Annotated in this window: 53 protein-coding genes and 1 other RNA gene (2 of these 54 running past the window's edge); 27 read left to right on the plus strand and 27 right to left on the minus strand. The window is 56.6% G+C overall.

Annotated elements, in window-relative coordinates; translation table 11 throughout:
• The 3 genes in view from creB to sdhE are tightly spaced (each overlapping or abutting the next) and all read right to left on the minus strand, a layout consistent with a single transcriptional unit that may run on beyond the window.
• Positions 1–256, minus strand: the start of a protein-coding gene (gene creB / locus ACTJJ1_RS22460; protein WP_004952420.1) for a two-component system response regulator CreB. The gene continues 440 nt to the left of window position 1, outside the view; only the first 256 of its 696 coding nucleotides appear in the window; it begins with the start codon at positions 254–256; its stop codon lies off the left edge, out of view.
• Positions 256–678, minus strand: coding sequence for a protein YgfX (locus tag ACTJJ1_RS22465; RefSeq protein WP_004952425.1), 423 nt, complete (start codon positions 676–678; stop codon positions 256–258). The genes creB and ACTJJ1_RS22465 overlap by 1 nt, the downstream gene beginning before the upstream one ends.
• Positions 659–925, minus strand: coding sequence for an FAD assembly factor SdhE (sdhE, locus tag ACTJJ1_RS22470; protein WP_004952428.1), 267 nt, complete (start codon positions 923–925; stop codon positions 659–661). Before sdhE ends, ACTJJ1_RS22465 begins: the two co-directional genes overlap by 20 nt.
• Positions 926–1,249: 324 nt before the next feature.
• On the opposite strand from sdhE, the gene ygfZ reads away from it, so the two are divergent.
• A complete protein-coding gene (gene ygfZ / locus ACTJJ1_RS22475) occupies positions 1,250–2,236 on the plus strand; it encodes a tRNA-modifying protein YgfZ (RefSeq protein ID WP_440835388.1) in 987 nt (328 codons plus the stop codon).
• A 53-nt stretch (positions 2,237–2,289) separates the two neighbouring features.
• Here ygfZ and ACTJJ1_RS22480 read toward each other — a convergent pair whose 3' ends face one another.
• On the minus strand, positions 2,290–2,787 hold the full coding sequence (locus ACTJJ1_RS22480) for a DUF2165 family protein (protein ID WP_440835390.1): 498 nt from the start codon (positions 2,785–2,787) through the stop codon (positions 2,290–2,292).
• A 163-nt stretch (positions 2,788–2,950) separates the two neighbouring features.
• The gene (gene trhA / locus ACTJJ1_RS22485; protein ID WP_004952439.1) at positions 2,951–3,628 is read right to left on the minus strand and encodes a PAQR family membrane homeostasis protein TrhA; all 678 of its coding nucleotides are present in this window, start codon (positions 3,626–3,628) and stop codon (positions 2,951–2,953) included.
• Between the two features lie 190 nt (positions 3,629–3,818).
• Here trhA and ACTJJ1_RS22490 point away from each other — a divergent pair, with 190 nt between their 5' ends.
• Together ACTJJ1_RS22490 and ACTJJ1_RS22495 are read left to right on the plus strand one after the other, a co-directional pair.
• Positions 3,819–4,427 (plus strand): HD domain-containing protein, encoded by a 609-nt coding sequence (locus ACTJJ1_RS22490; protein WP_004952444.1) that lies wholly within the window; start codon positions 3,819–3,821, stop codon positions 4,425–4,427.
• A gap of 224 nt (positions 4,428–4,651) precedes the next feature.
• Positions 4,652–7,804, plus strand: coding sequence for a DUF4214 domain-containing protein (locus ACTJJ1_RS22495; RefSeq protein WP_440835393.1), 3,153 nt, complete (start codon positions 4,652–4,654; stop codon positions 7,802–7,804).
• A gap of 52 nt (positions 7,805–7,856) precedes the next feature.
• Here the strand turns inward: ACTJJ1_RS22495 and ACTJJ1_RS22500 are convergent, their stop codons facing one another.
• From ACTJJ1_RS22500 to ACTJJ1_RS22515, 4 genes are read right to left on the minus strand one after another with little or no spacing between them, the layout of a single operon-like run.
• The gene (locus ACTJJ1_RS22500) at positions 7,857–9,182 is read right to left on the minus strand and encodes an MFS transporter (protein ID WP_062792660.1); all 1,326 of its coding nucleotides are present in this window, start codon (positions 9,180–9,182) and stop codon (positions 7,857–7,859) included.
• Positions 9,179–9,832 carry an antibiotic biosynthesis monooxygenase family protein gene (locus ACTJJ1_RS22505; protein WP_122288808.1) on the minus strand — a complete coding sequence of 218 codons (654 nt, stop codon included), beginning with the start codon at positions 9,830–9,832 and terminating at the stop codon, positions 9,179–9,181. Before ACTJJ1_RS22505 ends, ACTJJ1_RS22500 begins: the two co-directional genes overlap by 4 nt.
• Positions 9,833–9,884: 52 nt before the next feature.
• The gene (locus ACTJJ1_RS22510; RefSeq protein WP_421413801.1) at positions 9,885–11,234 is read right to left on the minus strand and encodes an amidase; all 1,350 of its coding nucleotides are present in this window, start codon (positions 11,232–11,234) and stop codon (positions 9,885–9,887) included.
• Positions 11,234–11,947 (minus strand): DUF2848 domain-containing protein, encoded by a 714-nt coding sequence (locus ACTJJ1_RS22515; RefSeq protein ID WP_004952457.1) that lies wholly within the window; start codon positions 11,945–11,947, stop codon positions 11,234–11,236. The genes ACTJJ1_RS22510 and ACTJJ1_RS22515 overlap by 1 nt, the downstream gene beginning before the upstream one ends.
• A 128-nt stretch (positions 11,948–12,075) precedes the next feature.
• Here ACTJJ1_RS22515 and ACTJJ1_RS22520 point away from each other — a divergent pair, with 128 nt between their 5' ends.
• Positions 12,076–12,753 (plus strand): GntR family transcriptional regulator, encoded by a 678-nt coding sequence (locus tag ACTJJ1_RS22520; RefSeq protein WP_004952459.1) that lies wholly within the window; start codon positions 12,076–12,078, stop codon positions 12,751–12,753.
• 41 nt (positions 12,754–12,794) lie between these two features.
• Here the strand turns inward: ACTJJ1_RS22520 and ACTJJ1_RS22525 are convergent, their stop codons facing one another.
• Positions 12,795–13,541: an SDR family oxidoreductase gene (locus tag ACTJJ1_RS22525; protein ID WP_440835396.1), complete on the minus strand. Its 747-nt coding sequence runs from the start codon at positions 13,539–13,541 to the stop codon at positions 12,795–12,797.
• Positions 13,542–13,566: 25 nt separating this feature from the next.
• Positions 13,567–14,379 (minus strand): MipA/OmpV family protein, encoded by an 813-nt coding sequence (locus tag ACTJJ1_RS22530; protein WP_440835397.1) that lies wholly within the window; start codon positions 14,377–14,379, stop codon positions 13,567–13,569.
• Positions 14,380–14,831: 452 nt separating this feature from the next.
• Between ACTJJ1_RS22530 and ACTJJ1_RS22535 the strand changes: the two genes are divergently transcribed.
• Both ACTJJ1_RS22535 and ACTJJ1_RS22540 read left to right on the plus strand, forming a co-directional pair.
• Positions 14,832–15,500 (plus strand): response regulator, encoded by a 669-nt coding sequence (locus ACTJJ1_RS22535; RefSeq protein ID WP_409443804.1) that lies wholly within the window; start codon positions 14,832–14,834, stop codon positions 15,498–15,500.
• On the plus strand, positions 15,497–16,903 hold the full coding sequence (locus ACTJJ1_RS22540) for an ATP-binding protein (RefSeq protein WP_004952472.1): 1,407 nt from the start codon (positions 15,497–15,499) through the stop codon (positions 16,901–16,903). Before ACTJJ1_RS22535 ends, ACTJJ1_RS22540 begins: the two co-directional genes overlap by 4 nt.
• 115 nt (positions 16,904–17,018) lie before the next feature.
• On the opposite strand, the gene ACTJJ1_RS22545 is transcribed toward ACTJJ1_RS22540, so the two are convergent.
• From ACTJJ1_RS22545 to gcvT, 4 genes are all read right to left on the minus strand, one after another.
• The gene (locus ACTJJ1_RS22545) at positions 17,019–17,984 is read right to left on the minus strand and encodes a quinone oxidoreductase family protein (protein WP_440835400.1); all 966 of its coding nucleotides are present in this window, start codon (positions 17,982–17,984) and stop codon (positions 17,019–17,021) included.
• A 122-nt stretch (positions 17,985–18,106) separates the two neighbouring features.
• The gene (gene gcvP / locus ACTJJ1_RS22550; protein WP_440835402.1) at positions 18,107–20,986 is read right to left on the minus strand and encodes an aminomethyl-transferring glycine dehydrogenase; all 2,880 of its coding nucleotides are present in this window, start codon (positions 20,984–20,986) and stop codon (positions 18,107–18,109) included.
• A gap of 221 nt (positions 20,987–21,207) precedes the next feature.
• Positions 21,208–21,594, minus strand: coding sequence for a glycine cleavage system protein GcvH (gene gcvH / locus ACTJJ1_RS22555; protein ID WP_004952479.1), 387 nt, complete (start codon positions 21,592–21,594; stop codon positions 21,208–21,210).
• A 45-nt stretch (positions 21,595–21,639) separates the two neighbouring features.
• Complete coding sequence (gene gcvT / locus ACTJJ1_RS22560; protein WP_440835404.1) at positions 21,640–22,737, minus strand: glycine cleavage system aminomethyltransferase GcvT; 1,098 nt, start codon at positions 22,735–22,737, stop codon at positions 21,640–21,642.
• Positions 22,738–23,598: 861 nt separating this feature from the next.
• On the opposite strand from gcvT, the gene ACTJJ1_RS22565 reads away from it, so the two are divergent.
• Genes ACTJJ1_RS22565 through ACTJJ1_RS22580 form a run of 4 tightly spaced genes read left to right on the plus strand, consistent with a single transcriptional unit; the run spans position 23,599 to position 28,134 of the window.
• A complete protein-coding gene (locus ACTJJ1_RS22565) occupies positions 23,599–24,606 on the plus strand; it encodes a C-terminal binding protein (RefSeq protein ID WP_409443801.1) in 1,008 nt (335 codons plus the stop codon).
• Positions 24,607–24,630: 24 nt separating this feature from the next.
• Positions 24,631–25,632 (plus strand): radical SAM protein, encoded by a 1,002-nt coding sequence (locus ACTJJ1_RS22570; protein ID WP_006327758.1) that lies wholly within the window; start codon positions 24,631–24,633, stop codon positions 25,630–25,632.
• 24 nt (positions 25,633–25,656) lie between these two features.
• Positions 25,657–26,919, plus strand: a complete 1,263-nt coding sequence (locus tag ACTJJ1_RS22575) for an ATP-grasp domain-containing protein (RefSeq protein ID WP_004952488.1) — start codon at positions 25,657–25,659, stop codon at positions 26,917–26,919.
• Positions 26,920–28,134: a hypothetical protein gene (locus ACTJJ1_RS22580; protein WP_006327760.1), complete on the plus strand. Its 1,215-nt coding sequence runs from the start codon at positions 26,920–26,922 to the stop codon at positions 28,132–28,134.
• Between the two features lie 137 nt (positions 28,135–28,271).
• Here the strand turns inward: ACTJJ1_RS22580 and ubiI are convergent, their stop codons facing one another.
• The 4 genes from ubiI to ACTJJ1_RS22600 all read right to left on the minus strand — a co-directional run bounded on the left by ubiI (position 28,272) and on the right by ACTJJ1_RS22600 (position 32,697).
• On the minus strand, positions 28,272–29,474 hold the full coding sequence (gene ubiI, locus ACTJJ1_RS22585) for an FAD-dependent 2-octaprenylphenol hydroxylase (protein WP_004952495.1): 1,203 nt from the start codon (positions 29,472–29,474) through the stop codon (positions 28,272–28,274).
• An 87-nt stretch (positions 29,475–29,561) separates the two neighbouring features.
• Positions 29,562–30,740 carry a 2-octaprenyl-6-methoxyphenyl hydroxylase gene (gene ubiH / locus ACTJJ1_RS22590; protein WP_440835407.1) on the minus strand — a complete coding sequence of 393 codons (1,179 nt, stop codon included), beginning with the start codon at positions 30,738–30,740 and terminating at the stop codon, positions 29,562–29,564.
• A 4-nt stretch (positions 30,741–30,744) separates the two neighbouring features.
• Positions 30,745–32,058 carry a Xaa-Pro aminopeptidase gene (gene pepP, locus ACTJJ1_RS22595; RefSeq protein ID WP_421413820.1) on the minus strand — a complete coding sequence of 438 codons (1,314 nt, stop codon included), beginning with the start codon at positions 32,056–32,058 and terminating at the stop codon, positions 30,745–30,747.
• A 60-nt stretch (positions 32,059–32,118) separates the two neighbouring features.
• A complete protein-coding gene (locus tag ACTJJ1_RS22600; protein ID WP_062792733.1) occupies positions 32,119–32,697 on the minus strand; it encodes a YecA/YgfB family protein in 579 nt (192 codons plus the stop codon).
• Between the two features lie 320 nt (positions 32,698–33,017).
• Between ACTJJ1_RS22600 and zapA the strand changes: the two genes are divergently transcribed.
• From zapA to ACTJJ1_RS22615, 3 genes are all read left to right on the plus strand, one after another.
• Positions 33,018–33,347, plus strand: a complete 330-nt coding sequence (gene zapA, locus ACTJJ1_RS22605; RefSeq protein ID WP_004931621.1) for a cell division protein ZapA — start codon at positions 33,018–33,020, stop codon at positions 33,345–33,347.
• A 41-nt stretch (positions 33,348–33,388) separates the two neighbouring features.
• Positions 33,389–33,571, plus strand: a non-coding RNA gene (gene ssrS / locus ACTJJ1_RS22610) — 6S RNA.
• 28 nt (positions 33,572–33,599) lie between these two features.
• Positions 33,600–34,208, plus strand: coding sequence for a 5-formyltetrahydrofolate cyclo-ligase (locus tag ACTJJ1_RS22615; RefSeq protein ID WP_440835410.1), 609 nt, complete (start codon positions 33,600–33,602; stop codon positions 34,206–34,208).
• Positions 34,209–34,252: 44 nt separating this feature from the next.
• Here ACTJJ1_RS22615 and serA read toward each other — a convergent pair whose 3' ends face one another.
• Both serA and rpiA read right to left on the minus strand, forming a co-directional pair.
• Entirely contained in the window at positions 34,253–35,491 is a 1,239-nt protein-coding gene (gene serA / locus ACTJJ1_RS22620; RefSeq protein WP_004952511.1) for a phosphoglycerate dehydrogenase, read from the minus strand.
• 325 nt (positions 35,492–35,816) lie between these two features.
• Positions 35,817–36,473: a ribose-5-phosphate isomerase RpiA gene (gene rpiA, locus ACTJJ1_RS22625; protein WP_006327765.1), complete on the minus strand. Its 657-nt coding sequence runs from the start codon at positions 36,471–36,473 to the stop codon at positions 35,817–35,819.
• A 204-nt stretch (positions 36,474–36,677) separates the two neighbouring features.
• On the opposite strand from rpiA, the gene ACTJJ1_RS22630 reads away from it, so the two are divergent.
• On the plus strand, positions 36,678–37,571 hold the full coding sequence (locus tag ACTJJ1_RS22630) for a LysR family transcriptional regulator ArgP (RefSeq protein WP_004952519.1): 894 nt from the start codon (positions 36,678–36,680) through the stop codon (positions 37,569–37,571).
• 50 nt (positions 37,572–37,621) lie between these two features.
• Here ACTJJ1_RS22630 and ACTJJ1_RS22635 read toward each other — a convergent pair whose 3' ends face one another.
• From ACTJJ1_RS22635 to ACTJJ1_RS22645, 3 genes are all read right to left on the minus strand, one after another.
• The gene (locus ACTJJ1_RS22635; protein WP_004952521.1) at positions 37,622–38,353 is read right to left on the minus strand and encodes an oxidative stress defense protein; all 732 of its coding nucleotides are present in this window, start codon (positions 38,351–38,353) and stop codon (positions 37,622–37,624) included.
• 110 nt (positions 38,354–38,463) lie between these two features.
• Positions 38,464–39,081 (minus strand): arginine exporter ArgO, encoded by a 618-nt coding sequence (argO, locus tag ACTJJ1_RS22640; protein WP_440835413.1) that lies wholly within the window; start codon positions 39,079–39,081, stop codon positions 38,464–38,466.
• 124 nt (positions 39,082–39,205) lie between these two features.
• Complete coding sequence (locus ACTJJ1_RS22645) at positions 39,206–40,024, minus strand: IclR family transcriptional regulator (RefSeq protein WP_440835415.1); 819 nt, start codon at positions 40,022–40,024, stop codon at positions 39,206–39,208.
• Between the two features lie 375 nt (positions 40,025–40,399).
• Here ACTJJ1_RS22645 and ACTJJ1_RS22650 point away from each other — a divergent pair, with 375 nt between their 5' ends.
• From ACTJJ1_RS22650 to ACTJJ1_RS22705, 12 genes are all read left to right on the plus strand, one after another.
• Complete coding sequence (locus tag ACTJJ1_RS22650; protein ID WP_004952528.1) at positions 40,400–41,953, plus strand: sugar ABC transporter ATP-binding protein; 1,554 nt, start codon at positions 40,400–40,402, stop codon at positions 41,951–41,953.
• Entirely contained in the window at positions 41,946–43,028 is a 1,083-nt protein-coding gene (locus tag ACTJJ1_RS22655; protein WP_006327768.1) for an ABC transporter permease, read from the plus strand. The genes ACTJJ1_RS22650 and ACTJJ1_RS22655 overlap by 8 nt, the downstream gene beginning before the upstream one ends.
• 15 nt (positions 43,029–43,043) lie before the next feature.
• Positions 43,044–44,144 carry an ABC transporter substrate-binding protein gene (locus tag ACTJJ1_RS22660; protein ID WP_004952532.1) on the plus strand — a complete coding sequence of 367 codons (1,101 nt, stop codon included), beginning with the start codon at positions 43,044–43,046 and terminating at the stop codon, positions 44,142–44,144.
• Between the two features lie 12 nt (positions 44,145–44,156).
• Complete coding sequence (locus ACTJJ1_RS22665; RefSeq protein WP_440835419.1) at positions 44,157–45,017, plus strand: SMP-30/gluconolactonase/LRE family protein; 861 nt, start codon at positions 44,157–44,159, stop codon at positions 45,015–45,017.
• A gap of 257 nt (positions 45,018–45,274) precedes the next feature.
• On the plus strand, positions 45,275–46,273 hold the full coding sequence (yiaK, locus tag ACTJJ1_RS22670) for a 3-dehydro-L-gulonate 2-dehydrogenase (RefSeq protein ID WP_006327774.1): 999 nt from the start codon (positions 45,275–45,277) through the stop codon (positions 46,271–46,273).
• Positions 46,274–46,286: 13 nt separating this feature from the next.
• Positions 46,287–46,760, plus strand: a complete 474-nt coding sequence (locus ACTJJ1_RS22675) for a YhcH/YjgK/YiaL family protein (protein WP_409443796.1) — start codon at positions 46,287–46,289, stop codon at positions 46,758–46,760.
• 97 nt (positions 46,761–46,857) lie between these two features.
• On the plus strand, positions 46,858–48,153 hold the full coding sequence (locus ACTJJ1_RS22680; RefSeq protein WP_440835422.1) for an MFS transporter: 1,296 nt from the start codon (positions 46,858–46,860) through the stop codon (positions 48,151–48,153).
• Complete coding sequence (locus ACTJJ1_RS22685; RefSeq protein ID WP_440835424.1) at positions 48,153–49,643, plus strand: FGGY-family carbohydrate kinase; 1,491 nt, start codon at positions 48,153–48,155, stop codon at positions 49,641–49,643. The genes ACTJJ1_RS22680 and ACTJJ1_RS22685 overlap by 1 nt, the downstream gene beginning before the upstream one ends.
• A complete protein-coding gene (ulaD, locus tag ACTJJ1_RS22690; protein WP_006327776.1) occupies positions 49,640–50,296 on the plus strand; it encodes a 3-keto-L-gulonate-6-phosphate decarboxylase UlaD in 657 nt (218 codons plus the stop codon). The genes ACTJJ1_RS22685 and ulaD overlap by 4 nt, the downstream gene beginning before the upstream one ends.
• A 1-nt stretch (position 50,297) precedes the next feature.
• Complete coding sequence (locus tag ACTJJ1_RS22695) at positions 50,298–51,158, plus strand: L-ribulose-5-phosphate 3-epimerase (RefSeq protein ID WP_004952556.1); 861 nt, start codon at positions 50,298–50,300, stop codon at positions 51,156–51,158.
• Complete coding sequence (gene araD, locus ACTJJ1_RS22700) at positions 51,152–51,853, plus strand: L-ribulose-5-phosphate 4-epimerase (RefSeq protein WP_440835426.1); 702 nt, start codon at positions 51,152–51,154, stop codon at positions 51,851–51,853. Before ACTJJ1_RS22695 ends, araD begins: the two co-directional genes overlap by 7 nt.
• A gap of 201 nt (positions 51,854–52,054) precedes the next feature.
• Positions 52,055–52,753, plus strand: a complete 699-nt coding sequence (locus ACTJJ1_RS22705; RefSeq protein WP_440835428.1) for an RluA family pseudouridine synthase — start codon at positions 52,055–52,057, stop codon at positions 52,751–52,753.
• A 253-nt stretch (positions 52,754–53,006) separates the two neighbouring features.
• Here the strand turns inward: ACTJJ1_RS22705 and ACTJJ1_RS22710 are convergent, their stop codons facing one another.
• Both ACTJJ1_RS22710 and mscS read right to left on the minus strand, forming a co-directional pair.
• The gene (locus ACTJJ1_RS22710; protein WP_004952566.1) at positions 53,007–53,546 is read right to left on the minus strand and encodes a DUF2058 domain-containing protein; all 540 of its coding nucleotides are present in this window, start codon (positions 53,544–53,546) and stop codon (positions 53,007–53,009) included.
• Positions 53,547–53,817: 271 nt separating this feature from the next.
• On the minus strand, positions 53,818–54,684 hold the full coding sequence (gene mscS, locus ACTJJ1_RS22715) for a small-conductance mechanosensitive channel MscS (RefSeq protein ID WP_004952569.1): 867 nt from the start codon (positions 54,682–54,684) through the stop codon (positions 53,818–53,820).
• A 216-nt stretch (positions 54,685–54,900) separates the two neighbouring features.
• Here mscS and ACTJJ1_RS22720 point away from each other — a divergent pair, with 216 nt between their 5' ends.
• Positions 54,901–55,569: a DUF1345 domain-containing protein gene (locus ACTJJ1_RS22720; protein ID WP_004952572.1), complete on the plus strand. Its 669-nt coding sequence runs from the start codon at positions 54,901–54,903 to the stop codon at positions 55,567–55,569.
• A 53-nt stretch (positions 55,570–55,622) separates the two neighbouring features.
• On the opposite strand, the gene fbaA is transcribed toward ACTJJ1_RS22720, so the two are convergent.
• On the minus strand, positions 55,623–56,243 hold the 3' portion of the coding sequence (gene fbaA, locus ACTJJ1_RS22725) for a class II fructose-bisphosphate aldolase (RefSeq protein ID WP_004952575.1). It continues 459 nt past the right edge of the window; the window shows 621 of its 1,080 coding nt (coding positions 460–1,080); its start codon lies off the right edge, out of view; its stop codon occupies positions 55,623–55,625.

Genomic DNA, 56,243 nt, shown 5'->3' on the forward strand with positions numbered 1-56,243 from the left:
CGTCACTGCGGGCGGTGAGAAACAGAATGGGCAAATCCGCCGACTGCGACAACAAACGGCGGCACAGTTCAAAACCGTTGATATCCGGCAGGCCGACATCGAGGATGACCAGCGCGGGCGCTCCTTGCGCCAACGCCTGCAATGCCGGCTCGCCACGTTCGAACCAGCGTACCTGAAAGCCTTCGCTCTCCAGGGTGTAAATCAGCGTATCGGCAATGCTGGGTTCATCCTCCACCAGCCAGAGCGTCGGCTTCATCAGGGTTCCTCGTCATCATCGGCCGACGGGTGCAACAACAACTGGCGCAGATGCCGCCATTCGGCTTTGCCCATGCTGTCGGAGGCCAGCCACAGCCGGCGGCGTTTTTTGCCCTGCGTCGGCTGCAGCGTCAGCAAAATGCCGAAACGCGGCATCCAGGGTTGCTTTGCCAGCAACCATTCCTGTCCGTGCCAACTTAAACGCTTATTCGCCAGCAGACGCAGTTCACCCTGCCGCGACGCAATGCGTTTTTGGCTTCGGATGCATTCAAATACCACCAGCGTCAACAACACCAGCCAGATCGGGCCGTAGCCTTCCGGCCAGGGCGAAATCAGGATCAGCAGGATCAGAACGCCGTGGGTCAGCAGCGAGAGTAGCTGGGTGCGCCAGGAAATGCGGACATTACATCGCCACTGGGCCACGGTCTTTATTTCGCGTCTGGATCAGTGTCACCATTCTCTGCAGTTCACTGTCTTGCGGAGCGCCATGATTCATCAACCAGTTGAACAGATCGGGATCGTCGCTCTCAAGCAGGCGGATAAACAACGCTTTGTCTGTGTCATTCAACTGGTCGTACTCATGCTCGAAGAACGGCATGATTGAGATGTCCAGTTCACGCATGCCACGGCGGCAGGCCCAGTGAATACGTGCTTTATTATTAATATCCATGTTGTTATGACTAACCTCTTTTCGGCGTGGCAAAAGCCATCGCAGGGTTCAACCGACACACTGTATGGCAACACCTGCGCGATATAATTCCATCGGCCAAAGATCTGTCTGCAAGGGTTACCTTTGGCCGTAATCCCATAGAGTAACAATTTGACATACTCGCCGGGAAGGACGTTCTCTACGTAAAGTGGAATAAAGCGCTAAATGTCAAAAAAAGCGCTGCCGAGGCGGCAAGCGTGAATAACAGTTTGCAAAGCCCGCCGCCTCTTTTACCATGGGGCCAACACACCTTCAGGTAAGCTAAACGTTAAGCAGGATCTTACTATGGCGTATAAAATTCCATTTCCACCCCGTCAGCCTTCCGCCTCCTCCCATCTGCCCCTGACCCTGATCTCTCTGGAGGATTGGGCGCTGGTGACGCTGAGCGGCCCGGACAGGGTGAAATACCTCCAGGGCCAGGTGACTGCAGACATCGAAGCGCTGGCGGCCGATCGTCACGTGCTGTGCGCCCACTGCGATGCCAAGGGCAAAATGTGGAGCAACCTGCGTCTGTTCCACCGCGGTGAAGACTTCGCCTATCTGGAACGCCGCAGCGTACTGGACAGCCAACTGGCGGAAATCAAGAAATACGCGGTGTTCTCCAAGCTCACCATCGCCGTCGATAGCGAAGCGGTGCTGCTGGGCGTAGCCGGTTTTCAGGCTCGCGCAGCGTTGGCGGGCGTCTTCAACAACCTGCCGGATGCGGAGCATCAGGTGGTGCAGGACGGTGAAACCACCCTGCTGCACTTCTCTGCGCCGGCGGAACGTTTTCTGCTGGTGACCACCGCCGCGGTGGCCGAACAATTAACGGGCAAACTGAACGAGCAGGCAGAACTGAACGACAGCCAACAATGGCTGACGCTGGATATCGAAGCCGGTTACCCGGTGATTGACGCCGCCAACAGCGGGCAGTTGATTCCACAGGCCACCAACCTGCAGGCGCTGGAGGGCATCAGCTTCAGCAAGGGCTGCTATACCGGCCAGGAGATGGTAGCTCGTGCCAAATTCCGCGGCGCCAACAAGCGTGCGCTGTACTGGCTGGAAGGCAACGCCGGGCGGGTGCCGCTGGCCGCTGAGGATCTCGAACTGCAGTTGGGCGATAACTGGCGCCGGACCGGTACGGTGTTGGCCGCCGGCAAGCTGGCCGATGGCCGGCTTTGGGTGCAAGCGGTGTTGAATAACGATTTGGATGCCGACAGCAAACTGCGGGTACGTGACGATGCCGCCAGTCAGTTGACGATCAAACCCTTGCCGTATTCGCTGGAAGCGTAAGGGTTCAGCACGCAGAATCCGTGGGCGCAACCTGTTGCGCCCTACACCCCTCGCTATTCGTCCAACTCTCCGTCACGCTGAACCAGATAGATCAGAACTAAAATAAGGGTTACAAAGAAACGAAAGGCATCAGGCACGCCGTTCCACTGTTGCGACATCCACATACCGAACCACTCTCCCCCGATCGACATAAAGCCAACTTGCCAGGTCAGGAACCCGAGCGTCAGGCCGGCTACCGCCAATTTTTTACGGCCATTAAACGCTTGCGACGGCAGTTTCAGGCCACCCAACAAACGCAGGCCGCCGATCCAACACAGCAGTGCGGTCAGGCTTTCCAGCATAATAATGACGATATAGCCTGCGTGATGCAGCCAGGGCGTTTGTATCGAGCGGTAAGTGATGGTCGCATCGGGGAAAATAGTGTCCATCATAAAAACATGGCGCACAAAGGCGAAGTTGGAGCCGTAATCCGTAATATTGCCAAAGGCAACCAGGGTAGCAAACAGCGCCATAGCGCATACCAGCAGCGCCTTAGATAAGCGAACGATCATAGTGATGATTCCTGAAAAAGTGATAGGTGCACCGAAAGTGCAAGAGTGCGGGCTCAGGAATGGGAAAGGGGGCTTGCTGGATACCCGTAAGAAGCAAGCGCTCCCTTTTTAACCTAAAAGAAACGCTTGTTCAATATGGCATTTACACCTGTGCGGTCGACACTCAGACGTACAGATAAATCGCCATAAAATGGCACAGGCTGCCGCCGAGCACGAAACCATGCCAGATAGCGTGACCGAAGCGGAACCGTTTGGAGGCGTAAAAAATCACCCCCAGGGTATAGACCACGCCACCCACCGCCAACAGCGTTACGCCGCCGATCGCCAGGCGGGTCGCCAACTGATAAATCACGATCAATGACAGCCAGCCCATCGTCAGATAGGTGACCAACGACAACGCCTCAAAGCGATGGGCGAACGCCAGTTTGAACAATACCCCCAGCAGCGCCAACCCCCAGATAACCGCCATCAGCCCTTTGGCCAGCGGCGAGTTGAGCCCCACCAGCAGAAACGGCGTGTAGGTACCGGCAATCAAGAGATAAATGGCGCAATGGTCAAACTTCTTCAGCCAGTGCTTGGCTTTCTGATGCGGAATGGCATGGTACAAGGTTGAGGCAAGATACAGCAGGATCATGCTGCCGCCATAAAGACTGTAACTGGCGATGGCCGTGATACCGGCGCCGGTATCCACCGCCTGTACCAGCAACAACACCAACCCGACAATGCCGAAAACCAGTCCGATACCGTGGCTGATGCTATTGGCTATCTCTTCTGCCCACGGATACGCCGTAGCGGTATTTCTGTCGTTCTCGGCTTTCATCACTACGCCCGTATTTCCCATAAATCACAAACCCTCAAACGCACAATATTGTTCGAAATTACCGCAAACCAGCTTAACTGAGAACAATTCCAGTGTACACGTGTACGCTAAAATAAAACTGTGAATGCGTGTAACGCCACAAACATCGAAATCCCCTGCCCGCTGGTCTACAATCGACGAGCTTCAACCCACCTACCTTGAGGTTTACACCATGTCATCCGCTGTACCCGCGTTAGATTTCGGCTCAATGACCCAGGTCATCCAGTTCCTGATGGAAATCGACAAGTTGAAAAGCGTGCAACGCCGCACCAAAGTTCTCGGCACCCAGCGCCAGGAAAATTCCGCCGAGCACAGTTGGCACTTTGCCATTGCCGCTCTCAGCCTGGCGCCGTACGCCGGTGAAGGCGTTGATATCCAACGGGTGATACAGATGGCGCTGCTGCATGACATCGTGGAAATCGACGCCGGCGACGTGCTGGTTTACGATCTGGCAGCGCGCGCAGCAATCCACGATCAGGAAGTGGCGGCGGCACGGCGGCTGTTTGGCATGCTGCCTGCGCCACAACGCGAGTCTTTCACCGCTTTATGGCAGGAGTATGAAGATGGCGAGAGTGCCGACGCGCGCTTTGCGCTGGTGCTGGACCGCACCATGCCGATGCTGATGAACCTGCATAACGAAGGCCAAAGCTGGGTCGAGAACGGCATCAGCCTGGAGCAAGTGCTGTCACGCAACGCGATGATCGCTGAAGTCCACCCGGAGCTGTGGAAGCACCTGCTGCAACACCTGCAGGATGCGCAGCGCAAAGGCTGGCTGAAGTAATTTTATCTGCTGCAGTGAGCACACACTGCAGCCTGTTGCACAGCGCCACCTCACTCCGCAGGGCTCCATAGCTTGCTTTAACCACCATCGTAGCGGTCAGTTCGAGGCAAAGCCATGATAGGCAGCACTCCCCCCAACTCCGGCACGTAGTAGTCCCTTCCTTGCTTAAGCCCAGATTCTCTTCTTTACTTACCTTTTGCGAATCCATTTTTCTGGGAAATGTCATGAGCTCACTTTTCGTTCAACGTGATGTTGCCGCATTATTTTATGCCATAATAGGAAAAAAAGCTGATATTAAAGATATCAATTATTTTTCAAAAAAATTAACGCAAGAAAAACTCTCCATTGCTGCATTAACAAATAAATTCATTCATTCTGAATTAGGTCAGTCGCGTCTATCAGAACTAAATGATCGTGAAAAAGTACAGTTTATTTACCACAATATTCATGGCGCCGACGCATCGGAGGAAATACTCGCTTATCTTCTCAACCGGTTAGAGAAGAACGGCGATCTCGGTAGCCTTTCCGCTTACATGAGTAACGAACTGTTGCATTACACAGGGACAGAGACTCTCTTGCAAGAACAACAATCTGCGTTGATTGAAACCGTAAATCAAACGATTTTCCCCTCTTTTAACGGCTCCGTACCAGACGGAGCCGCATGGGTGCAGGGTTTTTATTATGCAGTGAAATCCACGATGACTTCCGATGGTATAAACTATTGGGGTAATGTGATCAATAATCACCCTGAACAGTTAAATCTGATTGCACAAAAGTTTGTCGATGGTAAAAAAACATTGTCTAATCTTAGCGACAATGATTTCGTCATCAAAATTTATGACAATATTTTTGGCTCAAACCCCGACAACAACCAATTGCAAAAATATATTACTGGGCTAAATATCGGCACGGAAAATCGTGGTGATGTTATAGTACGTATGATTAATGACCTCCGCAATGATGGCACCAGCGATCATGCTGATGCCAAAGCGATTTTTTTGGCTAATACTCATGTTTATGCTGCTGGAGAGTTACCGGCACCGGAGTATCAAGAGGCCATAACTGCAATATACTTGAGCATTGCCGGTTATTATATTGATGCCAATGCATTGGATACCTACAGTAAGCAATTAGCCGCAGGGCGATCCGAGAGTGATATCCTCGCCATGTTCGCTAAACAACCTGCGTTCGCCAAAGCCACCTCACACCAGATAATATTCAATAACCTATGGGGAAGGCCCATGACGACAGCCGAGTCTGTCGCAATTATGAACGAAAGTGGCAATGATGCACTGAAGGCAACATTGGCTGTATTGGCACACTTTCGTGCTAATGAGAGTATTATTGCAGGCAATGGCGGAGCACCGGGCAGTTATGCAGTCCAACAATTCGAACAAAAAATCGGTGCCAACTTAAACTATGTCAAGCAGGGTATACTGAAAAACGGCGGTGAAAACGGAGCATTAACCGGGATAATAAATAATCATGGCGTCGAACATATTATTTCTAATGCTGAGTTATCCATGCTGAATGACATTACTTTGAACGTCGTAAAACCCGGCACTATCGATATTAGTCACTTGAATGGGTGGCATACGCTTATCCTCGATGGTACTGAAAGTGTTTTGCTGAAGCTGTCACCCCAACCGCTCAATAATATTGATATAATCCTGAAAAACCCGAATGTAACCTTTGCCCACCCTATTACTGGAAACAATCAAAACGTCATCATCACAGCAGATGCGGATATGGCGCATGCCACCGGCGAGCTTAAATTCAATTATTCAAAATATATCAATGTGCAGTGGCAAGGTAATGGCATCAATGACGGTGCCAATAGCGTTAGCGATACTTTCAAGATTAAGGGGTATGACCAAGGCTCGGTATTAACCGCTAACCTTATCACCAAGAATGTTTATCTCACCACGGGTGGTGATGGTACGCTTTCCGGCACTATTGCCACCAATGTAGGCAACTTTACTCTTTTCCCCCAGATCGATTTGGCAGGCTATCGAGGTACGGGTTCTATCTACGTTGACGGACAATTAGTCGGTAACGAGGGCAGGCACGTATTTGATATAGGCCTCTTGGCCGATCCCTCGATCACTAACATACACAACAAGGATTATACGCATGTCACCGATCTGAAAGCCCCCGAGCTTTGGGATCCTGCGTGGGGGATGCCAAACGGCTTTACTGGTTCATACGGTTTGGCGCTGTCTGGCTTTGCCGATAATGTTACGGTGATTAATATGCCGGTAGATTCATTTATGGATGCCCCTTTTAGCCAACGTGCTTTAGAAGTCACCGGTAATGCCGGTGCAAACAGCCATATTACCTTTGAGTACGCTCCCGATTACCGCTATAAAAATTTTTCGCCAGTGATGACAATTACTTTTGATGCGAAAAATATAGCTCAAGCTGATGCCGGCACCTTATCGTTCAAAACCGATACGGTCTATATTGATTCTGGTATTCCGGAGGTCAGAGAGTTTTTGGAAATATCATCTAAAGGGGAGGCGGAAAACACCCTACGCCTTGAGGGCAATGACAACCATATCAGTGAAATTAACATTACTGGTGATAAGGCGCTTAACCTCACCATCAAAAACAACTTCAGTGAAGAATTGAAATCTATCACCAGTCACATGGCTAATAGCACGTTACTGAATTTAACCCTGGAACAAGGGGGGACAGGCGGCGGGCAGTTCTATCAGGTGCTAAAACAATTAGATGGGCTGACGGGATACGATACGATCATGACCCAAATGGCCGGTTACCAACTGTCGATCGCTAACGATGCCCCCACGACCAGTGGCACCCAGGCTAATCATATCTATAACGTAATGGGCAATACGATACTGGCAACCGGCAAAGGCGCGGATACGGTGGCATTCAGCCACAGTACCGTTGATAACATGGTCACCTTTAACGATTACGAAAACAGCAGCACGCAAAATGCATCATGGATTGAAGGCGACAACATTGCCGTCGGTAATGTCGATCGGCAGTGGCTCTTTTCCGCGGGTGGCAGCAAGACTATTGATCTCGTCGGCAGCTTATCCCTGAATGAGCTGACAGCGCTACTCTCCGGAATGAATGTCCAGACGAATACGACCCCGCAACAATTGTTCATTGATCTTATCTCTGAAGTCACTCAAGGCCACAGTCAGGGTGCATTGAGCGAAGTCAGCGCCTTATCGTTGAATGGATTCTATTTTGTAATGGTGGACAAGAACCTGAATCACAGCCTGGACAACGATGACATTATTTTTGGTCTCACAAACGACAATGCCTTCAAAATGGCCCATTACGATTCACCGGCTCTGGAAGTTAATGGCATTGGCAGTTTTACTCACAATGCCGTAGCTGCATAGCGGTTATTTATCACGCATAACTTTCACGCCGGGCTCTGACCCGGCGCGATTTTCACAAGGGTTTATGCGCCGTTTCCCGCGCGGCAATCACCGCCCACAGCGTGATCAGTAACGCCGCCACCACATAGGCCGAAATCGCCAGCGTGCTGTCGTAGGATTTGAACAACGTAGCGATAATCAGCGGCGCAAAGCCGCCACCGAGAATGCCGGCCAACGTGTAGGCCAGCGACGAGCCGGCATAACGTACCCGGGTCGGGAACTGTTCGGTGATAAATGCCGCCTGCGGGCCGTACATTGCCGCATGGATCAGCAAGCCGATCACCACCGCCAGGCAGATCAACACCGGCTGGCTGCTGTCCAGCAACGCAAAGAACACGAACGCCCAAACCATCGCCGCCAGCGCCCCGCCGATATACACCGGCCGACGGCCAAAGCGATCGGACAGCGCGCCGAACATCGGCACGGTAATGGCATTGCCAATCGCCCCCAGCATGGTGGCCGTCAGCGCCAGCGGGCGCGGCAGATTCAGCACCGTAGTGACGTAGGTCAGGGTAAATACCACCACCAGCGCATACAGTACGTCGGAACCGATGCGCGAGCCGCCGGCGATCAACAACGGCCGCCTGTGTTGAGTAAAGACTTCACGGATCGGAGCCTGAGTCACATCCTTCGACGCCTCCAGCTTCAGGAATGCCGGCGTTTCCCCCACGCCGCGGCGCAGCCACAAGCCAAAGACCACCAGCACCAGACTGAGCAGGAAAGGAATGCGCCACCCCCACAGTTGGAAATCATCCGCCGACATCGCCACCGTCACCAGCGTGATCAAACCTGTGCCAATCAAGGTGCCGCAGGAAGGGCCAACCTGAGCAAACGAAGCGTTGCGTCCCCGCTGATGCGATTTACCGTGTTCCATCGACAACAATACCGCCCCCGCCCATTCGCCCCCCAGCGCGATGCCCTGAATAAAACGCAACGTCACCAACAGCAGCGGGCTCCAAACCCCCCAACTGGCGTAACCGGGCAACAGCCCCATCAGTGCGGTGGTGACCCCCATAATCACCAGCGTGGTGACCAGCACAAATCGCCGACCCAATACGTCGCCGAGATGGCCAAAAACGATGCCGCCGATCGGCCGCGAAACATAGCCGACCGCATAGGTGGAAAACGCCAGAATGGTGCCCACCAGCGGATCGAACGACGGGAAGAACACGTGGTTGAAAATCAGCGCCGCCATAATGTTGTAAACGGTGAAGTCATACCATTCCAGTGCGGTGCCAATCGAACTGGCGGCCGCCAGCCTGCCGGTTTTTGGCGGATGGGCAGCAGAGGCGGCGGCAGATGAATCGACGATCGGCGTTTCAGTGGTTGATGTACTCATGATGTCAGCTCCTGCTTGGTCAATTGCCAGCCAAGTGCATAGTGTTGAGTGGCGTCGGCTGTTGTTTTCAACTGGCGACAGGCCAGTTCATTTAGCCGCAGACCGGCTGAGGCGCTGCTGCTTTCAATCAGCAGCATCGGCAGCAGGCGACGGTTTTCCCGCGATTCTTTTGGCAACGGCGAACTGAGTTCGACGTCGGGCGAGAGCAGGCTGCTGCGGACAAAACCGGGTTGTTCCGCCAGCATGTTTCCCAAATGGAGAATGGCGAGCTTAAGCCCCTCAGGTTCTGCCTGCTCAAGGGTGATGATGGCCAAATGACTGCCGCAGCCCTGCCCGGTTACGGCCTCCACCGCGCACACCCGACGCATCGGATCACGCATTTTATCGAGGCTCGACACCGACCAGGGGGTTTGTTGGGTAAAGGCGGCGCGGTAGGCCGCGGAGGTAAAACTGGCCAGGGATTCGGTTTTATACAACCCAAGGTATTTACGCCCGCCCTGCAATGCCTGGTAGCGCGTGCCCGACAAGAAACCGGGAACGCGTACCCGCTCTTCCACGTGCTCACGGTCGTACCACTGATTGAAATCCGCCTCGTCCTGCGCGGCGACATCTGTTGCGACAAACAGCATTCCGTTCGGGGAACCGGTCATGGGTACTCTCCTGTTAGCTCAAAGTATGGCGGGGCCATGCCCCACCGGAAAATCACGCACCGGCGAGACAGCGTTCAATCGCCAGCGCCCAGCCCAACAACGCCTCGTCATGCATGGGTAACCCAGCCAGCATCAGACCAACCGGCGCTCCGCCGGGCCGCTGACAAGGCAGCGACAGCGCGCAGCCGTCGAGGAAATTGATCACCGAAGGATTACGCAGCGCGGCGCCATTGATACGGAAATAGGCCTCTTCATCCATTTCAAGCTCGGCAACCGTCGGCGCGACCAGCGGTACGGTCGGCATCAGCAACGCGTCAAACGCTTGCACGGCGGCGGTAACTCGCCGTTGCCAATCGGCACGCTGCTGCTGTAGCTGCTGCAAATCCCCCTCCCCCAGCGGCTGACCGCGGCGAATGCGCGACAGCACCCGTGGGTCATATTCCTCGGCATGTTCGGCGATCAGCGCCTGGTGCCAGCGCCAGGACTCCAGCGCGCTAAAACCGCCGGCAGCATTGATGGCCGCCAGTTCGGCGAATTCCGTGCAGGGAATGGTTTCAATCTGCGCGCCGGCCTGCGCCAGCCGCTGCAGGCTGAAGCGAAACCCTGCTGCGACCTCTTCATCCAGGCCGTCCAGCACCAGGGTTTGCGGTACCGCAAAACGCGCCTGACTCAGGTTTTTTAACTGCGGCTGCAACGGCCGATCGGTTATCGCCGCATCCAGAGCGATGCAACCGGCAACGTCGTGAGCGATCACGCCGATCGAATCCAGCGAAGGTGACAGCGGCAACAGGCCGCCATCGTTAATTCGCCGGGCGGTAGGCTTAAAACCGGTCAGGCCGCAGAAGGCCGCCGGGATCCGCACCGATCCGCCGGTGTCGCTGCCAATCGAACCAAAACACATCCCGTCGGCCACCGCGACCGCAGCCCCGGAGGATGAACCGCCGGGAATACGACGTGCAGCGCGATCCCAAGGATTGGCAGGCGTGCCGTAGTGAGGGTTGATCCCAAGCCCGGAATAGGCGAACTCGGTCATGTTGGTTTTACCGATAACCACCGCCCCCGCCTGCAACAAGCGTTCCACCACCGCGGCATGTTTTGCGGCGGCCGGTGCGGCGGCCAGCACCCGTGAGCCGGCGGCGGTGGCTTCACCGGCCACGTCGAACAGGTCTTTGACCGACACCGGAACGCCGTCCAGCGCTGACAAAGGTTTCCCCTCCGCACGCCGGCGATCGGCCGCCAGTGCCTGCTGTTGCGCCCATTGCGCATAAACGCGGGTAAAGGTGCGCACTCCCTCGCCCTGCTCATCGGCAATGTGCGCCAGCGCGGCGGCGGTCAGTTGCACTGCGGTCAATTCACCGCTGGCCAGCCCGGCGGCGACTTGCCCTAAAGTCAGTTTTTTCATCACGCCACCACCGGCAGTTCAATGCTGTGATAGCCATGAGTGATAGAGCGCCCCAATACCTCGTCCGCCAGCTCCATGCGGAACTCCGCCGCCGGCCGGATGCCGCCAATCGCCGCTACCGTACCGCAGGTCATAGCTAATCCATCACGCGGCTGTGGTACCGTCAGCCCGCCTTCCGGCAACTGCTGGCCGCCCAGATAGCGCTCCAGCAGATCGCCCGGCGTACGCAGGCTCGCGAGGCTTCCCTGCTGATAAAGCCGGAATTCCCCGTCTTCCTTGATCCACGAACGCAGGATCAGCGAATCCCAGTGCGCGATCACCTCTCGCAGCGGCCAGGCGGTGCGCGCAACCGGCTTAACGCAGATCTGTTTAGAGAGCGCTACGCTGTGCGCTTCCAGTTGACGATCGGTATGATCGGACGCCAGCGAAACGTACAGCTCGCCGCGATGGGCGAAGATCAGCGGTTCCGCTTCCCCGGAGGTAGCGTTGCCGATCACTTCGATGCGTTCGCTCTGGCTTAGCTGGTTAACCGCCACCCGGTAAAACAGTGGGATTGCACTGGGTTGGGGCACGCCCAGCTCGGCCAACTCCCGAATATGGTGCAGGATCGCCTCGCGGTCGCGGCCGGTCCAACCGGCGATCACCAGATGATCAATCTCGGTATCCAGCGCCCCGGCGCCGCAGGATTCGGGTAAAATGAAGGTCAATCTCATGGCATTGTGCCCCTTTGGTTAAAATACTGTGAAATTTCACTATATCTTTAGTAACCAAATAAGCGATTTCCGTGCCATGTTTTTGTGTACTATGTCTAAAAACTTTCTTCTTGCAGGAGCAGAACGTGATGACCGTTGACGCAGAGAGCCAGGCACTCCCGACGGCAGAGGAAGCCGGGCTGTCACTGAACGAACTGGCCTATCGGCGCTTCAAGCAGGCGCTGGTGACGTTAAGCTATAAACCCGGTGAATATCTCAATACCGCACAGGTCATGAGCGAACTGGATATGGGCAGAACGCCGATCAATCAGGCGATCCACCGTTTGGCGAATGAAGGGTTGCTGCAGGTGATCCCGCGCAAAGGGGTGATGGTTTCTCCGCTGTCGATGGATGACGCGCTGGAGCTGATCGAAGTACGGCTGGCCAATGAAATGCTGTGCATGCGGCTGGCGAGCAAAAGGATTACCGAGCCACAGATCGCTGCGCTGACCGCGCTCAACCAACAAATCGAAGCCGCCTGCCAGAGTCGCGACCGGATTCGGATGATGACGCTCGATCATGCGTTCCATCAGGAACTGGCGCTGATCGCCGGCAATAACATGTTGGCGGATATCTTGAGCGTGCTGCACGCCAGGGCGCAACGTTTTTGGGCCAGCACGTTGTCGCGGGAAGGGCATATGCGGGAAGTGATCGAGGAGCATCGGGCGATTATCGCCGCACTGGCCGCCCAGGACAGCGACGCCGCGGCCGACGCGGCAGAAGCGCACATCCTGTCGTTCCGCAGCGCGCTGTTGCACGAGGGCTGAGCAGGCTCTTTCAGCATCGTTGCACGCAGCACCGCGTTCAATCACCGCCCGCCGGCAGCCTCGATAAAACTGCCGGTCACGTAAGACGCGGCATCGGACAGCAGAAAGGCGATGGCTTCTGCCACCTCTTCCGGATAGCCGCCACGCTGCATCGGCAACCCGCTTTTTACCCGGTCGACACGCCCCGGCTCACCGCCGCTGGCGTGCATTTCAGTATAAATAAACCCCGGTCGTACGCCGTTGACCCGGATGCCCTGCGCCGCCACCTCCAGAGAAAGCCCGGTAGTCAGCGTGTCGACCGCGCCCTTTGAGGCGGCATAGTCGACATATTCGCCCGGTGCCCCCAAACGGGCGGCGGCGGACGACACATTAACGATCGCTCCGCCCTTCCCTCCATGGCGCTTCGCCATGCGCTTCACCGCCTCGCGACAGCAGAGAAAATAGCCGGTCACGTTGGTGGTCAATACCTTGTTGATGCGCTCGGCGGTAAGTTGCTCGATACCGGCCTGCTGAAACAGAATGCCTGCGTTGTTGACCAGTGCGCCGATCGGGCCAAGGGTCGCGTCCAGTGCCGCAAACATCGCCGCCACCTGGTGTTCATCGGCGATATCCGCCCGCAGCGCCACCGCCCGGCCCCCCAGGGACGCGATCTCCGCCACCACCAGCTGCGCCGCCGCTTCATCTTTCAGATAGTTAACACCCACCGCGTAACCCTGGCGGGCCAGCAGCAGCGCCGTGGCGCGCCCAATGCCCCGGCTGGCGCCGGTGACCAGTGCAACTTTCGACATGCTATTCCTTGTTATGGTTGGGAAATCAGAAACTGTAACTGGCACTCAGGAAGGCAACCCCAGCCACTTTTTTCTCGACGATCGGGCTTTTGGCCGCGTCGCCCAACAGAGTATAGATACTCGCACCGGCCTGGAAGGCGATTTCCGGCGTCCATTGGTAATTCAGCACGCCATTGAGCGTCACCTGCTTAAAACCGCTCCCCGGTCGATAGGCGGCGAAAGAGGTTTGCTGCGCCTGCCGCTGCGTCACGCCAAAATAGCCGCGCTGATAACCGCTGTTGGCCCAGGTGGTGCTCAGATCACTCGACAGGGTCAGCGCCTCGCTCAGCGAATAAACCGCCGCCACCCCCAGATCGACATAGGCGGTATGCCCCAGATCCTCATCGCCGTAACGACGCGCTTTGGTGGCCTGCATACCTTTTACAAAGGCATGGAAAGGGTCAAATTTATAGCTCAGCTCTATACCCGCCTCAAGAGTGCCGTCGAGGTCACCCATGCCTTTTAACCGCTTATTGCGGCCGCTCAACGTTTTCACCTCCTCATCCCGCCCGTCGTCATAACCGGCCAATAAGGCGATGCCAAACGGCCCTGACAAGGGTAACTGCCAGCGTGCGCCGTCGATCAGGCCCAGACTGAAATCACCCCAGGCCGATTTATCGTAACCGGCCTGAATGTCGTACAGCGGCACGGCGCTATAGCTGGAAGCCCCCTGATAAACCGGTGCTACCGCCATACCGCCACTGAGTTTCAATGAAGCTTCTCCGTCATCCTGTGTAAACCCCTGCAGGGGAAATAACATCAATAACGTCACCGCAGAATAACCCAGGGTATTTTTCACCGTATCTACCTTATTATTTAATGGGAGTGTTATAGCGCTATCAGGCGCCGTAATTGTTTTTTCATACGTGGTTTTAAACTGTCAAAAACATCCGACATCTCCGTATGTGAGCTGAGCTGTACGGCTGGAGGGTGTGGGACTGAATTATTTTCCTCCCGGGCACCTATGTGAAAAATAAGCAGCTCCAGAGCGATAAATAAAATCACGCACGGACGGACAATCCCGCCAGAGAGGGCTAAATTTAAAGCGTTGCCAGCATGCATTTTTTTACCCTAAGGTGACTGTTGTGCTGGAGCAGCCTACCCGAAACCCTGAGTCGTTGCCTTAACGCGAAATTAACGCCAGATTAAGGTTTGCTTAAGAAGGCATAACCGAAGGGCCGTACGGCGTTGTCTTCCGCTGAGGGTTGTAGTTATATAGCCGCCAGCGCAGTGACATAAACCGGGTATCAAGTGAACATATTGCTTGTGGAAGACGATCTGCAATTGGGCAAAGCCCTGTGCCGCGCATTGGAACTGGCAGGGTTCGATCTGTGCTGGGTGCGGCTGGTCCATGATGCACAACTTCAATTATCGCAGGGCAGCTTCGATTTAATGCTGCTGGATCTGACCCTGCCCGATGGCGACGGCTTGACGAAACTGGTCGAATGGCGCGCCACCGGACAAAATATTCCGATCATTATTCTGACCGCACGCGACCGCATCGAGAGCCTGGTCAATAGCCTGGATTCCGGTGCAGACGACTTTCTGGCCAAACCTTTTGCGCTGCCGGAATTGATTTCACGCGTGAAGGCGGTGAACCGACGCATGGCCGGGTTCGCCTCCCAAACCTGGAGTCTCGGTAATCTGTATCTGGACCCGATGAACCATCAGGTCACCCTGGAAGACGAACTGTTGCTGCTATCAAAAAAAGAGTACCGCCTGCTGCATGAGCTGATGCGCTGCGCCGGTACTGTGGTGCGCAAAGCCACATTGGAACAGCGACTGTTCGGCAATGGCGACAGCGTAGAAAGTAATTCTCTGGAGGTGCACATGCATAACCTGCGACGCAAGATCGGCAAGGAAAGAATTATTACCGTGCGCGGCATCGGCTATTTATTAAAAAAAGAGATGCAGGGATGATTAGTTTCAAATCTTTTTTTATACGCACCATTGTTTTTCAGGTTATGGCAATACTTGTACTCTGGGGAATATTGCTTGGCTGGGTAAAATATCTGTATTACCCCGATGCAGAGAAGTATTTGGATAATCAGCAACGCATTGTCGCACAGGGCATCGCCAACATTCTCGATAAAACCGACATTACCGAACATAATTATCTCGAGATTATCAAAGATATCGAAATAATGTATATCGATTCGATCAAAAACGGCATGCAGGACGAAATAGACTATCGTCCGTTGTTTTTGGTTTACGACCATAATAATCGGATGCTCTACGCCTCGCCGCCGCAGGAAAAACCCTTGTCCCTGCCTCCTTCAGTGCTGTCCGGCACCATCAGCTATGCCAATATAAAGTGGCATATCGCCGGCAGTTGGAGCGATAAACAGCGCTTTAGAGTGATCGTCGGCGAATCCTTTGACAACCGCACCACTATTTTCGGCAACCCGGCGGAAAGTACCGCGATCCCGCTGCTGGTCGTCCTGGCTGCCATAATTGTTGCTCTGCTGATCACCGCCTATTTCAGCCTGCGGCCACTGCGGCAAATCGCCAGGATGATCTCCGATCGCAAACCCGGTAATTTATCGCCGATCAACGTCCGCGAGCAATATCAGGAAATCCGGCCGGTAGTGTTGGAAATCAATAAGTTGATGACGCGTATCGACGCCGCCAATCAGCGTGAAAAACGCTTTATGGCCGATGCCGCCCACGAGCTGCGCACCCCGATCGCCGCCGTGCTGGCGCAATTGCACTTGCTGACCCAGGTGGCGGATAAAACCGAGCGGCAGGAAATTATTGAGGACATGCAGCAAGGGCTGGATCGCGCGGCATCGCTGTCACGCCAGCTGATTGATCTGGCCAAACTGGAGTCGGAGAACTTTCCGCTGAAGATGGAAGCGGTGGATATCTACGCTGAAATCAGCAAGTGCATTGCGCAGCACGTGCCCTATGCGCTGGAGAAGAACATCGAACTTTCGTTGGATGGCAGTGAAAATGTGGTGGTTGAGACCGACCGCCACTCGCTGATTGCCATATTCACCAACCTGCTGGATAACGCCATCAAATACGCGCCGGCCGGTGGTCATATCGAAGCCAACATCCGCTCACTGTCGCCGATGGGTTGCTATATTAGCCTGCGCGACAACGGGCCGGGTGTGAATCAAGAACATTGCAAACGCCTGTTTGAACGCTTTTACCGCGTGCCGGGCACCCAGCAGATCGGCAGCGGCCTGGGGCTGGCGATCGCCAAGAACCTGGCCGATAAAATCGGCGCGCAATTGCGGATCACCGAAGGGCTTGACGATCGCGGTATCGGGTTTGTTATCGATCTGCCAGAAAATTACCAGGCGCCACAAGGAAAGTAATAAGGGATCTGGCCCATTTTGGGGCAGCTACGGAACTGTGGCTCGGGCTGGCCATCGGGGTGGCGGCACTGGCCAGTTTTTTCCTGGCGACCAAACTGGCCGCCAGGGCTGACGCCTAACGCGAAATACGGATCACCGAACGCACGTCGCTTTTCTTGTTCAAATCCCAGACGGCGGCAATCTCGGACAAGCCATGCTCCTGCGTCTCGACGGCGATCTTGCCTGCCGCCGCCAGGGCCAGGATCTCGCTGGCATACCTTTGCATCTCGGCTATCGGCGGGAAGTTGCCGGTGCCACTGCCCATAATCTGCAGTTGATTGCTGCGCAGCACCGCCGCCGGCAGTCGGATATCCGGCCCGGCCATCGACCCGACGTTAACCAAACGTATGCCGCGCCCACCGGCGTAGGAAGAGAGGTCATGGTTGTTCAAGGTGGCGAGCAGCGCTTCGGTGGCCGCTCCCCAGATATAATCGACAATCACGTGATAGCCATGCGGCCCCGCTGCGGCGGCGAAAGCCTGTGTCAATGCGGCCCCTTCCAGTCCAAGATCAACCGTGGCATCAACGTCCAGCGCATCCAACACGCTCTGACGGCGACCGGCAGCGACAATTCGCCCCGCTCCCGCCTGACGGGCGGCGGCCACCGCCAGCTTGCCCGACGTGCCCGTGGCACCAATAATCAGCACGGTTTCACCCGGCTGCACCTCGGCGCGCCAATGAAGCGGCAGCCAGGCGGCGAAAGCCGGATTTATCAGCGCCGCGGCAGTGGCGTCATCCACGCCTTCCGGCACCGGCACTGTCCATGACGCGACGGTTCTTTCCGCCAGTGCGCCATGCGGCTGGCGGAACGAGGCAAAATAAACCCGTTGGCCATCCGGCGTGTAGCCCACGCCATCGGTGCCGGGCACAATCGGCAAGGTCCTGGGGCTGGAGTAGTGGGTTCCCGCTACCATCGCGCGGTCAAGCTGCTTGATGCCCGCCAACGTTACCTCAATCAACACCTCACCGGCCTGAGCCTGCGGCTCTTCGACTGACCCGAAAACCGGTGGCTGCCCTAACGCTTTTACGATTGCCGCTTTCATAACGATTCCTTATGCCATTGAGTTTGCCCATTAAGCAGTGAAGCGCAACCACTGCGGCCCGGCAATAAAAAAGGGACACCGCATCATGCGGTGTCCCTTGCTAACAAACTTTACCGAATGTGTTATTCGTAGTCGCTCATTGGCACGCAGGAACAGAACAGATTGCGGTCGCCATACACGTCATCCAGACGCTTCACACTCGGCCAGTATTTGTTCTCACGCACACCGGCGATAGGGAACACCGCCAGCTCGCGGCTGTAGGCATGCTGCCAATCGCTGACCAGTTCCGCCTGAATGTGCGGCGCGTTCACCAGCGGATTGTCTTCCAGCGGCCATTCGCCTTTCGCAACCCGGTCAATCTCGCTGCGGATGGCCAGCATCGCGTCGATAAAGCGATCCAGCTCCACCTTGCTTTCCGATTCGGTGGGTTCGACCATCAACGTGCCCGCAACCGGGAACGACATGGTCGGCGCATGGAAACCGTAGTCAATCAGGCGCTTGGCGATGTCCATTTCGCTGATGCCGGTCTCTTCTTTCAGCGGACGAATGTCGAGAATACATTCATGCGCCACGCGATGGTCGCGGCCGGTATACAGCACCGGGTAGGCATCTTTCAGGCGGGTCGCGATGTAGTTGGCGTTGAGGATCGCCACCTGGCTCGCCAGTTTTAACCCTTCCGCGCCCATCATGCGGATGTACATCCAGCTGATTGGCAAAATAGAAGCGCTGCCGAACGGTGCAGCGGACACCGCGCCTTGCTGAGTGGTTACGCCGTCGATCTGCACCACGCTGTGACCCGGCACGAACGGAGCCAGATGCGCTTTGACGCCGATCGGGCCCATACCCGGGCCGCCGCCGCCGTGCGGAATGCAGAAGGTTTTATGCAGGTTAAGGTGCGAGACGTCTGCGCCGATGTAACCCGGCGTGGTGATGCCGACCTGAGCATTCATGTTGGCACCGTCGAGATACACCTGGCCGCCGAACTGATGAACGATCTGACACACTTCGCGGATGGTTTCTTCGTACACGCCATGGGTCGACGGGTAGGTCACCATGATGCAGGACAGTTCTTCGCCCGCCTGTTCCGCCTTGATGCGCAGATCGTGCAGATCGATGTTGCCGTTCTTGTCACAAGCCACTACCACGACGCTCATGCCCGCCATCTGGGCGGAAGCCGGGTTGGTGCCGTGCGCCGAGCTTGGGATCAGGCAGATATGGCGGCCCGCTTCATTACGGCTTTCGTGGTAACGGCGGATCGCCAACAGGCCGGCGTACTCGCCCTGCGCGCCAGAGTTCGGCTGCATGCAAACCGCGTCGTAACCGGTCAGTTGCACCAGCCACTGCGACAGTTGGCCAATCATCTGCTGATAGCCTGCCGCCTGCTCTGGCGGGCAGAATGGGTGCAGTTCGGAGAACTCAGGCCAGGTGATCGGGATCATTTCCGCCGCAGCATTCAGCTTCATGGTGCAGGAACCGAGCGGGATCATCGCCTGGTTGAGCGCCAGGTCTTTGCGCTCCAGACGGTGCATGTAACGCATCATCTCGGTTTCGCTGTGGTAGCGGTTGAATACCGGATGGGAGAGGATCGGATCCTTGCGCAGCATTGCCGCCGGGATCGACTGGCTGTTTTTGCTCACCACCGCGTCCAGCGCGTCGATGTCCAGCCCGTGCTCGTCACCCGCCAACAGGGCGAACAGCGTCTGCACGTCTTCACGCGAGGTGGCTTCGTCCAGCGTAATGCCGACTGCGCCGTGAATATCGGTACGCAGGTTGATGCCAAAACTCAGCGCGCGTTCCAGCACGGCGGCCTTGTCTTTGACTTCCACCGTCAGAGTATCGAACCAGGTTTTATGACGCAGCGCCAGACCGGCCTGTTGCAGCCCAGCGGCCAGAATGTCGGTCAGGCGATGGATACGCCCGGCAATGCGCTGCAGGCCCTGCGGGCCATGGTACACCGCGTACAGGCTGGCGATGTTGGCCAGCAGCACCTGCGAGGTACAAATATTCGAGTTGGCCTTTTCGCGGCGGATATGTTGCTCACGGGTTTGCATCGCCATACGCAGCGCGGTGTTACCGGCGGCGTCGCGGGAAACGCCGATAATGCGGCCCGGCATAGAACGTTTGAATTCATCGCGGCAGGCGAAGAAGGCGGCGTGCGGGCCGCCGTAGCCCATCGGCACGCCAAAGCGTTGCGCGGAACCGAAGACCACGTCTGCGCCCTGTTTGCCCGGTGCGGTCAACAGCACCAGCGCCATGATGTCGGCCGCCACGCTGGTGACGATTTTGCGGGTTTTCAGCTCAGCCAGCAACGCGCCGTAGTCGTGCAGCTCGCCGGTGGTGCCCACTTGTTGCAACAACACGCCGAATACGCCCTGCAGCTCCAGCACCTTCTCGGCTTTATCGACGATCACTTCAAAGCCGAAGGTTTCGGCGCGGGTGCGTACTACGTCCAGCGTTTGCGGGTGCACATCGTCAGCCACGAAGAAACGATTGGCGTCTTTCAGCTTGCTGGCGCGCTTGGCCAGCGCCATCGCTTCGGCGGCGGCGGTGGCTTCGTCCAACAGCGAAGCGGACGCCAGATCCAGACCGGTCAGATCCAGAGTCAGGGTCTGGAAGTTCAGCAACGCCTCAAGGCGGCCCTGCGACACTTCCGGCTGATATGGCGTATATGCGGTGTACCAGCCCGGATTTTCCAGCATGTTGCGCAGGATCACCGGCGGCGTCAACACCGCGCTGTAGCCCATACCGATATAGGATTTGTAGCGCTGATTCTGCGAGGCAATCGCCTTCAGTTCGGCCAGCGCCTGATGTTCAGTCGCCGCATCGCCCACCGGCGGCGGCCCCGGCAGTTGAATGTCTGCCGGCACAATCTGTTGGATCAGCGCGCTGAGCGACCGTGCGCCCACCGCTTCCAGCAACTGCTGCTGTTGTTGCGCAGAAGAGCCGATGTGGCGTTCGATGAACGCTTCGCTGTGTTCAAGTTGGCTGAGTGTCTGAGTCATTGCTACAAATTCCTGAATGCTGACGGGGTACGGGATATAGCCTGTTCTATAACTGAAACGCCCTACCCTCAAAGCTCGGATAAAGACGTTACATACTCAATGGATTTCAAGTTGCCGCCAGGCGACCGGCTTGCTTACCCCAGACGCTTACTTAAGTCAGTCACTGGGGTAAGCAAATGCAGATAACAACGCTGCTGCTTGAAAGACGAAGAGTATGCTGATTACTCGTCGATAGAAGCCTGGTACGCACCGGCATCCAACAGCTTACCGAGCTCGGCAGCGTCGGAAGCCTTGATGCGGAACAACCAACCGTCGCCATAAGGCTCGCTGTTCACCAGCTCCGGAGAGGCTTCCAGCGCATCGTTAATCGCAACGATTTCGCCGCTGATTGGCGCATAGATATCGGAAGCGGCCTTCACCGACTCCGCCACGGCGCAGTCGTCACCGGCGGTCACTGCCGCGCCAACGTCTGGCAGATCGACAAACACCATGTCGCCCAGTAATTCCTGTGCGTGTTCGGTGATGCCTACCACGTATTCGCCATTGCCTTCGTCACGCACCCATTCGTGGGATGCCGCGTATTTCAATTCTGTTGGCACATTGCTCATCGCCAGTTACTCCTTCGAAGAAATAAAGAATCAATAAACAAAAAATTAATTAATCAGTGGCTTACCGGCACGGACAAAGCCAGGTTTGGTGACCTTGACCGGCATTTCGCGGTTGCGGATTTGCACGATAGCCTGCTCGCCGATACCGGCGGGCACGCGCGCCAGGGCAATGCTGAAGCCCAGGGTCGGCGAGAAGGAGCCGCTGGTGATCACCCCTTCGTACGCCTGGCCTGCCGCGTCGGTGAAACGCACCGGCAGCTCATTACGTAATACGCCTTTTTCCGTCATGATCAAGCCGACCAGTTGTTCGGTACCCTGTTCCCGCTGCTGTTCCAGCGCGTCACGGCCGATGAACTGGCGATCTTCCGGTTGCCAGGCGATGGTCCAGGCCATATTGGCAGCCAGCGGCGAAACGCCTTCGTCCATCTCTTGGCCGTACAGATTCATGCCCGCTTCCAGCCGCAGGGTGTCGCGCGCGCCCAGGCCAGCCGGTTTAACGCCCGCCGCCAACAGCTTTTGCCAGAAATCCGCCGCCTGCTCTTTCGGCAAGGCGATTTCATAGCCCGCTTCGCCGGTATAGCCGGTGGTGGCAATGAACAGATCCCCGGCCTGTACGCCGAAGAAGGGCTTCATGCCTGCAACCGCGCTTTTTTGTTCCGGGGTAAACAGAGTGGCGGCGCGTTCTTTGGCCTGTGGGCCCTGCACCGCAACCAGCGCCAGATCGTCACGCACCCTCAGCTCAATGCCATAAGGTGCAGCGTGTTCTTCGATCCAGGCCAGGTCTTTGTCGCGCGTGGCGGAGTTCACCACCAGGCGGAAATAGTCTTCAGTAAGGAAGTAAACGATGAGATCGTCGATCACGCCGCCGGACGCATTCAGCATGCCGGTGTACAGCGCCTTGCCGGGTTGAGTGAGTTTGGCGACATCATTCGCCAGCAGATAGCGCAGGAACTCGCGGGTGCGGGCACCGTGCAGATCCACAATGGTCATATGGGAGACGTCGAACATACCGGCATCCTGACGCACGGCGTGGTGCTCATCGATCTGGGATCCGTAATGCAGCGGCATCATCCAGCCATGAAAATCTACCATGCGCGCACCGCACGCCACGTGCTGGTCGTACAGTGGGGTTTGCTTTGCCATCTTTTCCCTCATTCCACTCAGTAGCTGAAGTTAGGGTGCTGCCACGCAATACGTCAGATTATGGCTCGCGGGCCGGGTTACGTGGCGCACTGACTGCCCAACAGAAACGCTGCGCCGAAACGTACGGAAACTGTGGCTAACCGTCGTGACGCAAACGATACCTTTGTTCTGACGTTATCACCGAACGACCGCATTAACCATAAGTTAAAATAGGCTTGGCGGTGTCCGTCGTCAGTAAAACGCCGGGCTAGTGTGCAGAGTTTTTAACTGGAAAAATGCGCTTTAAGGCACAAAAACAACAATTGAAGCACCAAAAATCCAAAGTTATATAACAAACCAACGGCCAGTCGCGGGATTTCGACTTTTGATAACCGGTTATGGAATTAGAAAAAGTAATGCTAAAACCGGACTGGAATTAGATTATTTCAAATGAAGGGTTATATAAGGAAAAGCTATGGGTGATCCTCATATTTGCGCAGGTGAAACGGTCGTTCACTTGAGCGCCCTGGGTTCTGTGAATGGCGATGAATAGCTCCGTCCCAAGTCTCTCCGTCATATCGGGCAAATTGGATTCTTTCCCATGCAGAAAGTAAAAGGACTCGCTTACCCGCTCCGGTAAAGGTAAATATTTTTCACGTTTATTTTTCTTCTTTAAGAAGATTAATATTTCCACTCTTTACTCATTTTCTGTTTTTTTTGATTAACAAAATCACAACTATTGGTTTTATCACCTGCAAAAATAAAAAATGGTGGTTTTTAAAGCCAAAACCCATCGGCTTGTTAGAAAAAAAGAACCATGCTTCAATTAACGCTCAGTTTGTAATGTTAATGTTATCTTAACAATTATGAGGTGGACGTTAGATGGAATCCAGACGCACCAAGGTTTTAATCGTTGATTCGACAACGGAAAAACATTTTCCCCAGCCGGATATTGAACGAGAAATCCTGGCAGGACATGATGTTCGCTTGGTACATATCAGCAATATCAATGAAATACCCACCGAGATCCTGCCTGAAATAGAGTTCATGATCATCTGGGCGTGCATCCCGTCCATCCAGTTCAATCAGGCTTTTTTAAGCAATTTAAGCTGCTGCCGCGCAATCGTTAAAGCCGCCGTCGGTTACGATAATGTGGATATTGACGCTGCCAGGCAGCTCGGCATCGCCGTGTACAACATTCCCGACTACGGCACAGAAGAAGTGGCCGATCACACCTTGGCGCTACTGCTCGGCGTAGCCCGTAAACTCAACGACATCAATTTGCATGTCAGACAAGGTGGCTGGGACTGGGCCAGCGTCAAAAAATTGTATCGCTTGCGCGATAAGACCCTGGGGATCATCGGTTTTGGCCGCATCGGCGGTGCCGTGGCAAAAAGAGCGGCGGCCTTTGGTCTGAACATCCGGTTTTACGACCCCTATGTCGCCAGCGGGATTGATAAAACGCATGGCGTAACGCGCTGTGAATCCCTTGAGGAGCTGCTCGCTTCGGCGGATATCGTGTCTGTCAACGCTTCCCTAAACCGCACTTCCCACCATCTCCTTTCCGGACCGCAGTTTCAGCAAATGAAAGAAGGCGTATTGCTGGTCAATACTGCACGCGGGGGCATTGTGGATTCACAGGCTTTGTTGGCAGCGCTTAATTCCGGCAAGGTGGCTGCGGCCGGGCTGGACGTCCTGGAGAATGAGCCCGATATCCCCGCAGGTTTCAGAGATCTGGATAACGTTATTCTTACCGCACACTCAGCTTTTTACACTGAAGAATCGTTCCTGGAAATGAGAACCAAATCAGCCGAGCTGCTTTTGGGCATTATGGCCGGGGCTAGCGTGCGCAACTGTGTCAATGGGAACAGTATCTTACAGCCGTCGTGATCAATAAAAGCATGGAGAAAAACAATGTCTGCCGAGCAAAATATTGTCGTTAAACAGGTTGAAGAAGAAACGCGTTTTTCAGAAAAGCTGACGCCGTATTTAAAAGAACTCAGCAAAACCAGCCAGGCAATAAAGGATATGTATGAGTTCAATCCTGAATATGAAACATTGCCGGCCAATCTTGACGTTGACCTGCTGAACGAGAAAACATCCACGCCCGTTTTTGGTACGGTAAAAAAATATGATGGCCAACTATTGGTCTTGCTCTCTTACACCTGTGCCGCCAACTGCCGGTATTGTGAACGGCAGGATCGCGTGGGGGTTGGCCTGGATGTGGAAGGTCGGTTAAAAATGTCTCAGATTGATGATATCGTTGATTATATCGCCAACGATAAAAGCATCTACGAGGTCATCGCCAGCGGTGGCGATCCGCTGACCAACCCCAAAGGTCTGCAATATCTGTTTAATCGATTGAAAGCGATCGACCACGTAAAAGTGGTCCGGATCCATACCCGCTATCCGCTGCAAAACCCCGGCAAGGTGCGTATGGAATTGATGGAAGAGCTGGCGCAGGCTAAACCGACGGTATATTTGAGCCTGCATATCGACCATCCCGATGAGCTGCAACCTGAAGTCATCGAGATGATCCGGGCTTTCAAAAAGATGGGCTATGTGTTGCTGACGCAAACCGTCTTCCTGAAAACAATCAATGACGACAAAGACACGCTGAAAACCCTATTTTTGCGTTTATTCGAGTTGGGCGTTCGCCCGTATTACATTTATCACGGTCAGGAAGTCACCTCTACCCGGCGTTTTGTCATGCGCCTCGAAGATGAGATGGCGATCATGACGCAGTTGCGTAATGAACTGTCCGGCCTCGCCTTCCCCCAGCACGTTATCGATATCCCCAGCGCTTCCGGCAAAGTGGTGGTGCCGAGCGATCACTGGCAAACGGATACCGCTACCGTCACGGACTTTTACGGCAAAACGGTCAGAACGGCCGACTGGTCGCCCATTACCAACTAAAACTACAGGGAAAGAGGTTATCGCATGAAAACATTTATCATATTGCAGAACATCGTCACCTTCCGGACTGACTGGAATAAGCTGATCGACAGGGAAAAATACGCGGTCTGTCTGCTGACGGGGAAACAGGGCTGGGGCAATTTGCCCGCAGATCAAAAACCTTGTTTCGACGATATTCAAATCTGCGATCCCTTCACGACAGAAGAACTGACGCAAGCCTGTCGCGATCTTTTTACCCGTCGCAATATCACCAATATGGCGGAGGTGAGAATCATCACCAACGACGAGTATTTTCTGGGGCATGCAGCGCGCCTGCGGGAGACATTCGGTATTCAGGGGGCAACTTTTGCGCAAACTGAACCCTTTATCAATAAGTTGCGCATGAAGGCTGTCATCGCCGCCGGCGATATCGATATCCCTCTGGTCGTGCCCTTTTCTCCACAGGCCTATCAGGCAGCGCCTGAACGTTATCTTCAGCAAGTTGAGCAGCCTTTGTCTTATCCGATATTTGCCAAGCAAATTGATTCGGCTGGCAGTGAGCGAATCGCCAAAATTCATGACCGCCCGGCGCTGCGGCAATGGTGTGAAACCAATAAAGACGTTGAAAACTATGAGCTGGACCAATTTATTGAAGGAACGCTGTTTCATATCGACAGCCTGGTCTATCAAGGAAAGATCGCCGATATTTATATCTGCCAATACAGCCACCCCAACGCCGAGTTTATTGATGGCAAGCCAGTAGGCAGTTTGCCGCTGGACAAAGAAAATCCGCTGTATTCGCGCTTCGAAGCCTATAACTCCCGCGTATTCGACGCGTTGGGCTATGTGCCTGACGGCGCGACTCATCTGGAAGCCTTTCTGACCAAAGATGACCGTATCGTGTTTCTGGAAATCGCCGCCCGCGCGCCCGGCGGCTGGATCCCGCAAATGCATGCCCTGTGTTCTGGCCGCAATATCGAGGAACAGCATTTTCTGGCGCAAATGGGCCTGCTGGAACAGGCGAACGAGCGGCCTGTCGGTTACGCCGCCTGGGTGTGGTATCCGCATCGGGAAGGCGCACGCGCCGATATAGAAAAAAACATCAGCGTCGGCAGCGCATATAAAACGACATGGGAGGTTCCGCACGGCACGCTGCTGACCAGACCGCAGAGCGTACGCGACCGCATTGGCGGGATCCTGCTGTGGAATGATTCGCTGGCGTCTTTAACGGCGGATTTCCAATGGCTGGTAAATGACTACCTGCCTTATCACGATGCCGTGGCGGCAGATGACGGGGAGAGTCAGTAAATGAATACCGCCGGCATGTTGCGATTATGGTTTCCCAGTGCAATCAGCATCAGTCTGCTGAATCTGGAACTCCCTATCATCTCGCTTATTCTTTCGGCTTACAGCCTCAAGGCATCCGGCGATTACGCCGTTGCCTTGAGTACTTTCATGTTTGCCAACGCGTTTGTTTTCCCTCTGTGCGCGGTGGTCATCAAAATGAAAAAGAGTGCGGAGACGCTGATGTTTTCCGCGCTGCTCGCCGTCGCGGTCTTTTTGATATTCAATCTGGGCGTTTGGGGTTTTAGGCAACATATCAGCCCGCATATCGCCTTTATTACCCACGTGTTTTCGCTTTCTCTGCTGGCCGTAGGCGTCCGACGTTATCTGCAGGGATGTTGCATCCTGGAAGGCAAAACCGCCCTGATGAGCCGCGCCTCGTTCGTCCGCGTGCTGGTTTCGGTGCTCGGTTGTTATGCGCTGACCCGGTTTCAGGTGCCTGTGGATATGGCGGCGATCCTTGCGCTTGTGGCGGGTGCCTATACAGAGGCCATTTTGCTGTTGCTGTTGGTCCTGCGTCAGGGGATTCGGCTGCACGAAGGGGGCGGCAGGCACTATCGGCAAATCATCGCGCCTTACTTTTCGGCCTTTCTGATGACCGCCTCGTCGCTCATGAGCAACATCATTGTCGTCATCTGTCTGAGCCGGGTTATCGGCGGGAGTGAAGTGCTGCAATACTGGCCGTTAACCTTTGGCCTGATCTGCATTTCCATCGGCGCGGTGTTGGATATTGAGAGCATCCTGCTAAAAATATTGGGGCATCAGCCGCAGAAAAAACAGCAGTTCAGCTTCCTGGCGCTGCTGTGCCTGGCGGCACCCCTATTGTTCGTTGCGTTGTGCCTTATTCTTGATCGATTTGATCTGTTGCCGGCCGGGAGCAGAACGATTTACATGAATGCAGAATTTTTCATCGCCATCGTCGGTGTGTCGATGCTGTGGATTTTACGGGGTTATATTCGCGCCAACCTGATGAACGACAATCGGCTGAGGATCATCAATGCCAGCATTCTGGTGGCGATGATGACCCCTTTAGCCGTGTTTTACGCCGTCGAAATACCCAACTATGGCGTCATGCTGTCGCTGTCGATTTTTTCCGCGCTGATTATACTGGAGCTGTTGTGTTATGGGCTTTACGGCATGACGCAAGCCCTGCAACGGCGACAGATCGCCGCAGAGTAGTGCTCTTGGTTCATTCAATGACGATAAGGCTCCGCAAGGAGCCTTGATGATGACAAAGTGCTTTTTTCATGGTGGTGCAGAGCATGCCGCGCCCCGACGAAAGCTACAGGCGAAGGCTTTATCCTGAGTTTCCCGCCTTAAGCCAGCCACTCCGGCAAATCGTTCAGGCCCATTGCCTGGCGCACCAGTTTCGGCTTAACGCCCGGCAGGCTGTCGGCCAGACGCAGACCGACATCGCGCAGCAGTTTCTTCGCCGGGTGATTGCCGTCAAAGAGCTCACGGAACCCTTGCATACTCGCCAGCATCACGGCAGCGCCATGTTTGCGGCGGCGCTCATAGCGACGCAGGTACAAATGTTGGCCAATGTCCTTGCCCTGACGCTGCAGGCGCCGCAGTTCGGCGATCAGCTCGGCGGCATCCATAAAGCCCAGGTTCACCCCTTGGCCGGCCAACGGATGCACGGTATGCGCCGCATCCCCCATTAACGCCAGACGGTGCGCGGCAAAGCTGCGCGCGTAACGCCCGGTCAACGGGAAGGTCTGGCGCTCACTCTCAAGCCGACAGGCGCCGAGGCGCAGATCGAACGTCATCGCCAGCTCACGGTTAAATTGCTCCGGATCCAGTTGCTTCAGGCGCTCCGCTTCTTCCGGCGCTACCGACCAAACGATAGAGCACAGATGCGGATCGCTGAACGGCAGAAACGCCAGAATGCCATCGCCATAAAATACCTGCCGCGCCGTCGCCTGGTGCGGCTCTTCGGTGCGGATGGTGGCCACCAGCGCGTGATGACGGTAATCCCAGAAGGTCAGCGGAATATCGGCATGCTGACGTAGCCAGGAATGCGCGCCGTCGGCGCCCACCACCAGCCGTGCAGTCAGCATGCGGCCATCTTCAAGCGTGATAAAGGCATCGTTCTCGCCCCATGCCACCTGTTTTAGCGCCGCCGGGGTGATCAGCGTGACATCGCTCAGGCTTTCCGCACGCTTCCACAGCGCCTGCTGGATCACCGAATTCTCAATGATATGGCCGAGGTGACTGAAGCCGCATTCGTCGCCACGAAAGGCGATTTTGCCGAAGCTGTCGCGATCCCACACTTCCATCGCGTTGTAGGCGCTGGCGCGCAGGGCGAGGATTTCGTCCCACACGCCAATATGCTGCAGCAGGCGCTCACTGGCGGCGTTGATGGCGGATACGCGCAGCGCCGGCTGTTCCTGCGGCGGCGTCATTTCCGGTTGCCGGTGCTCCAGCACCGCCACGCGCAGACCGCTGCCTTGCAGGCCACAGGCCAGTGCCAAACCCACCATACCGCCGCCGGCGATAACCACGTCAAATGATTGCATGCTGCTTAATTTCCTTAAATGACTCGCGGCGCAGCGATTGCGCGGCGTTGCGGGCGCACTACGCTGCGCCCCTGCTTATACACCAGCCTAGCGATCCACCCAGCCCAGCGTACGTTTGGCAAAGGCATCGCGCACCGCCGGCAGCTGTTCCATCACCATCAGACTCAAATTGCGCCCGACCACCAACGGGCCGTAACGGTTGGCGAACAGCCGGATCAGGCCGTCGGTCACGCCGACCGTCGCCTGCTGATCTTTCTGTCGCCGCTGCTGATAGCGGCTCAGCAGCGCATAGCCACCGGGATCTTCGCCCGCCCGCTCCGCCTCTGCCAGCGTTTCCGCCAGCGACATCACATCGCGCAGCCCCAGATTGAACCCCTGGCCGGCAATCGGATGCAGCGTCTGCGCGGCATTGCCCACCAGCGCCAGCCGATGGCTGACATGCCGGCTGGCGGTCAGCAGACTGAGCGGATAGCTGTGGCGTTTGCCGGTTTTGACGATCCGGCCCAGCCGCCAGCCAAACGCCTGTTGCAGCTCACTGATAAAGCGGGCGTCATCCCAGCCATCGACCTCGGCGCGATCTTCACGCGCATGGCACCACACCAGCGAACTGCGGCCCTGAGACATCGGCAACAGCGCCAATGGCCCATAGCGGGTGAAACGTTCGAAGGCACGCCCCTGCGGGTCCTCCGAAGTGGTGACGTTGGCGATGGTGGCAAACTGCGGGTATTCGCTTTGTTGCCACTGTACATTGCAGGCTTGTGCCAGTGCCGAACGCGATCCGTCCGCCGCCACCAACAGTTGCCCGTTGATGCGCCGTCCGTTATCCAACAGCACTTCGGCGCGATCTGCGGTACGCAGCACGTCGACCACCCGTGCCGGGCAGTGCAGCGTGACGCCGGGCGCTTTGGCCAGCAACGCGAACAGCCGTTGGCCGGCGTCGTGCAATTCAATTACCTGACCAAGCGCATCGACCTGATAATCTTGCGCATACAGGTTAACAAAGCCGGCGTGGCCGCGATCGCTAACGTGCACATGGGTAATGGCCGTCGCACAATCGCGTAGCGCCGGCCAGACGCCAATACGCGTCAGTTGCTGGCAGGTGCCCTGCGCCAAGGCGATGGCGCGGGCGTCAAACCCCGGGTGGCTGCGGTCGTCCGGCCGCGTAGCTTCGATCAGATCAACCGCCATCCTTCCCTGGGTAAGCGACGAGATGGCCAGCGCCAACGTCGCCCCCGCCATGCCGCCGCCAACGATAATTACGCTCATCCGCTTACCTTGCCGCCGCCATCAACGCTTCAATGGCATCGGCGTCTTTCACCACCCCGGCGGTCAGGTTTTCATTGCCGCCGGCGGTGATCACAATGTCGTCTTCAATGCGAATGCCGATGCCGCGATATTGTTCCGGCACGTCGGCGTCCGGTGCGATGTACAGACCCGGCTCGACGGTCAGCACCATACCCGGCTCCAGTTCGCGATCGCGAGCCGGCGTGACGTAATTGCCGACGTCGTGCACGTCCAGCCCCAGCCAGTGGCCCAGCCCGTGCATGTAGAACTGACGGTGCGCCTGTTCGGCAATCAACTGATCCACTTCGCCTTTCAGGACGCCCAGTTCCACCAGCCCGGTAATCATGATACGCACGACTTCGTCGTTCGCTTCACGGATGCTGGCGCCGGGTTTTAACAGCTCCAGAGCCCGCAGCAGCGACTTCAGCACAATGTCGTACAGGGCCCGTTGCGGTTTGCTGAATTTACCGTTCACCGGGAAGGTACGGGTGATGTCACCGGCATAGCCTTTATACTCGCAACCGGCGTCGATCAGCACCAGATCGCCATCGCGCAACTCACTTTCGTTTTCTGTGTAGTGCAGGATGCAGGCGTTTTCGCCGCCACCGACGATGGTGTTGTAAGACGGGTAACGGGCGCCAAGACGGGTAAACTCATGCAGGATCTCCGCCTCAAGCTGATACTCGAACATCCCGGGGCGACATTTTTCCATCGCACGGGTATGAGCCAGCGCGCTGATCTCACCGGCGCGACGCATCACTGCCAGTTCTTCCGCGGATTTGAACAGGCGCATCTCGTGCAACCACGGGCGCCAGTCGGTGATGGTCGCCGGCGCTTGCAGGTTCTGGCGGAAACCTTTACGCAGCTTGTCCAATGCCGAGAACAGGATCTGATCGGCATAGGCGTATTCGCCCTGCGCGTGATAAACCACATCCAGGCCATTGAGCAGCAGGTGCAATTGATCGTTGATTTCGTCGAACGACAGCGCGCGATCCACTCCGAGCTTCGCCGGTGCGGCATCCTGGCCCAGGCGACGGCCAAACCAGATTTCCGCGGTCAGATCGCGCACCCGGTTGAACAACACGCTGTGGTTATGCGTTTCGTCGCTCTTCACCAGAATCAACACCGCTTCCGGCTCGTTGAAACCGGTCAAATACCAGAAATCGCTGTTCTGACGGTAAGGATATTCAGTATCTGCACTGCGCGTCGCTTCCGGCGCAGAGAAAATAATTGCCGCGCTGGCCGGAGCCATTTTCGCCAACAGCGCCTGACGGCGGTTGTTGAATTCCTGCTGAGTCATCACCTTCTCCTGAAATCAATCTGCCTGTGCTCACGGCCTCTACGGGCGTGGTATCGGGGTTTAGTGCAAGGTCGGTTTGGCATTCTCCGGCGCCGTCGGCTTGCGGCGGGTAAATTCGGTATGGCACAAAATAGCCGCCACCCGCACATACTCCACCACTTCCTCCAGAGAGTGTTCCAGCTCTTCCTGATCTTCGTCTTCGTCGTAACCCAGTTGAGCGATATTGCGCAGATCGTCGATCGCCTCACCCACTTCGTCTTTCACCTGAGCCAGTTTCGGTTGCATCATCCCCAACCCGAGCAGGAAATGGTTCACCCACCCGGCCAGCGCGTCGGCGCGATCGAAGACGGTTACCGTTTCGCCTTCCGGCATCATCAGTTGGAACATGAAGTCGTCGTCTTCCAGCGTTTCACGCGTAATTTCATAAAGTTGCTGGAGCGGCAGGTTCAATGCCTGCGGAAAGGCCACGCCTTCGTTAGTCAGATCGTAGACCAGCGTTTGCCAGCCGGCGTCGCGGCTGCCACCGCACAACAGGCCGCTGATCAAACCGTGCATTTCTGCTGCGGTCAACGCCACCGCTTGCTGGTTGAGAGCAACGGTCAAAGATTGGTAACTTGGAAATGTATTCTGTATAGACATGCGCATTCGTCATCGTTGGCAGGATAAGTTCGTGTTATGCTACCACCAAGGTCCATCGCTGTACCAGATAAGCGCGACACCTCAGTGGCTAGTTATAATCGTGATGCGCCAGAACTCACACAGTGCCGGCAAGGAGCAAAATGACGCTAAATACGCATTTTGAAACCCTTTTTTGACTGGTAATGTCTGTCGCGGTAGATTACAACCAGGTACTGAAAAAGGGGTTGTATCTTGGTACCGAGGTATATATAGTGGCGCCCGCTTTGGTGGCTCGGTAAGGGCGAACTGGGGCTGGCGCGAAATTTAGGCAGGAAGGTGGCATGTCTGCACAACCGGTAGATATTCAAATTTTTGGCCGCTCGTTAAGAGTCAATTGCCCGCCAGAACAACAAGATGCGTTGAACATGGCGGCGGACGATCTTAACCAACGGTTGCAAGATCTTAAAGTTCGCACTAGAGTCTCAAATACTGAGCAACTGGTTTTTATCGCGGCATTGAACGTATGTCACGAACTTGCTCAAGAACGGTTGAAAACCCGTGATTATGCGTCCAATATGGAACAACGCATTCGTATGCTGCAACAGACCATTGAACAGGCTTTGCTTGAACAGGGTCGCATCTCTGAACGTCAGGATGCACAATTCGAATAACTTAAGTTGCTGAAATCGAAGGTTTCGGCAATGAGTAAAAAATTTCTCTGAGATGTTCGCCAGCGGGCCAGTCCCCTGAGCCGATATTTAGTACCAACAGAATGTGATGATCCGCGATCGGTGTGCATGCTCGGCCCGCCGAGAAGCCTTAAGATTGCGACAGCACGTTCACCTTGAACCATGGGTTCAAGGGTTACAGCCTGCGACGGCATCTCGGAGATTCCCCCTTCCTCAGCGGTATGTGTGCTGATTATGTCTTTTCAATCCCAATATGCCCAACAGCGGCAGAATATCCGAAACCTAATCCGTCAACGTCGGCGCGCCTTAACGCCTGAACAACAACATGATTTTGCTTTGCAGATGGCCGATCGTATCGCTGCGCATCCGCGTATTCTGGCGGCGCAGAGCGTTGCTGTCTTCTTGTCGTTCGACGGCGAACTGGATACCGGTCCGTTGATCGAACGATTATGGCGGCAGGAATTGCAGGTTTATCTGCCGGTTCTGCACCCGTTCAGCGCCGGCAATCTGCTGTTCCTGCGCTATACCCCGGATACGCTATTGGTGAACAACCGCTTTAATATTCTCGAGCCACAGCTCGACGTACGCCACGTATTGCCGGTCGGTGAACTCGATGTGGTGCTGACGCCACTGGTCGCCTTCGACAGCGCAGGCCAGCGTTTGGGGATGGGCGGCGGGTTCTACGATCGCACCTTGCAAAACTGGCAGCTGACGGGCCTCTACCCGATAGGGTTAGCGCACGACTGTCAGCAGGTGGAAAAGGTCCCGGTGGAACATTGGGATATCCCGTTACCGGAAATCATCACCCCATCGCAGAATTGGGTGTGGCGGGAGCAGGAATAGCAAAAGGCCGGATTTATCCGGCCTTTTCGTTAACGCGCAAACACTCAGAACAACAGGCGGGCGCGAATGGTACCGGCAATCGCCTTCATGCGCTGCAATGCGGCGTCGGCACGTTCGGTTTCCGCTTCGATATCGATAACCACGTAGCCGATTTCCGGACCGGTTTGCAGGTACTGCGCAGCGATGTTCACCCCTTCTTCCGCGAAGATCTGGTTAATCTGCGTCAGCACGCCAGGGCGGTTCTCGTGAATGTGCAGCAGGCGGCTGGCGTTCGGGCCATGCGCCGGCAGCGACACTTCCGGGAAGTTAACCGCCGACAGGGTCGAACCGTTGTCGGAGTATTTCGCCAGCTTGCCCGCCACTTCGTCGCCGATGTTCTCCTGCGCTTCCTGAGTGGAGCCGCCGATATGCGGAGTCAGGATCACGTTGTCGAACTCGCACAGCGGCGAGTTGAACGGCTCGCTGTTGGTCGCAGGCTCTTCCGGGAAGACGTCGATCGCCGCACCGGCCAAATGTTTGCTGGCCAGTACATTGCACAGCGCAGGGATATCCACCACGGTGCCGCGCGAGGCGTTGATCAGAATCGAACCCGGCTTCATCAGCGCCAGCTCTTCTGCACCCATCATGTTCTTGGTCGACGGGGTTTCCGGCACGTGCAGCGTCACCACGTCGCTCATATTGAGCAAATCGGACAGGTGTCTTACCTGCTGGGCATTACCCAACGGCAGCTTGTTCTCGATGTCGTAGAAAAACACCTTCATGCCCAGGCCTTCGGCCAGGATACCCAACTGGGTGCCGATATGGCCGTAGCCGATAATCCCCAGTCTCTTGCCGCGCGCTTCGAACGAGCCGACGGCCAGTTTCTGCCACTCGCCACGGTGTGCCTTGGCGTTGGCGGAAGGAATGCCGCGCAGCATCAGCAACAGCTCGCCCAGCACCATTTCGGCTACGGATCGGGTATTGGAGAAAGGCGCGTTAAACACCGGAATGCCGCGTTTGGTCGCCGCTTTCAGATCAACCTGGTTAGTGCCGATACAGAAACAACCCACCGCCACCAGTTTTTCTGCGGCAGCGAAAACTTCTTCGGACAGATGCGTACGCGATCGGATGCCGACGAAGTGAGCATCGCGGATGGATGCCTTAAGCGCTTCGGTGTCTAACGCACCTTTGTGATATTCAATGTTGGTATACCCGGCCGCAAGCAGATTATCTACCGTGCTCTGATGAACCCCTTCCACCAACAGGAATTTAATCCTGTCTTTCTCCAATGATACTTTTGCCATTTACCCGACCCTATATTCAGACTTCAGAAGCGGCTGTTATGAAACAGCACGCATCCAACATAACAAAAATAACGCGGGCGGCAATACAAACGATTGCCTGCCCGTCAGTACAAGGCTCAGCGTTGTTGCCGGTTTTTGGCAGAAAATGCCAAAGGGAAAGAAATAGACAGAAGCTTTGTGGAGCCAAGGCTCACAATGTGACATATGTCACCAAATTTGGCGCTTTTAATAAAAGATATTTTAGCCAGTGAATTATGCGGTCGGGCAGGATCCAAGACCGCATACAAGATAAAGGCGCACTCTACGCGCCTCCGTAGCATGGGGTTTATTCAACCACCTTCACGCCGTCAGGCGTACCGACCAGCGCCACATCCGCACCACGATTGGCGAACAGGCCGACGGTCACCACCCCGGCGATGCCGTTGATTTTGTTTTCCAGCGCAATGGCATCCATGATGCTCAGGTTATGCACATCGAGGATCACGTTACCGTTGTCGGTCAGCACGTTCTGACGGTATTCCGGCAGGCCGCCCAGTTTCACCAGCTCACGCGCCACATAAGATCGCGCCATCGGGATCACTTCCACCGGCAACGGGAATTTGCCCAGTACGTCCACCTGTTTGCTGGAGTCGACGATACAGATAAACTTGCGCGCGATGGCGGCAATGATTTTTTCACGCGTCAGCGCCGCGCCGCCGCCTTTGATCATCTGCATCTGGCGGTTGATTTCATCCGCGCCGTCGACGTAAATATCCAGCGAATCCACTTCGTTGCTGTCGAACACGTGGATGCCCAGGCTTTTCAGCTTGGCGGTAGAGGCGTCGGAGCTGGACACCGCCCCTTCGATCTGGTGCTTGATGGAGCCGAGTGCGTCAATAAAGTGGGCGGCGGTAGAGCCGGTGCCCACCCCAACGATGGTGCCCGGGGTAACGTAATCCAGCGCTGCCCAGCCAACCGCTTTTTTCAGTTCATCCTGCGTCATGATATGTCCATTGCCTCTGTACGAAAACGTGTGCGTATTATAGGGTAAATCGCTATTTTTCACTCCGGCAGGATCACACTTCTTCACCCTAAGCCGCATTTTTAGGCGCGCCGCAGCAAAATAGCCCCGTGATTTTTCCACCTGTAAAACGCCAGAAATGTGGCATAGTGCCAGTATCAATCTAATTTAAGGGATATCTTTCCGATGAAACGCCCAGACTATCGAACGCTGCAAGCGCTGGACGCGGTGATCCGTGAGCGCGGCTTTGAGCGCGCCGCGCAGAAACTTTGCATCACCCAATCGGCGGTATCCCAGCGCATTAAACAGCTGGAAAATCTGTTCGGCCAGCCACTGCTGGTGCGCACCGTACCGCCGCGGCCGACCGAGCAGGGCCAGAAATTGCTGGCGCTGTTGCACCAGGTGGAACTGCTGGAAGAAGAGTGGCTGGGTAACGACACCGGTGCCGATACGCCGCTGCTCTTGTCGCTGGCGGTCAACGCCGACAGTCTGGCGACCTGGTTGCTGCCTGCGTTGAAACCGGTGCTTACCGATTCCCCCATTCGCCTGAACCTGCAGGTGGAAGACGAAACGCGTACCCAGGAAAGGCTGCGCCGCGGTGAAGTGGTGGGTGCGGTGAGTATCCAGCCGCAGCCGCTGCCAAGCTGTCTGGTGGATCAACTGGGCGCACTGGATTATCTGTTCGTCGCCTCGAAAGGCTTTGCCGAGCGCTACTTCCCGAACGGCGTCACGCGCTCCGCGCTGCTGAAAGCGCCTGCGGTGGCGTTCGATCATCTCGACGATATGCATCAGGCTTTCTTGCAACAGAACTTTGATCTGTCGCCGGGCAGCGTGCCCTGCCACATCGTGAACTCGTCGGAAGCCTTCGTGCAACTGGCGCGCCAGGGCACCACCTGCTGCATGATCCCGCACCTGCAAATTGAGAAAGAGCTGGAGTCGGGCGAGCTTATCGATCTGACGCCGGGCCTGTTCCAGCGCCGCATGCTGTTCTGGCACCGCTTCGCGCCGGAGAGCCGCATGATGCGCAAAGTGACCGACGCCCTGCTGGAGCATGGCCGTCAGGTTCTGCGCCAGGATTAAATGGAAAAGGTTCGCCGTGGCGAACCTTTTTTACTGCAACAAGCCTGCCGTTACTGAGCGGCGTTGCGCTGCAACTCGAACACCACATCCACCTGATCGTCAAAGTGAATGCTTTGCTGTTCGTAGGTTTGCGCCGCATCGGTTTCCGCCGCTGCCCCCGCCGATTTATACATGCGCGCTACCGGCATCGGTTGGTAGTTGGCCACATGGTAACGAATACTGAAGACCGGCCCCAGCTTGGCGTTAAAGCCTTTCGCCAAAGAAGCGGCCTGCTGGGTGGCATTCTCGATCGCCTTCTGGCGCGCCTGCTCGCGGTACACATCCGGCTTCGCCACGCCCAGCTCAACTGAGCGGATCTCGTTCAGGCCGGATTTCAACGCGCCGTCCAGCAGCTCGTTCAGTTTATCCAGTTGACGTAACGTCACCTGCACCTGACGTACCGCACGGTAGCCTTTCAATACCGACTCGCCGGTTTTCAGGTAATCATATTCCGGCTGAGTGCGCAGATTGGCGGCGCTGATGTCTTTCTTCTCGATATTGTTTTTCTGCAAGAAATCGAAATATTGCGCCACGCGCTCGTCGACCTGCTTTTTCGCCTGCCCGGCGTCTTTGGAAGAAACGCTGACTTCGATAGCCAGCGTCGCGATATCTGGGGTAGCGTCTACGCTCGAGGTACCCGAGGTGACTACGTGTGGCCCTTCCGGCAACTCCGCCGCCTGCAGCGCCAGAGGCAGCGTCCCTAATCCAACCATTGCGGCCATAGCCAATGCTTTAAGCTTCACAGTGTCTCCTTGATGACAGGCTGTAACTGATTACCGGCCTGACAGCCGGTTCCTTGGCATAAAACGTAGCATATCGCGCGGGCTTTTAAATTCGGATTAGTGACAAATTCTTATAAATTTGCCCCCTGCCAGGCCAATTGCCCTGCGATGGCCCACATCACCAGCCCCACCAGCGTATTGATAATACGCTGCGCCAGTTGGGTTTTCAGCCACGGCGCCAGCCAGGAAGCCAACAGGGCCAGCGCGAAGAACCAGACGATGGAGGCGCTCACCGCACCCAGCGCAAACCAGGAGCGCACATCCGGCGTCAGTTGGCCACCCAGGCTGCCCAGCACCACGAAGGTATCCAGATAGACATGCGGATTGAGCCAGGTCACGGCCAGCATGGTGACCAGCAGACGCCAACGGCTCTGTTTCAATTCCTCTGCCGTCGCCAAGACCAACTGTCGGCTGAACGCCGTGCGAAATGCGCCCCAGCCGTACCACAACAAGAATGCCACTCCACCCCAGGTGACGGCCGCCAGCAACAGCGGCGAACGGCTCAGTAAGGCGCTACCGCCGAAAATACCGGCGCAGATCAACACGATATCGCTCAATGCGCACAGCGACGCAATCATCAGATGGTACTGACGGCGGATGCCCTGATTCATCACGAAGACGTTTTGCGGGCCAAGCGGCAAGATCATCGCGGCGCTCAAGGCGAAGCCCTGCAGAAAGACAGCTAGCATGGTATTCCTCACAGAGAAAAAAGCGCCGTTCGGGGGGCGCGTGTCGGTCAACACGCGCATCATACGAGGAAGTAATTATTAGGTGAAATTGATATTTCTAATCAAGTATCAGTGATGCTAATACTCAAGCCGGGATCACAAACCCCAATTCCTGGGAAATGCGCTGTGCCGTCGCCAACACCGGCTTGATCAGGGCCTTCACGCCAATCTGTTGCAGTTTGGCGGTCGGCAGCGACACCGACACCGCATAGGGAACCCGCTGCTGGATATCAAATACCGGCGCCGCCACGCAGGACACGCCCAGCTCATTCTCTTCACGATCCATCGCCATGCCGCGCTGGCGGATATCGGCCAATTCCTCATACATCTCCGGCAACTCGGTAATGGTATTGCGCGTCAACGTCTGAATCTCTTGCTGATGGGTTTGCCAATAGTGTTCGGGATAGTCGCTGTTGCCGTAGGCCATGAAAATCTTGCCCATCGCCGAGCAATACAGCGGCATATGCTGGCCGATATAAGCACGGGTGCGCATCATGCCGGTGGTCGGCTCCAGCTTGTAGATCAGAATGACGTGGTCATCTTCCCGGCTGGAGAAATTCACCGTCTCCCCCACTTCCAGATTCAGCTGTTCCAGATGCGGCGCGGCAACGTGGATGATATTCAGCGAAGAAAGCGCCTTCTGGCCGATGGAAATAAACTTGGTGGTCAGGCGATAGCTGCCAGGCGACGGCGCCTGAGTCACATAGCCGCTGGTATGCAATCCCTGCAACAGACGATGGACAGTGCTTTTGTTCATTCCCGCCAGCTCGGACAGGTGCGCCAGCGGGCAGCCATTAGGGAAATTGCTCAGGATCTCTATCAGTTGCAAACCACGGAACAGGCTTTGGCTGCCCAGGGGTTTATCTTTCTTGTCATCTTTCTCGTCGACAGCTTTCAGGCTCATAGCGCAATTTCTCCAGTGTCGAGCCGCCGGCCAACGCCACGGCGTGGCAAGCGGACCCTTTGTCGGGAATGTTACCCCAAGGCCCGCATCAGGTGAAGACGGAACGCCGTTTCATTGTCAGCAGCAGGTTAAAAATGCGCAACAAGCGGGTAACCCCTGAAGTGAGTTGTCCGTCACAATTCCGCAAAGAGACAAATAACATATTGTTTTAAAACAACAATTAAAATGCCTCTGGCTTTGCTTTAGATCACCGATCGGCATATTATTTTTGAAATTGAATTTCGTATAGTGAAATTTAAAGGCGATATAACAACCATAAGTTCACCCATTTTGCATTGCGCCGATCGCGCATGCCGGAAACCAGGGGCGCATCACATGACACCAGACAATGCGGAACAACCCATTCTCACCCTCAGCCATATCGTCAAACGTTTTGGCGGCAACGTGGCTGTCAATGACGTCAGCCTGCAAGTGATGCCGGGCGAGGTACTGGCCCTGCTGGGCGAGAACGGCGCAGGAAAATCGACGTTGATCAAGGTGTTGGCGGGGGTTTACCCGCGCGACGGCGGCGACATTCAATTTCAGGGAGCCAGCATAGCCTCCGCCGCGGCGATAAAAAGTGACAGCCGCCAACCTATTGCCTTTATTCATCAGGATCTCGGGCTGATCGAATGGATGACGGTAGCGGAAAACATGGCGCTGGTGATGGGCTTCCCGCGCCGTTTTGGCTTGATCGACTGGCGCGCCATCCGCCACCGCGCCGTTCAGGCGTTGCAGGACGTCGGCATCGCGCTGGATCCCGATGCCAGGGTATTCGAACTGTCGCGCACCGAAAAATCATTGCTGGCGATCGCCCGGGCGGTGGCGGTCAATGCCGAATTGCTGGTGCTGGATGAACCCACCGCCTCGCTGCCCGCCAACGACGTGCGTCATCTGTTCGCGGTCATCAACCGGCTGCGCGCCAAAAAAGTCGGCATGATTTACGTCACTCACCGGCTGGATGAAGTGATCGAGATTGCCGACCGGGTGTGCGTAATGCGCGACGGGCGCTACGTGGCCGGTGGCAGTACCGCCGACTACACGCTGCGCGATCTGGTGCAGATGATCGTTGGCGAAGCCATGGCCGACGATCAGCGCGAGCCGCTGCCGGAACACCGGCCGCCGGTATTGCAGCTCAATAACCTGGTGGTGGGCGATATCGGCCCGGTCAGTTTCAGCCTGCAACCTGGCGAAATGCTGGCGCTGGCCGGTCTGCGCGGTGCCGGGCAAGAGGAGATCGGCCGGCTGCTGTTCGGTCTGCGCCAGGCCGACGGCGGCGAGATCCGTTTTCGTGACCAACCCTATACGGCCGGCAACCCGCAACAGGCGATGGCTTGCGGCGTCTCATTGGTGGCAGGCGATCGGACCGGCGAAAGCCTGGTGATGTCGATGAGCGTGCGTGAAAACCTGTTTATCAATCCGACGGCCTCCGGCCACAAGCTGCTTTCGCGCTACAGCCGCCGCGCGGAAATAGGCGCCAGTTGGTGGAAGGTCCAGCTGTTCGATGTACGGCCCAAGGACGTCAATATCGATATCAGCGCCCTGTCCGGCGGCAACCAGCAGAAGGTGGTGATGGCGCGTTGGATGCACCTGGGCGCACCGCTGCTGATCCTGGAAGATCCCACCGCCGGCGTGGACGTCGGCGCACGGGCGGAAATCTATCATCTCTTAAATAAATCCCTGGCAGAAGGCGTGGCGGTATTGGTTGTCTCCAACGATTTTGAGGAGATCGCCCATATCTGCAACCGCGCTCTGGTGTTTAACCGGGGAAAAGTGGTCGGCGAGCTGAAAAATCAGCAGGTGTCATTCGCCAATTTATTGGAACTGGCCTCCGCCAGCGCCGGGGAAACCCTCGCATCAACGTTAGAATCTGAGGTGGGTAATGTCTAAAACATCTGTTAAATCAACGGCACTTGAGCAAAGGGTCAGCCTGTCGCAAGACGGCGTCGGGCCGTGGCTGATGCAGGTTCTCACCCGCTACGGCCTGCTGCTGCTGTGCGTTGCGCTGGTTGTCCTGTTTTCGCTGATCGCACCGTCATTCGCCTCGATGTTGACGGTGCAGGCGATCCTTTCCAGCAAATCCAAGATCGCCCTGCTGGCGCTGGCGGCGACCATTCCTATGATCGTCGGCAAAATTGACCTTAACGTCGGCTTCGGCATCGTGCTGTGGCATATCCTCGCCATCACCCTGCAGGTGGAATACGGCTTCTCGTGGCAGATGGCGGTGCTGACGGTGTTGGTCATCTCCGCGCTGTACGGCCTGCTAAACGGCATTCTGGTGGCGCTGGCGGATATCGACAGCTTCGTTGCCACCCTGGGTTCCGGCACAGTGCTGTATGCGATAGCGCTGTGGCACTCCGGCGGGCGCCAGATCGTCGGCGATCTGCCGGACGCCTTTATCGCCCTGCACCACACCGAGATCGGCGGGATCCCGATCGTCGCGTTCTACGTATTAATCGTCGCCGTGGTGCTGTGGTTGATCACCGAACACACTCCGCTGGGCCGCTGCATGTACGCGGTGGGCGGCAACCCGGCGGCGGCGCGGTTAAACGGCATATCGGTCAACCGCTTTACTGTCGGCGCCTTTATTGCCTCCAGCGTGTTGACCGGCTTCAGCGGCGTACTGATCGCCGCCGAACAGGGCGTCGGCCAGGCCAGCGTCGGCATGGACTACCTGCTGCCGGCGCTGGTCGGCGCCTTCCTGGGCAGCACCACCATTCGCCCCGGCCGGGTTAACGTCTGGGGCACCGTAGTCGGCATCGCCATTCTGGCTATCGGCATCGCCGGTATTCAGCAGTTCGGCGGCGAGTTCTGGGTCGAGCCGCTGTTCAACGGCGCGACGCTGCTGCTGTCGATCACCCTGGCGGGCTATGCCCAGCGCCGCCGGTTACTCAATCAAAAAGCGGTACAACGCAGCCCGGCCGTTACGGCGGATAAAAATAACCAAAAAGCGATCAATCCTTAACCAGGAGCTCACCCAATGAAACGTCTTTGGATCTTACCGACTACCCTGCTGCTGGCCGGCGCCGCCTCACCCGCCTGGGCCGACGCCTATCTCGATCAGGCCACGGCGGCGGTCGCCAAGGCCACCGCCAGCGTCACCCAGTGGGACGGGCCGACCAGCGGCCCGCAGTTGCAGGCCAACAAGAAAATCATCTTTATCGCTTCGGACATGAAAAACGGCGGCGTGCAGGGCGTGCAAGAAGGGCTTAGCGAAGCGGCGAAAGCCGCCGGCTGGAAGCTGGAAACCTTGGACGGTGGCGGCTCGGTGAAAGACCAGTTGGCTTCGCTCAATCAGGCGATCGCCCAGAAGCCGGACGGCATCGTGATCGGCGGCTGGAACCCGAACGTAGCCAAGATCCCGCTGAAGAAGGCCATCCAGCAAGGCATAGTGCTGACCGCCTGGCACGCGGTGCCGGAGCCGGGACCGATCGCCAAATACAATGTGTTCTATAACGTCACCTCAGATTCCAACGAAGTGGCGCGCATCGCCGCCCAATACGCGGTGGTGCAATCCGGCGGCAAGGCCAGCGTGCTGATCTTTACCGATTCTCTGTATCAAATCGCGCTGGACAAGGCCAACGTGATGAAAGAAGAAATCGGCAAATGCAGTGGCTGTAAAGTGGTGGAATTCATCGACACCCCGCTGTCGGACACCTCCAACCGTATGCCGGCCATGACCTTCAGCCTGTTGCAGAAATACGGCGATAAATTCCAGTACGCGCTGGCGATCAACGATTTGTACTTTGATTTCATGGCGCCGGCGCTGAAAACCGCAGGCAAAGGCGGCAAGAATGCGCCTTATAACATCTCCGCCGGCGACGGCTCCATTTCCGCCTATCAGCGCATCCGTTCCGGCGACAGCCAGTCTGCCACGGTGCCCGAACCGCTGAAACTGCACGGCTGGCAACTGCTGGATGAGTTCAACCGCGCCTTCGCCAAGCAGCCACCTTCCGGCTATGTCACTCCGGCGCACCTGGTGACGCGCGACAACATCGCCGCCGACGGTGGCAGCAACAACCTGTATGACCCGCAAAATGATTATCAGGGCCACTACAAAACCATCTGGGGCGTGAAGTAAGCGGAGGTCGGTATGAACGGACTGATGGCGGACCATCAGCTTGAGCGCCTGTGTTCACCGGCCATCTGGGCTGAAGGACCGGTGTGGCTGCCGCAACAGGATGCGGTGGTGTTCAGCGATGTGAAAGGCAACCGCATGTTCCGCTGGTCACGGCAGGGGGAGTTGAGCCTGTGGCGCTCCCCTTCGCACTACGCCAACGGCAATGCCCGCGATGCCGAAGGGCGAGTGGTCAGTTGCGAGCACGGACGCCGCGGCATCTCCCGCACTGAAAGCAGCGGTGAAGTGCACATGCTGATCGAACGCGTTGACGGCAAGCGTTTCAATTCACCCAACGACGTGGCGGTGCGCTCTGACGGCACGATTTGGTTCACCGATCCGCCCTACGGCATTACCGGCGACGAAGAAGGTTACAAGTCGGAAAGCCAGGTGATCGGCTGCTATATCTACTGCTTTGACCCGCGCGACGGTTCGTTGAACATTGCCGCCTGCGATCTGCAGCGCCCGAACGGCCTGGCCTTTTCACCGGATGAGTCGTTGCTGTACGTGGCTGATATGTCGATCGTCGATTTCCCGACCCTCGGCCGCAGCGAATTGCGGGTGTATCAGGTCGATGGGCGTGAGTTGAGCTGCGGCCGGCGTTTCGCCGCCGTAGCCCCCGACTTCCCGGATGGCTTCTGCGTAGACAGGGCCGGCAACCTGTTTTGCAGTTGCGCCGATGGCGTGCTGATCTTCGACAGCCAGGGGAAACAGCAGGGAAAAATCGACGTGCCGGAACGGGTCTCCAATTGCACCTTTGGTGGTCCGGACGGCAACGAGCTGTACATTACCGCCACCACCTCGTTATACCGCAGGGTGTTGAATACCCAGGGATAACTGACAGGAGAAGTGAACGCAGAGCGGGCCTGTTCCGCTCTGCTTTGTCACGTCTGAAGCACGTCAATGGCCCAAAAACGTGCCGCCGATCACAAAACCACCAGATTAATTTAACCCACTGTTTTATATAAATAACTTTCTCTTTGCTTACTTTGACTTCACTCAGCCGCAGGTATAGCATTTATTTGAAATGTGATTTCGTATATTGAAATTTAACGAGCATAAAACACACGAAAACGCCGTAACGGAGAGTCCGCATGAGAGTGAGTTACACCGATCTGAAACAGCAATTCAAACGCGTACTGCTGTCGCGGGGCGTGGCGGAAACCACCGCTGACGACTGCGCTGGCATGTTCGCCGACACCTCGGCCAGCGGCGTTTACTCCCACGGCGTTAACCGGTTTCCGCGCTTTATTCAGCAGCTCGACGCAGGCGATATCGTGCCGGACGCCGAACCCAGCAAGCTGCTGTCGCTGGGCGCAATCGAACAATGGGACGCCCATCAGGGCATCGGCAACCTCACAGCCCGCAGGATGATGGATCGCGCCATGCAACTGGCCGATAGCCACGGTATCGGCCTGGTGGCGCTGCGCAACGCCAATCACTGGATGCGCGGCGGCGGTTACGGCTGGCAGGCGGCGGAGAAAGGCTATATCGGCATCTGCTGGACCAACTCGATAGCCGTGATGCCGCCGTGGGGATCCAAAGAGTGCCGCATCGGCACCAATCCGCTGATCGTCGCGGTGCCGGGCAACCCAATCACCATGGTGGATATGTCGATGTCGATGTTCTCCTACGGCGCGCTGGAGCTGAATCGGCTGGCCGGCAAAACGCTGCCGGTAGACGGCGGCTTCGATAACGACGGCCAGTTGACGCGCGATCCGGCCACCATTGAAGAGAACCGCCGCATTTTACCTATGGGTTACTGGAAAGGATCGGCGCTGTCGATTGTGCTGGATATGATCGCCACCCTGTTGTCCGGCGGATCCTCGGTGGCGGAAGTAACCGAAGACAACCGCGACGAGTACGGGGTATCCCAGGTGTTTATCGCCATTGAGATCGAGCGCCTGATCGACGGCAATACCCGCGACGAAAAGCTGCAACGGATCATGGATTACATCACCAGCGCCGAACGCGATAACCCGGAAGTCGCCATTCGCCTGCCGGGCCATAAATTCCCGCGCATCCAGGCGGAAAACATGCGCGACGGCATTCCGGTCGATGAACGCGTCTGGGCGCGCATTCAGGCGCTGTAACAGGAGAACCGCCATGATATTCGGTCATATCGCCAATACGGCATCCGAACAGTACCCTGCGCCGGTCGCCAACGCCGTCGCCTATTTGCAGAATACCGATTTCAGCGCCCTGCCCGCCGGGCGTTATGAAGATCCCGCCACGGGTTACGTGGTGCAGGTGCTGGATCTGCACACTCAACCGCCGGACGAACTGCGGCCCGAAGTACACCGCAAGAACGTAGACGTACAGTTTCTGGTCAGCGGCACCGAATTGATCGGCGTAGCGGCAGATCGCGGCGATAACCCGATCCATCAGGAATTGCTGGCGCAGCGCGACATCATTTTTTATCGGGACGTCGCGGACGAATCCTGGCTCACAATGCGCCCCGGCAATTTCGCGGTGTTTTTTCCGCAGGACGTTCATCGTCCGGCCTGTATTCATCAACGGCCCTGCGCTATTCGCAAAGTGGTGGTGAAAATACCGCTGGCGTTATTTAGCGCCCAATAAGCAACACCGAGTTTATAACCATGAACGACACAGGCCTGCGGGCCTGTGTAGGCGCCCCTACGCCTTAACACCACTAAATGACTCTACAGGTGTATATATGAATACAGCCTCTGTTTCTGTCACCCAAAGCCAGGCGATCCCCAAATTACGCTGGTTGAGAATAGTGCCGCCCATTCTTATTACCTGCATTATTTCCTATATGGACCGGGTGAACATCGCCTTCGCCATGCCAGGCGGCATGGACGATGAACTGGGCATCACCGCCTCGATGGCCGGGTTGGCCGGCGGTATCTTCTTTATCGGTTATCTGTTCTTGCAGGTCCCCGGCGGCAAGCTGGCGGTGTACGGCAACGGCAAGAAATTCATCGGTTGGTCGTTGTTGGCCTGGGCGGTGATTTCCGTGCTGACCGGGCTGGTCACTAACCAGTATCAATTGCTGTTCCTGCGCTTCGCCCTCGGCGTTTCCGAAGGCGGCATGCTGCCGGTGGTGCTGACCATGATCAGCAACTGGTTCCCGGACAAGGAACGCGGCCGCGCCAACGCCATCGTCATCATGTTCGTCCCGATCGCCGGCATTCTTACCGCACCGCTGTCCGGCTGGATCATCACCGCCTGGGACTGGCGCATGCTGTTCCTGGTCGAGGGCGCACTGTCGCTGGTCGTGATGGCGCTGTGGTATTTCACCATCAGCAACCGTCCACAAGAGGCCAAATGGATTTCGCAGGCGGAAAAAGACTATCTGATCAAAACGCTGCACGACGAACAGTTGCTGATCAAAGGCAAAACGGTGCGCAACGCCTCGCTGCGTCGGGTGCTGGGCGACAAAATCATGTGGCAGTTGATTCTGGTGAACTTCTTCTACCAGACCGGGATTTACGGCTACACCCTGTGGCTGCCGACCATTCTCAAGGGGCTCACCAACGGCAATATGGAGCAGGTCGGGATGCTGGCTATCCTGCCCTATATCGGCGCCATCTTCGGCATGCTGATCATTTCCACCCTCTCCGATCGCACCGGCAAGCGCAAAGTTTTCGTCGCACTGCCGCTGGCCTGTTTTGCCATCTGCATGGCGCTGTCGGTGCTGCTGAAGGATCACATCTGGTGGTCGTACGCGGCGCTGGTGGGCTGCGGCGTATTTATCCAGGCCGCCGCCGGGGTGTTCTGGACCATTCCGCCCAAACTGTTTAACGCCGAAGTGGCCGGCGGCGCGCGCGGCGTGATCAATGCACTGGGCAACCTCGGCGGTTTCTGCGGCCCCTATATGGTCGGCGTGTTGATCACCTTGTTCAGCAAAGACATCGGCGTTTACAGCCTCGCAGTGTCGCTGGCCATCGCCTCGGTGCTGGCGTTGATGCTGCCGAACCGATGCGACCAAAAAGCGGGGGCCGAATAATGGACTATTGGCTGGGGCTGGACTGCGGCGGCACCTTTATCAAAGCCGGCCTGTATGACCGGAATGGCGCAGAACTGGGCATAGCCCGCCGTACGCTGGACATTGTCGCGCCGCAACCCGGTTGGGCGGAACGTGACATGCCCGCGCTGTGGCATACCGCCGCCGAGGTGATCCGCGAATTGCTGGCCCGCAACGACATTGCCGCCGCTGATATTCAGGCCATCGGCATCTCGGCGCAGGGTAAAGGCGCGTTTTTGTTAGACGAGCAAGGCCAACCGTTGGGTAACGCCATGCTGTCTTCCGACCAGCGCGCATTGGCACAGGTGCAAGAGTGGCAGAAACAGGGCGTGCCGCAGGCATTGTACCCACAGACGCGGCAAACGTTGTGGACCGGCCACCCGGTCTCGCTACTGCGCTGGGTCAGGCAGCACCAGCCGGAACGCTACCGCCGGATTGGCAGCGTGCTGATGGCGCACGATTACCTGCGTTACTGCCTGACCGGCGAGCTGGCCTGCGAAGAAACCAATATCTCCGAATCCAACCTGTATCAGATGAGCGGCGGGCGCTATGACCCGGCGTTGGCGCAACTGTTAGGTATCGGCGACATCATGCCCGCCCTGCCGCCGATCGTTGGCTCCGCCGAGATCGCCGGGCGGGTTAACGCCGCTGCAGCCGAGGCTACCGGGTTATTGCCGGGAACGCCGGTAGTTGGCGGCCTGTTTGACGTGGTTTCTACCGCGCTGTGCGCCGGGTTGCAGGATGAAACGCAGCTTAATGCGGTGATGGGCACCTGGTCGGTCACCAGCGGCATCACCGACAGCATCGCCGAAGGTTTCGACCATCCCTTTGTCTATGGCCGCCACGCCGAGGCGGGGAAATACATCGTGCACGAAGCCAGCCCCACCTCAGCCGCCAACCTGGAGTGGTTCTGCCGCCAATGGGGGCTGAGCGACTACGCCCAACTCAATGACTGGGTCGCCGCGCTGCCCAAGGCCGCCAGCAGCCTGCTGTTCGCCCCCTTCCTGTACGGCTCCAACGCCGGTCTGGGGCTGAGCGCCAGCTTCCACGGCCTACAGGCCTTCCACCAGCGCGAACATCTGGTGCAGGCGATCTACGAAGGCGTGGTGTTCTGTCATATGACCCACCTTAACCGCATGCGGCAACGCTTCCCGGCGGCTAAAGCGTTGCGCGTCACCGGCGGCCCCGCCAAATCGGCGCCCTGGATGCAGATGTTCGCCGACGTCAGCGGCCTGCCGGTGGAACTGCCGCAGGTTGAGGAAACCGGCTGTCTGGGGGCCGCGATGGCGGCCATGGTCGGCAGCGGCGTATTCCGTGATTTCACCGACGCCCAGTTGGCGCTGGCACCGCGCATCGAACGGGTGCTGCCGGACACTGCAGCCGGTGAGGCCTATGTTCGAAAACACCAAGGTTATCAGGCGCTGATTACGGCGTTGCAAGGGCTGCAATCCGGCCACCAGGAGGTTCCATGAGCAATAAACCGCGCCTGCAACTGGCGCTCGACCATACCCGGCTGGAGGCCGCCTTGCAGACGGCAGAACGCCTGCAATCGCACGTCGACATCATCGAGGCCGGCACCATCTTATGCATCAGCGCCGGTATCCAGGCGGTGAGCGCACTGCGTGAGCGCTGCCCGCAGCATACGTTGGTGGCTGACCTGAAAGTGGCCGATGCCGGTGGCACCCTGGCGCAACAAGCCTTCGGCCACGGTGCCGACTGGATGACGGTGATCTGCGCCGCACCGCTGGCCACCATGGCCGGCGCACTGGAAGTGGCGCATCAGCATCAGGGGGACATTCAGATTGAGCTGTTCGGCCGCTGGACTCTGGACGACGCCAGACAGTGGCGCGAGCTCGGCATCCGCCAGGCGATCTACCACCGTGGCCGCGACGCGCAGGCCAGCGGGCAAACCTGGGGGCGGCAAGATCTGGATCTGATGAAAGCGCTGTCGGATCTGGGCATCGAGCTGTCGGTCACCGGCGGTATCACCCCGGCCGATTTACCGCTGTTCAAAGATATCGCCGTGACCGCCTTTATCGTCGGTCGGGCGCTGGCGGAGGCTGCCGATCCGCTGGCCGCCGCCGGTCAGTTCCGTTCCGCCATTGATGACATCTGGAGAGGTTGATATGCGCCAGCACCCGTTGGGAATTTATGAAAAAGCGTTGCCGAAACACCTGACCTGGCCCGAGCGGCTGGCGCTGGCCAAAGCCTGTGGTTTCGATTTTGTCGAGATGTCGGTGGATGAAAGCGACGAGCGGCTGGCACGTCTGAGTTGGAGCAAGGAGCAGCGGCTGTCGCTGGTCAGCGCCATGCTGGAAACCGGCATCAGTATCCCGTCAATGTGCCTGTCGGGCCATCGCCGTTTCCCGTTCGGCAGCCATGATGATGCGCTGCGCCAGCGCGCCTTCGAGGTGATGGAACAGGCCATTCAGTTGGCGAAAGACGTCGGTATCCGCACCATTCAGCTCGCCGGGTATGACGTCTATTACGAACAGCAGGACGACAGCACTCTGGCGCGCTTTACCGAGGGCATGCAATGGGCGGTCGAGCGTGCCGCCGCCGCCCAGGTGATGCTGGCGGTGGAAATCATGGACACCGCCTTTATGAACTCCATCAGCAAATGGAAGGCATGGGACGCTTGTCTGGCATCGCCGTGGTTCACGGTGTATCCGGACGTCGGCAACCTCAGTGCCTGGGGCAACGATGTGGCGCAGGAGCTGGCGCTGGGCATTGACCGCATTGCCGCCATCCACCTGAAGGACACCTATCCGGTCACCGAAAGTTCGCCGGGGCAGTTCCGCGACGTGCCCTTTGGCGAAGGTTGCGTGGATTTTGTCGCCGTGTTCCGCACGCTGAAACAGCTTAATTACCGCGGCGCTTTCCTGATCGAAATGTGGACCGAAAAAGCCGAGGAGCCGGTGGCCGAGATTGTTCAGGCACGCCGCTGGATCGAACAGAAAATGCAACAAGGGGGAATGACATGCTAACTCTGCCGCAGCTTAAACAACAGGTGCTGGAAGCCAACCTCGACCTGCCCCGCCACAATCTGGTGACCTTCACCTGGGGCAATGTCAGCGCGGTGGACCGCGAACGCGGGCTGGTGGTGATCAAGCCTTCCGGCGTGGAATACGAGCATATGGCAGCCGAGGATATGGTGGTGGTGGATCTCGCTAGCGGCCGCACCATCGAGGGAAGCAAGAAGCCGTCTTCAGATACCGCTACCCACCTGGCGCTGTACCGTGAATTCGCCGATATCGGCGGTATCGTACACACCCATTCGCGCCACGCCACCATCTGGGCGCAGGCCGGGCTGGACATTCCCGCCTGGGGCACCACCCACGCCGACTACTTCTACGGCGCCATCCCCTGCACCCGGCTGATGACCGAGCAGGAGATTGAACATGACTATGAGCTGGAGACCGGCAAGGTGATTATCGACACCTTCCGCCGGCGCGGCATCAGCCCCAACGCCATTCCGGCGGTGCTGGTGAATGCGCATGGCCCGTTCGCCTGGGGCAAGGATCCGCACAACGCGGTGCACAATGCGGTGGTGCTGGAAGAAATTGCCTATATGGGGATTTTTTCACGCCAGCTGACGCCGGGTATCGGCAGCATGCAGCAAGAGTTGCTGGATAAACACTATCTGCGCAAGCACGGCAAGAACGCCTATTATGGGCAATAAGTCGGGTTAGCCCGCCCTTGCAGGCAAACCGCCAGCGTAGTGGCCAGACGCCGAGAGGCGTCTGGTGAAAACAGCCATTGATATCGCGACATAATCTGCGTGACAGCTTGCCACCCGCCGCTCCGTCAGACGAATAGCCGGATTCGCCAGTCGGTTTAAAATTCGTTATCATCCGCTCCCACTCTTCGTCCGGGTAGCCTGATGTCCAAGATTATCGATACCTTTATTGCCCCGCCGTGCCATGACAAGATCGAAAATCTCTATCAGGACGAGAGTCTGGTACTGATCAATAAACCCGCCGGGCTGCTCAGCCTCTCGGGGAAAAACCCGCAAAATCTGGATTCGGTGCATCATCGGCTGGTACAGATATTCCCCGGTTGCACCCTGGTCCACCGCCTGGATTTCGGTACTTCCGGGCTGATGGTGATTGCCCGCAATAAGACTGTCAATGCCGTCCTCTGCCAACAGTTCAGCCAGCGAACAGTGACCAAAGTGTACAGCGCACTGCTCTGCGGGCATCTGGACAACGACGAAGGGGTGATAGACGCCGCGATTGCCAAAGACCCGGCGCTGTTCCCGCTGATGTCGATTTGCGCAACCCACGGCAAGCCCGCTCGCTCCGGCTATCGGGTCGTTGAGCGCTTTTATCGTGAGTTGGAAGGCGGGACGTTACTGCCCGTGACGCGGGTGCAGCTAACCCCGGAAACCGGGCGCACTCATCAACTCCGCATCCACTGCCAGCTGTTGGGCCACCCTATTTTGGGCTGTGACCTGTATGGCGGTCGCCTGCTGCCGGGTACCGAACGGATCCCGCGGCTGATGCTGCATGCCAGTGAACTGCATTTTGTTCATCCCATTGGCAAAGAACAGATCAAAGCCCGTCATGCCAGCCCGTTCTGAAAGCGGCATCTCATCACGATGAACGATGCCCCGGCGTGGTGCCAAAGTGTTTATGGCAAGGCTTAATCAGATGACTTTAGCCAAGAGGCGATAAAAGCGGGGAAGCCAAAAAGACATCATCCAGTCGGGTGGGCAGCAAAGGTGTTGGCAACTCGCCAGAATAACCCTGCGTTTAGCCATAAACTGGCTGAAGATAAATCCTAATGAAAAGCCCTGAAGGACTTTTCATGCATAAGCCGGTGCAAAACGTTAATTACCACATCAAATCATCGGGCACTTTAAAATCGGCATACGGATCTTCTTCATCTTGCTCTTCCTGACTAAGCGCACTATTTAATACAATGCTGTTCGCATCTCGCTGCGCAATTTTATCTGCTACGCTCGCAGGGATAATCACGTATTCACTCTCCTCGCGGTTATCAATAACCAAACGAGCAATGGCGAGGCGACCGCTAATCAGCTGAGCTTGGGTAAGCTTATCCACAACGACTTTTTTAATTACATTATTATCTGTGAAGTTAAAACCAATATCGCCTTTTGCAAGGTCGATTCTGTTCATTTCAATGAGCTGCTTCACCTGAGCTTTATACTCTTTAGATAAAGCCGCTTGTTTTTGTTGTTCGCTTAGCTGTTTATCACGCTCAAGTTGCGCTTTTTTATTTTCTTCCACCGCTTCTCTTGCCTCACGAGCCTGCACCCGTGATTTTTTTGCGGTTTTTTGGACTTTGGCCATTTTTTTGCTGGTCACTAGTCCAGCTTTCAGCATCTGCTCTTGCAAGGTGAGTTTTGTCATTTTCGTTTCTAAACCCGTTGAATAATTTGTGGGATTATACCTGTAATTTTCGAGGCTGTACCAGAGGCTGGCATGGCCTGCCGATGCTCAGCGCCTGGTGTCAGTTCGGTAGGCTCAGCCGCCCGCTTCCCGCTCTACCGGCTCAGCTTGTACCGCCGGCTACCCGCGTCTGGATTAGCGTTGCCAAACTGGCAAAACGAAAAGCCGAGGCTGCCTCTCAGGGAGATAGCCTCGGCCAGCAATAAAAAAAGGGGCCTGAGCCCCTTCTCGCTTATTCCGCTTTAGCGGCGGCTTGTTCAGTGCGATAGAGATGAACGTCCATCTGCGGGAACGGAATGCCGATGTTGTTGGCATCCAGCGCGCGCTTGAAGTTTTCCATCAGATCGAAGTACACGTTCCAGTACTCCGCGTTGGTGGTCCAGGAACGGGTCACGAAGTTCAGCGAAGAGGGTGCCATTTCGTTCAGACGCACGGTCACGCCCTTGGCATGCATAACGCGTTTGTCGGCAGCTATCACATCGCCCAGCACCTTTTTCACCACGTCGATGTCGGCGTTATAGGCCACGCCCACCACGATATCCACACGGCGATTCGGCTCGCGAGAGTAGTTGATGATGTTGCCGGCAATGATTTTTCCGTTCGGCACCACGATGGTTTTGTTGTCTGCGGTACGCAGAGTGGTGGAAAAGATTTGCACCTGATCGACAGTGCCGGCCACGCCGCCCAGATCAACATACTCGCCCACGCGCAGCGGACGGAAGATCACCAGCAGCACGCCGGCGGCAAAGTTGGACAGCGAGCCCTGCAGCGCCAGACCCACGGCCAAACCGGCGGCACCCAGTACGGCGATCACCGAAGTGGTCTGCACGCCAATGCGCCCCAGCACCGCAATAAAGGTAAACGCCAACACGCCATAACGCGCGATCGCAGACAGGAAATCCGCTACCGTGGCGTCAATGCCGCGCAGATTCATCACGCGGTTTAATGCGTTGCCGATCACTCGGGCAATAATCGAACCGATAATCAGGATAACGATGGCGGCGACGATGTTAACCGCGTACTGGATCAGCAGATCCTGGTTCTTCACCAGCCAGTTACCGGCGCCGTTGATGCCATCCACTACATTCAAATCTTTCATTCGTGTCGTCCTAACTTTGTCCCTAATGGGATAAACTCGCAAAAATATACTGACATCAATCGCCAGTTGGAAACCACCGTCTTAGGTTAACCAACATTCGTCCAGCATCCAACCGTAAGCGCTAAAAATAACCGAAACAACGGCGTGTTTGCAGCCATATCCTCTATGCTAAACAAAGCGCTATCCCCATTAAGTTAATCAGGAACCCCATCCGTTATGTACATTCCTTCGTCGATTAAACACTACTGGCAGGTTCGGCCGAGGCTGCTGCTTTCGGTGGGGGCCGGCATTCTGTGCTACCTGCTGCTGCCGGCTCAGCTTTCTGAACTGCAACGCCTGATGATCGGCTGGAACGTGCTGGCCTGGCTCTACCTGCTGTTTCTCTGGCGCCTGATGCTGGTGAGCACGCCACAGCACATCCGCCAGATCGCCCGCTTGCAGGATGAGAGCGCCAGTATGGTGTTGGCGCTGGTCAGCATCGGTTGCCTGGTGAGCATTCTGTCTATCATGTTTGAATTGGGCACGACCAAACAGGTCAGTGACTCGCTGAAAACGCTGCATCTGACGCTGACCGGCGCCACGCTGGTGGTGTCCTGGCTGCTGCTGCCGACCGCCTTCACCATGCATTACGCCCACCAGTTTTACCGTAAGGGCGCGCAGCAGGACCCGCTGCCGCTGGTGTTTCCCGGCAATCTTGCCGAACCGACCTATCTGGACTTCGCCTACTTCTCCTTCACCATCGCGGTGGCGTCGCAAACCGCCGACGTGGCGGTCGGTGCGGCGGAAGTGCGCAAAATCACCCTGCTGCAATCGGTCATCTCTTTCGTGTTCAATATGGTGATCCTGGGGCTGTCGATTAACGTTGGCGCCGGCCTGTTGAGCTAAAAACGAAAAAGGCTCCCCGGGGGGAGCCTTTATGGCAAAACAGCTAATCGAGATTACAGAACGTCTACTGCGTTCAGATCTTTGAAAGCTTGTTCCAGACGAGTAATCATCGAAGTCTGGGCTGCACGCAGCCATACGCGCGGATCGTAGTATTTCTTGTTCGGCTGGTCGGCGCCTTTCGGGTTGCCCAACTGGCCCTGCAGGTAAGCTTCGTTCGCTTTGTAGTACTGCAGGATACCGTCCCAGGTTGCCCATTGGGTGTCGGTATCGATGTTCATTTTGATCACGCCGTAGCCTACGGACTCTTTGATCTCTGCGTCGGTAGAACCGGAGCCGCCGTGGAACACGAAGTTCAGGCTGTTGTGCGGCAGGTTGAATTTCTTGGACACGTAGTCCTGAGAATCGCGCAGGATGGTCGGAGTCAGTTTAACGTTGCCTGGCTTGTACACGCCGTGCACGTTACCGAAGGACGCCGCGATGGTGAAGCGTGGGCTGATGGCGTTCAGTTTTTCGTACGCGTAAGCCACGTCTTCCGGTTGGGTGTACAGAGCAGATGCGTCCATATGGCTGTTGTCCACGCCATCTTCTTCACCGCCGGTGCAGCCCAGTTCGATTTCCAGAGTCATACCCAGCTTCGCCATGCGAGTCAGGTACTTGCTGCAAATCTCGATGTT

Source organism: Serratia sp. 22264 (assembly GCF_052045345.1).
GTDB lineage: Bacteria > Pseudomonadota > Gammaproteobacteria > Enterobacterales > Enterobacteriaceae > Serratia > Serratia plymuthica.

What these genes read in the sequence shown, in the direction of transcription:
- ACTJJ1_RS22495 (WP_440835393.1), top strand. Translation starts at nt 4,652, where the DNA reads ATGAGCTCACTTTTCGTTCAACGTGATGTTGCCGCATTATTTTATGCC.
- serA (WP_004952511.1), bottom strand. Translation starts at nt 35,491, where the DNA reads ATGGCAAAAGTATCATTGGAGAAAGACAGGATTAAATTCCTGTTGGTG.
- ACTJJ1_RS22525 (WP_440835396.1), bottom strand. Translation starts at nt 13,541, where the DNA reads ATGTCGAAAGTTGCACTGGTCACCGGCGCCAGCCGGGGCATTGGGCGC.
- ACTJJ1_RS22515 (WP_004952457.1), bottom strand. Translation starts at nt 11,947, where the DNA reads ATGAGATTGACCTTCATTTTACCCGAATCCTGCGGCGCCGGGGCGCTG.
- ACTJJ1_RS22710 (WP_004952566.1), bottom strand. Translation starts at nt 53,546, where the DNA reads ATGACAAAACTCACCTTGCAAGAGCAGATGCTGAAAGCTGGACTAGTG.
- ACTJJ1_RS22575 (WP_004952488.1), top strand. Translation starts at nt 25,657, where the DNA reads ATGAAAACATTTATCATATTGCAGAACATCGTCACCTTCCGGACTGAC.
- ACTJJ1_RS22480 (WP_440835390.1), bottom strand. Translation starts at nt 2,787, where the DNA reads ATGATCGTTCGCTTATCTAAGGCGCTGCTGGTATGCGCTATGGCGCTG.
- ACTJJ1_RS22665 (WP_440835419.1), top strand. Translation starts at nt 44,157, where the DNA reads ATGAACGGACTGATGGCGGACCATCAGCTTGAGCGCCTGTGTTCACCG.
- ACTJJ1_RS22565 (WP_409443801.1), top strand. Translation starts at nt 23,599, where the DNA reads ATGGAATCCAGACGCACCAAGGTTTTAATCGTTGATTCGACAACGGAA.
- mscS (WP_004952569.1), bottom strand. Translation starts at nt 54,684, where the DNA reads ATGAAAGATTTGAATGTAGTGGATGGCATCAACGGCGCCGGTAACTGG.
- ACTJJ1_RS22680 (WP_440835422.1), top strand. Translation starts at nt 46,858, where the DNA reads ATGAATACAGCCTCTGTTTCTGTCACCCAAAGCCAGGCGATCCCCAAA.
- araD (WP_440835426.1), top strand. Translation starts at nt 51,152, where the DNA reads ATGCTAACTCTGCCGCAGCTTAAACAACAGGTGCTGGAAGCCAACCTC.
- ACTJJ1_RS22630 (WP_004952519.1), top strand. Translation starts at nt 36,678, where the DNA reads ATGAAACGCCCAGACTATCGAACGCTGCAAGCGCTGGACGCGGTGATC.
- ACTJJ1_RS22540 (WP_004952472.1), top strand. Translation starts at nt 15,497, where the DNA reads ATGATTAGTTTCAAATCTTTTTTTATACGCACCATTGTTTTTCAGGTT.
- ACTJJ1_RS22675 (WP_409443796.1), top strand. Translation starts at nt 46,287, where the DNA reads ATGATATTCGGTCATATCGCCAATACGGCATCCGAACAGTACCCTGCG.
- yiaK (WP_006327774.1), top strand. Translation starts at nt 45,275, where the DNA reads ATGAGAGTGAGTTACACCGATCTGAAACAGCAATTCAAACGCGTACTG.
- gcvH (WP_004952479.1), bottom strand. Translation starts at nt 21,594, where the DNA reads ATGAGCAATGTGCCAACAGAATTGAAATACGCGGCATCCCACGAATGG.
- ygfZ (WP_440835388.1), top strand. Translation starts at nt 1,250, where the DNA reads ATGGCGTATAAAATTCCATTTCCACCCCGTCAGCCTTCCGCCTCCTCC.
- ACTJJ1_RS22600 (WP_062792733.1), bottom strand. Translation starts at nt 32,697, where the DNA reads ATGTCTATACAGAATACATTTCCAAGTTACCAATCTTTGACCGTTGCT.
- ACTJJ1_RS22645 (WP_440835415.1), bottom strand. Translation starts at nt 40,024, where the DNA reads ATGAGCCTGAAAGCTGTCGACGAGAAAGATGACAAGAAAGATAAACCC.
- ACTJJ1_RS22520 (WP_004952459.1), top strand. Translation starts at nt 12,076, where the DNA reads ATGACCGTTGACGCAGAGAGCCAGGCACTCCCGACGGCAGAGGAAGCC.
- ubiH (WP_440835407.1), bottom strand. Translation starts at nt 30,740, where the DNA reads ATGAGCGTAATTATCGTTGGCGGCGGCATGGCGGGGGCGACGTTGGCG.
- ACTJJ1_RS22580 (WP_006327760.1), top strand. Translation starts at nt 26,920, where the DNA reads ATGAATACCGCCGGCATGTTGCGATTATGGTTTCCCAGTGCAATCAGC.
- gcvT (WP_440835404.1), bottom strand. Translation starts at nt 22,737, where the DNA reads ATGGCAAAGCAAACCCCACTGTACGACCAGCACGTGGCGTGCGGTGCG.
- ACTJJ1_RS22545 (WP_440835400.1), bottom strand. Translation starts at nt 17,984, where the DNA reads ATGAAAGCGGCAATCGTAAAAGCGTTAGGGCAGCCACCGGTTTTCGGG.
- ACTJJ1_RS22500 (WP_062792660.1), bottom strand. Translation starts at nt 9,182, where the DNA reads ATGAGTACATCAACCACTGAAACGCCGATCGTCGATTCATCTGCCGCC.
- rpiA (WP_006327765.1), bottom strand. Translation starts at nt 36,473, where the DNA reads ATGACGCAGGATGAACTGAAAAAAGCGGTTGGCTGGGCAGCGCTGGAT.
- zapA (WP_004931621.1), top strand. Translation starts at nt 33,018, where the DNA reads ATGTCTGCACAACCGGTAGATATTCAAATTTTTGGCCGCTCGTTAAGA.
- trhA (WP_004952439.1), bottom strand. Translation starts at nt 3,628, where the DNA reads ATGGGAAATACGGGCGTAGTGATGAAAGCCGAGAACGACAGAAATACC.
- ACTJJ1_RS22655 (WP_006327768.1), top strand. Translation starts at nt 41,946, where the DNA reads ATGTCTAAAACATCTGTTAAATCAACGGCACTTGAGCAAAGGGTCAGC.
- ACTJJ1_RS22615 (WP_440835410.1), top strand. Translation starts at nt 33,600, where the DNA reads ATGTCTTTTCAATCCCAATATGCCCAACAGCGGCAGAATATCCGAAAC.
- argO (WP_440835413.1), bottom strand. Translation starts at nt 39,081, where the DNA reads ATGCTAGCTGTCTTTCTGCAGGGCTTCGCCTTGAGCGCCGCGATGATC.
- ACTJJ1_RS22570 (WP_006327758.1), top strand. Translation starts at nt 24,631, where the DNA reads ATGTCTGCCGAGCAAAATATTGTCGTTAAACAGGTTGAAGAAGAAACG.
- sdhE (WP_004952428.1), bottom strand. Translation starts at nt 925, where the DNA reads ATGGATATTAATAATAAAGCACGTATTCACTGGGCCTGCCGCCGTGGC.
- ACTJJ1_RS22490 (WP_004952444.1), top strand. Translation starts at nt 3,819, where the DNA reads ATGTCATCCGCTGTACCCGCGTTAGATTTCGGCTCAATGACCCAGGTC.
- ACTJJ1_RS22685 (WP_440835424.1), top strand. Translation starts at nt 48,153, where the DNA reads ATGGACTATTGGCTGGGGCTGGACTGCGGCGGCACCTTTATCAAAGCC.
- ubiI (WP_004952495.1), bottom strand. Translation starts at nt 29,474, where the DNA reads ATGCAATCATTTGACGTGGTTATCGCCGGCGGCGGTATGGTGGGTTTG.
- ulaD (WP_006327776.1), top strand. Translation starts at nt 49,640, where the DNA reads ATGAGCAATAAACCGCGCCTGCAACTGGCGCTCGACCATACCCGGCTG.
- ACTJJ1_RS22510 (WP_421413801.1), bottom strand. Translation starts at nt 11,234, where the DNA reads ATGAAAAAACTGACTTTAGGGCAAGTCGCCGCCGGGCTGGCCAGCGGT.
- pepP (WP_421413820.1), bottom strand. Translation starts at nt 32,058, where the DNA reads ATGACTCAGCAGGAATTCAACAACCGCCGTCAGGCGCTGTTGGCGAAA.
- ACTJJ1_RS22705 (WP_440835428.1), top strand. Translation starts at nt 52,055, where the DNA reads ATGTCCAAGATTATCGATACCTTTATTGCCCCGCCGTGCCATGACAAG.
- ACTJJ1_RS22695 (WP_004952556.1), top strand. Translation starts at nt 50,298, where the DNA reads ATGCGCCAGCACCCGTTGGGAATTTATGAAAAAGCGTTGCCGAAACAC.
- ACTJJ1_RS22660 (WP_004952532.1), top strand. Translation starts at nt 43,044, where the DNA reads ATGAAACGTCTTTGGATCTTACCGACTACCCTGCTGCTGGCCGGCGCC.
- ACTJJ1_RS22505 (WP_122288808.1), bottom strand. Translation starts at nt 9,832, where the DNA reads ATGACCGGTTCCCCGAACGGAATGCTGTTTGTCGCAACAGATGTCGCC.
- gcvP (WP_440835402.1), bottom strand. Translation starts at nt 20,986, where the DNA reads ATGACTCAGACACTCAGCCAACTTGAACACAGCGAAGCGTTCATCGAA.
- ACTJJ1_RS22720 (WP_004952572.1), top strand. Translation starts at nt 54,901, where the DNA reads ATGTACATTCCTTCGTCGATTAAACACTACTGGCAGGTTCGGCCGAGG.
- ACTJJ1_RS22650 (WP_004952528.1), top strand. Translation starts at nt 40,400, where the DNA reads ATGACACCAGACAATGCGGAACAACCCATTCTCACCCTCAGCCATATC.